Genomic DNA, 54,670 nt, shown 5'->3' with positions numbered 1-54,670 from the left:
CTACAAGAAGATGAAGGCGCTGGGGCTGCGGCGGGGCTCGTCCGAGGCATGACCCACGATGTCTCCGGTCAGGAGACAGTCCATCGTCCAAGCTCAAGGCGAAGATGGGCCGTTGAAGCCTCCGCGGCACCGCCGCGACAGGCCCTGTTCCTCAACTTCGATTTGTCCTTCTTGCTCAAATCCCTCCAGGGCTCGAATGGGTGCGCGGTTCGAGACCGCCAGAGAACAACGGCTCTCCAGCCACCTCGCAGCGACTGCTCATGGAGAAACGAAGCGAGCTTCTGACCAGGCGTCAGCAGCTTCAGGTCCGTGCTCAGGAGATAATCGAGAACAGCGGGCTGTCTTGCTTCAACGGCTCTTTCGATGGCGCTCGCGACGACCCCTGTTCGCAGGTTCGGGAAAGCCTGCTTCGAGAGCATGGACTGGACCTCGCTCAGCGAGCCCTCATCGATGAACCGATAGAGTTTTTCGGCACGCTGCTTCTCTCGCGCAATCGAGACGACCCAGAGCAAGACAAGCCCGGCGAATGGCAGGAGAATCATGAGCCAATCCATCAACGTCCTCATGGCCTCATCATATCATCGACACACCCGCGGAGGCCCGTGACGGAACATCACGGGCCTCCACCAGGCGGACTCAGAGTGGCTCGGCCGTCGCGCAGCTCGGGGACGCGCTCTCCGCCACTCCTCGCGTCAGGGACTTCCGGTTCGCGTCGGTGAAGGGAGACACGCCCAGCACCACGCAGGTCCGGTAGAGCAGCGCCTTGCTCGCGGGGAAGGCGGTGATGGGCGAGCTGAAGTCGTTGTTGAAGTACACGCTGGTGAGCGCCGAGCCGTAGAACGGGCTGGAGCCCCACGCGAACTTCTTCCCCGTCACGCCCGTGTTCGGATTGAGCCCGCTGTACTGCGCGGACTGGAAGGGCCACTCGCCCGCGGAGAAGTCCCCGCTCAACAGCGCCCGTCCCGTGGCCGCCTTCGTCGAGCCGTTGTTGGTGCTGTAGCCGCCGTACACGAGCCCCGCGTCCTGGCCCAGCTTCAGCTCCACGAGCCCCAGCTCGTACAGCACGCCCGTCCCCGAGTGGCGCGCGAGCAGGCTGTGATACTTGCGCGTGGCGCCGATGGGCTCGTTCCACGTCCAGCCCGCCTGCGTCGTCAACGAGCCCGCCACGGGGGACTGCGTGGTGAAGTGATTGCGCGTGTCACCCCACTGCACGTTGCTGAGCGGGGCCTGGGTGTCCGAGTCCGCGAACTCCACGACGCCGTAGGGCCCGCGCATGTCGAAGGAGAGCTGCCCCGCCACCGCCTCGCCCAGGTCCAACCGGGTGTCGAAGCGCGGGAAGTCCGTGCCCTTCTCGAAGACCCACCGGAGGGTGACGGGCACCATGAACTTCTGATGGGCCGCCAGCGCCGCGGGCGTATTCGCCGTCACATCCGGCATGGCGACGCGGGTGCCCCACTTCGGATAGGCCGTCGTGAAGGTATGGCTGGCGGACGTGGAGCCCGGAACGATGGCCGAGTGCGAACCCTGCACCGCGAAGCCGTACCCCAGCGGCGAGTCATCCTCTCCATGCAGCCCCGCGATGGTGCCGGACGAGCCGTTGTCGAACGTGCGGTACAGCTCGTGTCCGACGAAGTAGCCGAAGCCGCTCTCACCGCCGCCCGTGCCATCCACCGTCACCGTGCGCCAGTCCGCGCCGGCCTGGACCTGATACGTCAACTGGACGGCATAGCCTCCATTGCCCGCGGGCGTCTGCCGCTTCAGCGACACCGTGCGAGGGCGGCCCCGCGAGTCCGTCCACGTGTAGCGGTCCACCGAGTGTCCACCCACCACCGTGGACTCGCGAGAGACGCCGTCGCCCTGCTCCAGGCCTGGGTCCGTGGGGCCAGCGTCAGTCCCTGCATCCGAGCCACCGGCGTCCGGCGTGCCGGCATCACCCACTCCCGCGTCATCCGGACCCGGGTTGTCATCGTCCGAGTCACAGGCAGCGAGGCAGAGGGTTGTCGTCAGCAACGTCAATCCGAGCCATCGTCCGTTCGTTCGCATGTATCGCAGCTATCACGACTCACGACATCTGGCGCCAGCTCGGTTGCTTGATTCGTCACTCACGAGCCGTTCTGCTGAGATGACGACGGATGCCCTCGTGAAGCGCACGTGCCCTCAACGCCCATGACGGGGGACTCTATCGAGGCTCCATCGTCTAGACAGGCTGAAGGTTTCGTCCACGGTTGCTTGAAAACCCGGCGCGCACCGCGTCATCGGACGCACGGTTTCAGCGGAGTGTCCAATCACCTAATCTCGACGTGCAACATGCACCTGAGACCCGTTCCTGGAGGACGCATGCGAAGCATTCTCGGAGGACTGCTGGCGGCGGCGCTGTTCGTGGGCTGCGGTGGCGGAAACGAAGGCGGAGCCGAAGTCCCCTTGCCCGAGGGCGAGGTGTCCGCGCAGGCCATCTGCGACAGCCAGTACATCATCAAGTATTACGACAAGACCTATACGACGGTGCTCGGCACGATGCAGTGCGAGTGTGGCGCGTCGCCTGTCTACACCGGGGCCCTGACGCTCTATCCCAAGCGGTACAACCAGGGCACCTGTCCCTGAGTGACTCACGGCCCGCTCCCTGTCCCGGAGCGGGCCGCCCTCCTGCACGAGCCTCAGCAGGGAGTGCATTCCCTCACGGCATACTCCGTCCGCTGCCCGAAGAGCTTGCACGGCGTCCAACAACCACAACCTTCGGTGCCCACCTGTTGCGAGTACGTGTCGTCCGAGTAGTACTCGGTGAGACAGACATATCCACCACTGGCCTCCGCTTCGGACGGGCTCGACATCATCCCCATCGCGAACCCGAAGGGCATTCCCAGCACCATGCACACCGCGAGCAGCTTCTTCTTCATGTGAGCATCTCCGCGTCAAGGACCTGAACGGCGCCTTCCACTCGAGATACTGCTTCGTCGCCCCCTCGCTTCGGGGGCCGCGAAACCCTATCACAGGCATCCGCCAGGGCGGCGCTACGGAACCCCAAGCAGGCGCAGTCCCGCCGCGGTGACAGCCGCCGCCACCACCACCGCGATGAAGGGCAGCCGACGCCAGGCCAGGAGCGCTCCGACGAACACCCCCGCCGGCCTCGCCCACCCCGCGAAGCCTCCCTGCACAATCAACGTCGACGTGGCCACGAGCGCCGCCAGCATCGCGATGGTCGCCATGGACATCAGCCCCTGCACCCTTTCGGACAACTGGAGCCGCTCGCTCAACAACGGCCCCGCGATTCGAAAGCCGAACGTCCCCACCGCCAGCACCAGAATGGGCAACAGCGTCATCGCAGGGCCACTCCCACGGCGAGAATCGACAGCAACACCGGCACACCCGCGGGCAACAACGGCGTCGCCGCCAGGGCGATGAGCGCTCCCACCAGCGCCACCCGTCGCCCCTTGGTGGCCTTGAGCCTCACCCCTTCGGACGCGTCCGCCTCCTTGGGCGGAAGCAACGACGGCAACAGCAGCGCGAGCATGCTCGCGGGGAACGCCGCGTCGAGCCCCAGGAGCTCCGGGTTGCCCACCGTGCGTCCCGCCCAGCCGCCCACCACCACGCCCAGGTTCCACGCCACGAACAGCATGCCGCCACACAACCAATAGGCGGCGCGCTTGCGCCCCGGCTCCCGCTGCGCCAGGGCGAAGGCCACCGACTCATCCACCATCAGGTGCGCGCCCAACAACCGCGTGGGCCACCGCTTCCCCAACACGTCCGCCACCGCCATTCCAAACGGCAGGTGCCGCGCGTTCAGCAACAGCCCCGCGAACACCGCCGCCACCGGCGTGGCCCCCGCCGCCACCATCCCCACCGCGACGAACTGCGCGCCGCCCGCGAACACCACCACCGACATGAACAGGGCCATCCACACCGACAGCCCCGCCGCCACCGCGAGCGCGCCAAACGACACGCCCACCACTCCGGACGCCAGCGCCACGGCACCCACATCCCGGACGAGGGCGCGATCCACGTTTCCCATGCGCACCAATGTGGACAGAAGCCTGTCGTTCGTCAATAAGAACGACCATGCCGGTAAAACGAACGACCAGGCCACCCCGCCCGCTGGATGCCATCGCCATCGCCCTGCGCCGGGAGCGCGAGCGCGCGGACGTGTCGCTGTCGGAGCTGGCCCGGCGCGCCAACATCTCCAAGTCCACGCTGTCGCAGCTGGAGTCAGGCAGCGGCAACCCCAGCATCGAGACGCTGTGGGCGCTGGCCGTGGCCCTGGGCGTGCCCTTCAGCCGCCTGGTCGACCCACCCACCCGCGAGGTGCGCGTCATCCGCGCGGGCGAGGGCGCCGCCATCCGCTCCGAGCAGGCCCACTTCACCGGCATCATGCTGTCCGCCTGTCCTCCCGGCGCACGCAGAGATATCTACGTCATCAGCCTGGAGCCCGGCGCCTCCCGCAACGCCCAGCCCCACATCCCCGGCAGCGTCGAGCACCTGGTCGTCAGCAAGGGCCGCCTGCGCGCGGGCCCCATCGACGCCACCGTGGAGCTGGGCCCCGGCGACTACGCGACCTTCTCCGGCGACGTGCCCCACATCTACGAGGCGCTCGCACCCCACACCGTGGCCGTCATGGTGATGGAGCACGTGTAGGGGCACCCACCCCCGGTGAGGTGGAAATGACAGCGAGCGGGCACAAAACGCCGCGGGGCCAGAGAACGAGGACGCTCCGAAGCTGAACCGTCGCTCAGGACATGGGAGACTCGGAGGAGAATGAGCACGGCCTCCATCCTCGGAATCGACTTCGGGACCACCAACACCTCGGCGGCCTTCTTCGACAAGGCGGGCAAGCTGCGGTTGGTGCCCGTGACGGACAAGAGCTTCACGCTGCCCTCGGTGGTGTGGTTCCACGCGGCGGACAAGGCCATCGTCGGCCACGCGGCGCGGCGTCAAATCATCGACGACCCCCGCCACACCGTCTTCGGCGCCAAGCGCTTCCTCGGCCGCCGCTTCCAGTCCGAGTACGTGACGCAGCACAAGGACAAGTACGCCTTCGAGCTGGTGGAGGCCCCGGACGGCTACACCGCGGTGACGATGTACGGGAAGCAGACGTCGCTGACGGACGTCACCCAACTGGTCATCCGGCAGATTCTCACGCTGGCGACCCACGCGGCCGGAGAGCCCTTCCGCGAGTGCGTGCTCACCGTGCCCGCGCACGCCAGCATCCGCCAGCGCGAGGCGGTGCGACAGGCCGCCCAGCAGTGCGGGCTCCAGGTGCGCGCCATCGTCAACGAGCCCACGGCGGCGGCGCTGTACTACGCCAACCTGCGCAACCCCGAGCAGACGGTGATGGTGTTCGACCTGGGCGGCGGCACGTTCGACGCCACGCTGCTCGCGGTGCAGAACCGCGTGGTGAAGGTGCTGGCCACCGGCGGCGACGCGTTCCTGGGCGGCGCCAACTTCGACGAGCGCATCGTCGAGATGCTGGTGACGGACTTCCAGCGCCAGCACGGCATCGACCTGCGCGGCAACCAGGTGGTGATGCAGCGGCTGGTGTTCGCCGCCGAGTCCGCGAAGATGCTGCTCAGCGCGAAGGACTCCACCGTGCTGCGCGTGCCCTGCATCGCCCAGAAGGACGGCGGCTTCGTCGACTTCGACTACACGCTCACGCGCAAGCAGTTGGAGGAGATGGTGTTCCAGCTCATCGAGCGCGCCGCGTCCGCGTGCGACGACGTGCTGGAGCGCGCGAAGCTGAAGGCCGAGCACGTGGATGAGCTGGTGCTGGTGGGAGGCCAGACGCGCATGCCCGTCATCCGCCAGCGCTTCGCCCACTTCAAGCGCCTGTCCTCGGAGAAGGAGGTCAACCCGGAGCTGGGCGTGGCGGTGGGCGCGGCGATTCTCGGGCGCAACCTGGCGCGCGGCATCAGCGGGCTGGCGGACGTGGTCCCCATGCCCATTGGCATCATGGTGCCCGGCGGCGCGCAGCACGAGGTCATCCCCGCCAACACCCCCGTGCCCGCGACCAAATCCGTCACGCTGGAGCTGCCGCTCATCCCCGGCCCCATCTCCGTCGCCCTCTTCGAATCGCTCGACACCACCACGGTGGACCGCGAGCTGCTGGGCACCGTGCGCATCGACCTGGACTGGCGCACCACGCACAAGGGGCCCACCACCCTGGAGCTGCGGATGGGCCAGGACTTCGTCCTCAACGCGGCCCTCGTCTCACCCCAGGGCGCACGTCACCCGCTGCCCATCACCGACCTGCGCGCCCCCAAGCGAGCCTCGTAGCGCTTGAGGGGCGGACCACCGGAAAGAGGCCTCCACGCGCCCCTCCCGGCGCGGGCTCACTGGTACTGGTCGGGCAGCGTCTCCGCGGCGATGGACTCGCCATCTCCCGGGTCCATCACGATGATTTCGGCGGCCGTGTGCACGCCTCCGGCGATGTAGAAGCCCACCCGGACCTGGGCCTCGTCGGTCAGCTGTCCCCGCTTGCGGGAGTCCGTCCAGGCGTAGGTGGTGCGGTCGTCGATGCGCAGCGTGAGGTCCTCTCCCGCGCCGGTGTCGTGGATGGTGAGGTGGTCCGGCCCCGCGTCGACGATGCGCCCACTCACCGCCTCGTCCACCTTGTCCAGGTCCAGGGTTGGGTTCTCGGTCTGCATGGCGCTCCCGTTCCGGAGGCTCCCCGCTCGGCTCCACCCTGACCACCAGGCGAGCCCGAGCCTCTTCGCCCGGCCGACACGGTGAGAGGAGGCCCCCATCCAGTCTTCAAGCTGCCCCCGACGCGCGCGCTGGGCCAGCCATGGCCCGCGCCCCTGCCCCGACTCCCTGCGACGGAGCATCGCGAGAGGGAAGCGGGCACGTCTGGCGCCCGCTCCCCTCCCGAGTCACCGCGTGTGGCTACATGCAGTTGGCGTTGTAGCCAGGGCCGCCGAAGTAGAAGTACCGGCCCCAGCCTCCCGGGTTGTTGCCCTGGATGATGTCGTAGCAGTTGCTGTCATTGCGCCAGGCGCCCAGCGACGCGGGCTCCCGGTAGGTGTTGGCGGTGTCCACGTAGAGCATGTTGCGCGTATAGGCCGCGAAGGAGAAGCCCTGCCCCGGGTAGGAGCCGCTGCCCATGTCCGTGGACGTGTGGAGGTTGCCATTGCGGTTGTCGATGATTTCACCGCCGAAGTCGATGACGTCGGCCCGGTCCATCAACCCCGCGGCGTCGAAGCGGGTGCGCGGGTAGTAGCCCACCCAGACGTCCTGGAACTTCAGCCACCAGGCGCCGGTGGTGCCATCCTTGAACCACATCAGCTTGAACTCGTACTGCGGGCCGTTGAAGACGCTGTACTGGTTGAAGCCGCCGCCAATGGTGACGGTGTTGTTCACCTGGACGAACGCGCCGCAGCTCAGGTTGTAGCAACCGCCGCTGCCGTAGTTGTCGGGCGTGAAGTAGATGAAGAGGCGCGCCCGGTCATCGCCGTAGAGGTCCCGGTACTTCTGCCAGCCGGCCTCCACCGTCTCCAGCGTCGAGCCCGAGCCACGGACGACCCACATCTGCGACAGGCTGAACTCGCTGGACAGCTCCGTGAACGGGCTCCAGATGTTGAAGAAGGCCTCCGCGCCCATGTTCGCCACGCCCTGGGAAGCGTGCGCGTACTGGTGCAGGTCCGTGGGGCCGGCGCGCACCGACGGCGTGCCGTACCCCAGCGAGCGGAGCTTGTCGGTCTCCACCGAGGCGTTGCCACGCAGGTGGCCGGGGACCTTCTGACGGAAGTCGTCCAGCGACTCGAAGCGCTTGAGCGTGTCGAGCGTCAGTCGGACGATGGGCACGGAGCCCTCCGGGCAGCGACGCAGCGCGCCCGTGGCGTCCAGGTCGTCCGGCGCGGTCTCCAGACCCTCCAGCGTCGCGGGCTCGGTCCGCCACTTCACGTCGGGTGCCGTGGGGGACGCGACGAGGCGCTCGAGCGACACGGGCTCGGTTCCCGGCGCCAACTGGATGCGGTGGTGCGCCATGCCGGGCTGCCGCAGCGCGGGCTGCGCGTACAGCGGCACGCAGTCGATGCCATCACCGCCCTTGCTGGTGAAGCGGTGCACCACGGACTTCGCGTCGTAGAGCGAGTCGACGTAGTCCTTCATCTTCGCCAGCTCCGCTGAATCTCGCACGCGCTCCACCAGCCCCGCGGACGCGGACGACGAAGGCTCGGCTCCGGTGGCTTCGGGCCCGGCGACTCCGCCACAGCCCACCGCGCCCAGACACAGCCAGGACACAAGTCCCCATCGCATCCCTCGGCGCTGGACGCACGACGGCCTCTGCTGCTCACGCATATGTCGCCCCTTTTCCTCGTAGCTTGTCCGCTGCGATTCGCAGCAGGACAGGGAAGGAACGCTTCGCTGGGAATCCTTCGGTTCGAGCCACGACTTCGTCATGCGAGGATGCGGCAACGCATCGGAGGACTACGGCATGGTGGGAAGAATGGCGTTGGGCTGGACGCTGATTCGGGTTGTGTTTGGAATTGTACTGGGGCTGGGACACGGGTGGGGGAAGGTCACCGGGGACATGTCCAGGTTCGCCGCGGGCGTGGCGGAGCTGGGGTTTCCCTTTCCGCTCTTCTTCGCATGGTGCGCGTCGTTGGCGGAGCTGGTGGGCGGGGTACTCGTGGCGGTGGGCCTGTTCACGCGGCCGGCCGCGTTGTTCGCGGGCTTCACGATGCTGGTGGCGCTGTTCCGCCACCGCGCGGACCCGTTTGGCCGCATGGAGCTGGCGCTGCTCTATCTCACGGTGATGGTGGCGGTGGCCCTCATCGGCGGAGGGCCCTGGAGCCTGGACGCACGCGTGCGACGCAAGGCGTAGGCGCCACCGTGCGCGCTACGCGGCCACGCGCTCCACGCAGGCGGGCACGTCGTTCGTGGGGATGTTGACCACGCGCGAGACTTCGTAGGCCTCCATCCCGCCGTCGACGGCGGGCACCAGCAGCGGCAACAACACCGCCGCCTCCTGGGGCTCCGGACGCAGCCAGACCTCCTGCGCTTGTGGCGACAGGATGACGGGCATCCGGTCATGGATGGGCGCCATCAGCGCATTGGGCCCCGTGGTGATGATGGTGCACGTGCGCAGCACCTCACCCGTGTCCGGTGCCGTCCACTCCTCCCACAGCCCCGCGAGCGCCAGGGGCTTGCCGTCCTCGCGGTGGAAGAGGAAGGGCGTCTTCGGCTTCGTGGATTGCTTCCACTCGTACCAGCCGTCCACCACCACCAGACAACGTCGACGCTTGAGCGCGCTGCGGAAGCTGGGCTTCTCCGCCACCGTCTCGCCTCGCGCGTTGATGAGCTTGTTGCCGATGCTCGCGTCCTTCGCCCACGAGGGGATGAGCCCCCAACGGAACGCATCCAACATCCGCGCGCCGTCGTTCGGCACCACGGGCATCAGCTGCGTGGGCGCCAGGTTGAAGCGCGGGCGGTCCACCGCCGCGCGAATGCCCGCGAGCCCCAGCTCCACCACGAGCTGGTCTGGAGAAGTCCGAACGGTGACACGGCCGCACATGGGCCCGGAGTATCTCCCTGTCCACGGAGAGACCCAAGCAATCCGTGAAGGGCCGCCCTGGCGGCAACCAGCCAGCCGACGCGGTAGACTCCAGGGAATGAGCGATGACAACCGTTCGAGCTTCGGCGGACCGTCGGAGCCGAAGAAGAATCCGAAGGTGTTCGGCGTCCCCGTGAAGATAGACCCGTACACCTCCGTGCGCCCGGAGCACCCCACCGGCGAGTACGGCATGCCCAACACGTCCACGAAGAAGAAGAGCGACAAGCCCTTCGACCCCTTCGCCGTCGTCATCGAGTCACCAGAAGGTGGCACCTGAACGACGCGGCGCGCTGAAACCGTCACCTCGTCCGCCACCCCTGGTCTACATAGGCGGGACATGAACCGGTTCACGCTCCTCCTGTCCCTCTGTGCCGCCTCGCTCGTCGCCTGCGCGGAACGCTCCTCCAAGCAGTCCCCCGACGCGGATGCGACCCCTCCCGCGCCTCGCGCGGAAGCACAGGCGCCCGCCGTCGCGCCTCCCGCCCCCGCTCAAGCCGTTGTCGAAGCGGTGGGGCCCCCGGACTCCGGCGCGATGGCGGACGGCACCGGGAACTCGGACGCGAGCACCGCGAAGTGCTCTGCGATGGGCCTGCCAGTCCCCCCCGCGGCCACGGGAGGCCCCCCGCCGCCGCCCAAGGCCGTGCAGAGCATGCGCGAGCGCATCATGGCCGCCGCCAGGGCCTGCGACTACGCGGAGCTGGCGAAGCTGGTCGACGAGAAGGGCAAGAGCGTGCGCTTCTCATTCGGTGACGGGGACGACGCGGTGGCCTACTGGAAGGAACAGGAGGCCCAGGGCGAGCCCGTCCTCGCGCGCATCGTCCAGGTGCTGGAGCTGCCCTATGCGAAGCAGGGGGACATCTATTACTGGCCCTGGCTTCACGTCACGGGGCTCAAGACTCCGGAGGACCGCAAGGCCCTGGCCGGCATCTATTCCGACAAGGAATTGAAGGGCATGCAGGAGGCCTTCGACGACGCCTATGTCGGCCTGCGCGTGGGCATCAGCAAGACGGGTGACTGGCAGCTCGCCGTCTCCGGAGACTGAGCTCCCTCCGCCGTTCGCCGCTCCAGGCCCACCACTCGCCGCGCGTTCCATGCCATTGCCTGCACGCCCCGGAAAGGGCGATGCGCGCGGCGACATCCTGGCGAGCATGAGAAGACCTCCGCTGTCGCTCCTGCTCGTCACCCTGCTCTTCGCCTCCACCGCACGCTCCGCCGAGGACACCGCCCGGCCCCGCGTCCAGGCCGCCCTGGAGGCCATGGGTGGTGAAGCCCGGCTGCGGTCCCTCTCCAGCCTGCGAATCCATGGCATCGGCCACTGGAACCTGCTGGAGCAATCCGAGCGTCCCACCCCACCCTGGCTCGTCTCCTACGAGCAGCTCGAGGAGGTGCGAGACCTCCGCCAGCGCCGGCTTCGGCAGAAGACGGAGGGCCGGGGAGCGGGCGGCCTCGACACGTGGCAGGCCGTGACGCTGGTGATGGCGGACGGAGTCGTCGCCATGGAGCGAGGTGGAAAGCTGTACCCCGCTGGCGCCGCGCAGCTCCAGGACATGGAGGAGCGCCTCGACTTCGCTCCCGAGCGGGTCCTCTTCACCGCGCTGGCGGCCGCGGATTTGCGCTCCGCTCCAGACACCGTGTTGCAGGACGTGCCCCACCATGTGGTGACGTTCCACCACGGCCGCGCGACGGCGAAGCTGTTCCTCAATGCCCGCACCGGACTGCCCACGCAGGTGGAGACCGTGGACGCGCACCCCGGAGACTTCTTCTGGAGCGTCTGGGGTGACGTGCGCACCCGGCTGTCCTTCCAGTCGTGGTCTCTCGAGTCCGGCGGCCTTCGCTACCCGCGACACTGGGAATGGGAGCGCAATGGCAACGCCTATCACTCCTTCACGGTGACGCGGCTGGAGCTGGAGCCCACGCTGACCGAGTCGGACTTCGCCATCACCGAGGACGTGCGCAAGGCTTTCGCGATGCGGAGCAAGACGACGGCGGAGACCGCGCCACTGGGTCGGCCCGACCGTCCCGCCGTCGAGCTGGTCCCCGGCGTGGTGCACCTGCCCGGCGCCTGGGATGTGGCGCTCGTGCAGCAGGAGGATGGTCTGGTCATCATCGAGGCGCCGTTGTCCTCGGGTTATTCCTCACGGGTGCTGGACGAAGCCCAGCGGCGCTTCCCTGGCGTGAAGGTGAAGGCCGTGGTGTCCACCAGCGATGCGTGGCCGCACGTCGGTGGCCTGCGGGAGTACGTCGCTCGCGGAGTGCCCCTCCATGTGCTGGACCTCAACCGCCCGCTGGTGGAGCGGCTGCTGAAGGCGCCACGCACCCTCACACCGGATGCGCTCGCGAAGTCGCCTCGCTCCGCGATGATTCGGCCCGTGGGAACACGCACCCCGCTGGGCTCGGGGAAGAATCGTCTGGAGCTGGTGCCGGCGCGCACCGAGACGGGAGAACGCATGCTCTTCGTCTGGTTCCCCGAGCATCGCCTCCTGTACACGAGCGACCTGGTGCAACCGCTGCCGGACGGCTCGTTCTTCAACGTGCAGCAGGTCTCCGAGACCGTGGGCGTGGCGGCGCGCGAGAAGCTGGAGGTGGCTCGCGTCTTTGGCATGCACTTGAGTTCCAGCGAGTGGTCCCGCCTCGCTACCGCCGTGGAGAAGGCCTTCGCTCCAGCGCCCTGATGCGCTCCATCTGAAGGGCTAGCGAGCCCGGCCGAGCCTGCGCTCCAGCACGTCCTTGCGCCCCCGACTCACGCGCAGCCGCTGTCCCGTGCTCAGCACCACCACCATCTCCGTGGGCGAGTCGTGGTGCAGTTCGCGGATGCGCTCCACGTTGACGATGGCCGAGCGGTGGATGCGCACGAAGCGCTCCGCATCCAGCCGGGACTCCAACGCCGCGAGGCTCTCTCGCAGCACATGCTCCCGCTCTCCGACGTGCAACGTGACGCAGTAGTCGTCGGCCCCAATCCAGTCGATGTCCGCCACCGGCACGAGCACCGAGCGCGTGCCCACCTTCACCAGCAACCGGTCCACGGACTCGTCCGGACGCACCGGCTCCAATGGAGCGGTGGCCGCCGTCCCCTGCGCGGGAGCCGCGTCCGCCAGCAAGGCGGCGAGCTTCCGCCCCAGCTCCACCGCCTCTCCCTGGCGCAGTCGCTGCCGGGCCCGATTCAGCGCCTCGTCGAAGCGCTCCTCCGCGAAGGGCTTCACCAGGTAGTCCACCGCGTGCATGTCGAAAGCCCGGACGGCGAAGGTGTCGTACGCGGTGATGAAGATGACCGCCGGCATCATCGCCGCGCCCACCTCCCGGACGACGCCGAACCCATCCAACTCCGGCATCTGCACGTCGAGCAGCACCAGCCGGGGCCGCAGCGAGTGGATGGCGGACACCGCCTCGCGTCCATCGCGACACTCGCCACACACCGTCACGTCCGCGTGTCGGCTCAGCGCCTGCCGCAGCCCTCGCCGTGCCAGCGGCTCATCGTCCACCAGCAGGACACTCAGCTCAGCCACGCGCGGCCCCCACCTCGGACACCGTGGCGACGGAGTGGAACGGCAGCGTGACGGTGGCCACCGTGCCCACGCCTTCCCTCGGTGGTGCGACGACGACACGCCCCGCGCCGCCGTAGAGCTGCGACAAACGCGCTCGCGTATTGGACAGTCCGATGCCCGGGCTGCGCTCCAGGTCGAAGCCCGCCGGAAGCCCCGGCCCGTCGTCCTCCACCTCCAACGCCAGCGCCGCTCCCTGGCGACGCGCGCGGATGTGCAGCACACCCGCCGCCGAGCGAGCGGAGACACCGTGCCGGATGGCGTTCTCCACCAAGGGCTGGAGCACCAGGTGCGGCACCCGCGCGTCCAGGAGCGCCTCGTCCACGTCCCAGTCGACGCGCAACCGGTCCTGGAAGCGAAGCTGCTGTATCTCCAGGTAGCGCGACAGCACCGCGACCTCTTCTCGCAATGAGACCTCTTGCGTCGCCCCCTGCCTGAGCAGCCCGCGAAGGATGTCCCCGAGCAGCACGAGCATCCGCGCGGCCGTGTCCGTCTCCTGCTCTCGCACCAACACGACGATGGAGTTGAGCGTGTTGAACAGGAAGTGAGGATGGAGTTGGACCTGGAGCGCCTGGAGTCGAGCCTCCGAGAGTTCGATGGCGAGCGCCGCGGCCTGGCGCTCCTTCTCTCGCGCCCTCTGCTGGGAAGCGAGCGACTGCGCCACGCCGACCACCGCCGCGTAGGTCATCGCCACCATCGGCAGCCAGCCCAGCCAGAAGCGCAGCAGCATCGGCGCGAAGGCCACTCCACTCCCGCTCATTCCCGGGGCGAAGGCGCGCTGGCAGACGGTGTATACGAGCGCGAAGAGGCTCCCCACTCCCAGACAGGCCAGCAGGTGGCCCGCCCAGGCTCGCACCTGGAAGGGACGCCCCAGGCGCCAGCGGCGGGCGAGGTGGAAGACGAGCGGCGTGGCGAACACCCAGACGTACCAGGCCGGCAGCTGCGACAGGAAGGCACGCCAGGGCTCCAGGGGCCTGGGGCTCGACTGGCTGAAGAAGTACGTCTCCAGCGCCGACAGCGTCCCCGGCGCGGTCCACACCGCGACCCACGTCAGCCATCGCCGCCACGAGGAGGACGGCGTCTGTTCTTCCATCGGTGTCACGGTGCCGCCGAGTCTAACGGAGCCCCGTGGAGAGACCTACGTCGACGTCGCCCCCGAGCATCCGAGGGACATGCCTCCCTCGCCACCTCGGAAGGCCAGGGCACGGGCGGGGGCATCGCTTGCGAGCCCTGGCTCCGGTGCCCACCTGTCGGAGAAGGAGGCCAAGGCCCATGGGACTCGGACGGACGAAGGCGATACCCACCCTGGCGGTGACGGACTTGAAGACGGCCCGGCGGTTCTACAGCGAGGTGCTGGGACTCGAGGAGGTGCCCGAGCTGGGGGAGGAGGAAGGCGCGGCCATGTTCCGCGTCAGCGGAGACTCCTTCCTGCTGCTCTATGAGCGCTCGACGCCCTCCGGCTCCACGGCCACCGCGTGCTCGTTCCCCGTGGAGGACGTGGAGGCGACGGCGGACAGCCTGCGGCTCGCTGGCGTGAAGCTGGAGGACTACGACATTCCGGAGATGGGCATCCAGACCCGCAATGGCGTCGCCACCATGGGTGACATCAAGTCCGCGTGGTTCAAGGACCCCTCCGGAAACATCCTGGCCATCGACAATTCGCTCTCCAACCTGGAGCAACGCGAGCGCGGGCCGCGCAAAGGCATGCCCGGGGAGGACCTGCACGCCTGAGGCACGGCGAGGGCGCCGCTAGGTCGGCAGCTTGATGCCGGACAGCCGCTGATACAGCTCCACCGCGAAGCCATCCGTCATCCCGGAGATGTAGTCCGTGACACACAGGAGCCGCTGGTACATGGACAGTCGCGCGAGCGCCCCGCCGATGTCCTCGTTGAGCGAGAGCGGTTTGTCCGGCCGCTGGAACAGCTCCAGGGGAAGGAGCTGCCGCAGCTTCTTCTCCTCGCGGTTGGGCGTGTCCGTCACCACCGCCGCCGCGAACATGTCCAAGAGGCCGCCCAGGGTCTTGAAGCCCGCGCTCTCGATTTGCAGCACGCGCTCACTCTCGTAGCCCTGGCGCCGCGTCAGCTCCTTGATGTCCTTCAACGGCACGCGAATCTCTTCCCGCACGGAGATCAGCGAGGTCTCCCACTCGCCCGCCTCCATCGCCTCCACGTGCGCCAGGAACACCCGCACGCACGCCTGGATGAGCACGCCAATCGCTCGCGCCCGGGCCTGCGCCATTCGAGTCTCCGGGTGCGCCGGAGGCGGTCGGGTGTCCGCATTCTCTGGTGGCAGCACACGGTCCAGCAGCTCGCAGGCCTCCTTCGTCGGAATCAGCCCGAGCTTCGCGGAGTCCTCCAGGTCGATGACCGCGTAGCAGATGTCGTCCGCCGCCTCGACGAGGAAGGCCAGCGGGTGACGTGAGAAGACGCCCTCCTCGCGCTCCCGCAGGCCCGCGGCGCGATAGGCCTCCAGCGCCAGCACGCGGTCGTCCTGGAAGTAACCGAACTTCTTCTCCGACACGCGCCCCTTCACCGGCGCGCGGCCCCCGGGGAGCACGGACGGGCGTGGGTACTTGCTCATCGCGCCCAACGTCGCGGCCGTGTAGCGCAGGCCACCGCGCCGCTCGCGAGACTGGAGCCGGTTGAGGATGCGGAAGCCCTGCGCGTTGCCCTCGAAGCTCTCCAAGTCCCTCCACTCCTCGGGAGTGCCAAAGGGACTCGGGCGCTGGGACGGCGCGCTTCCCGGCGCGGCGAGATGCTTCTCCACCCAGTGCTGGATGGCCGCCTCGCCGGAATGGCCGAAGGGCGGGTTGCCGATGTCGTGTGCCAGGCACGCCGCCGCGACGATGGTGCCCAGATGCGAGGGCTCCACCTTCACGTCCTGCATCTTCAGGCCACGGCCCGCGAGCTGTCCCAGCGAGCGCCCCACACAGGATGCCTCGATGCTGTGGGTCAGCCGCGTGCGCGTGTAGTCGCTCGACGACAGGGGGAAGACCTGTGTCTTGTCGTGCAGACAACGGAACTCGCTGGAGAAGACGATGCGGTCGTAGTCCACGTCGTACGGCGTGCGCTCATCCAGCAGCAGGTGCTCATCGACGACGGGCGGCTTCTCCACGAGCGCCTCCGCCGGCTTCGCGTCCGAGCCCACCCGGTGCCTCGAGAGGAACTGCCGCCACCGCTCCGTCCGACTGCCGCTGCCCACGGATGCCTCACTGTCGCTGCGTGGATGGACTCCGGGTGTCCATGCTGCTCTGCTCACAGGCCGAGGCAAGTTTTCCCGGGAGCTCCCGCCCGGGGCACCTCCACCCACCCCACCAGGCGAGCGGCGGCTCCGCCGTCCGGGAGGCCACGTGGTGCTGGACGAGAGAGGACTGCCTGGGCAGCCTGCGCCCCGGTTCCCTTCACCACAGGAACCCAAGGAGTCCACGTATGAAGCTCAAGGCGTTGTGCATCGCCGTGTCGCTGCTGGCCGTCCCGGGCGTGGCCGCCGCGCAGAGCCCTCTCGATTCCATCAAGAAGGCCGCCGGTGACGCGGGCAAGTCCACCGTCGAGAAGCGCGTCAACACCAAGCTCACAGACGAGGCGAAGAAGAACCAGTGCAGCTTCAAGACGGGCACCGCGGAGCTGGCGCCCGGCTGCGACGGGAAGCTCAAGAAGCTGGCCAGCGCCCTCATCGACGCGAAGAAGCAGCTCACCAGCGCGGGCGTGAAGACCTACAAGTTCGAAGTCTCGGGCCACACCGACTCGACGGGTGACGCCGCGAAGAACAAGCAACTCAGCGAGCAGCGCGCGGAGGCCATCGTCAAGGAGCTGGTCGCCCGAGGCATCTCCCGTGGAGAAATCATCGCCGTGGGGCTCGGCGCCGACCGCCCCCTGGTGACGCCGGACAACACCGAGGCGAAGAAGGCGAAGAACCGCCGGTACGAGCTCCAGGTCCGCCTGTAGTCGTCCTCAGTGCTCCAGTGGCAGCGCCGTCCGCGTCATGGCGGGCGGCGCTGGCTGCTCCCCGTCGTCGCTCGCGCGCGCGGCCGGGATGAAGCTCATCGCGCGCTCGGCGAGCGCGGTGATGGTGAGCGAGGGATTGACGCCCGGGTTGGCGGAGATGGCCGAGCCATCCACGACGAACAGCCCCTCATAGCCGAAGACGCGGTGGCGATGGTCGATGACGCCCGTCTGCGCCGAATCGCCCATGCAGCAACCGCCGAGGATGTGCGCGGTGGTGGGGATGCCCAGCACCGTCTCGCTCACCATGGTCATCGGGTAGCCGTCGAGCTTGTCGGACACGCGCTTCGCCAGGTCGAACGCCTCCGGCATGTTGGAGGTGGGCGCGGGGCCCGACTGCAGGCCGGTGGTGAGCCCCTTGCGCAGCCCGGTCAGCAGCCCTCGGCGGCGGCGCATGCGCAGGTGGCCTTCCAGCGTGCGCATGTAGAGGAGAATCATCGTCCGCCGCGCGAAGTCCGGGACGAACCAGGCCTTGAGGAAGCGCACCGGATGCCGCGCGAGCAGGGCGAGGAGCCGCGCCACGCGCGTAAGCATCGTCGACCCGCGCACCTGCGGCGCCATCAACAGACGGAAGAATCCGGAGCCCGCGGAGTAGCGCACCGGCTCCAGGTGCGAGCGCTCGTCGGTGTGCAGGATGGAGCCGATGGCGATGCCCTTGGAGAGGTCATGGTCCTTGCGCCCGCTCACGACGCCCACCAGGGCCTCGGAGTTGGTGCGCACGCCGTCTCCCAGCCGCTCGGACAGGAGGGGCAAGCCGTCCGGCCGCTCCTTCAAGCGCAGCAGCAGGTCCACGGTGCCCAGCACGCCTCCGGCGAAGACGACGTTGCGCGCGGTGAAGCGCAGCGGCTTCCGGGAGAACAGGCCCGTGCCCTGGCGTGCCTCCACCTCGTAGCCGCCGTCCTGCAGCGGGCGCACCCACGTGGCCTCGGTGTCGGCGTGCAGCGTGAGGCCGCGCTTCTCCGCGAGGTGGAGATAGTTGCGGTCCAGCGTGTTCTTCGCGCCGTGGCGACAACCGAGCATGCAGCCGCCGCAGGCGATGCAGCCGGTGCGCTCCGGGCCCTCTCCGCCGAAGTACGGGTCCTTCACGGTGACGCCCGGCTCACCGAAGTACACGGCCACGGTGGAGGGCTCGAAGCCCTCACGGCCGAGGTCCTTGCCCACCTCCGCGAGCACCTGGTCCGGCAGCGTGGTGAGCGGATTGGCCGTGGCGCCGAGCATCCTTCGCGCGGTCCGGTAGTGCCCGGACAGCTCCTGCTTCCAGCTCGCGAGGTGTCCCCACGAGGTGGCCTGGAAGAAGTCGTCCTTCGGCTCGGGCAGCGTGTTCGCGTAGACGAGCGAGCCTCCGCCCACCCCCACGCCGGACAGTACGGTGACGTGGCGGAAGAACGTCATCTTGAACAGGCCGCGCCAGCCCACCTGCGGCATCCACAGCCAGCGCTTCAGGTTCCAGTTCGTCTTCGGGAAGTCGGAGGCGAGCAGACGTCGGCCCTTCTCCAGCATCACCACGCGGTAGCCCTTCTCGGTCAACCGCAGCGCGCTGACGCTTCCGCCGAAGCCCGAGCCGATGATGAGCCAATCGCAGTCCATGCGTCTCCCGTCCTGACGTTCCGATGCGCCACCACCCCAAGTCGTCGCGACCGGGGCGCCGTGCTCGGCGGGAGCACTCTATGCGAAACGCCCCGGCCCTCAGGGCGCCGTGAAACCCGCCCGCACGTCGTGACGCCTGCTTGTCCGGCAGGGGTGTCATAAATCGTGATTTCTCCGGCCGTTCGTTCGGGGCGGGTGTTCCTGGGCCGCCGCTCGTCGCCCTCGGCGAGCATCTGGCGTCGTTGAAAGGAGTGGTGCGCGGCCGGGCGAGTCCGGGTGACCCCTGGGGGCAGACACCTCGGAGTTGATGACGCGCGACGGATGGCGCCACCTGCTCACGGGGACTCGCGCGGGACGACGACATATGGTCCGGCCATGCCCCACGACGCCTTCATCACGAGCCTGGGAAAGTTCCTGCCGGGCGAGCCCATCACCAACGAGCAGATGGAGGACTATCTCGGCAAGGTCCGGGGGAAGCCCTCGCGGGCGAAGGCCCGTGTGCTGTCGCAGAACGGCATCACCCAACGCCACTACGCCATCGACCGGGAGCAGCGCAGCCTGTTCCGCAACTGGGACCTGGCGGTCCACGCCATCCACGATGCGCTGTCGCGCTCACCCATTTCATTGGGGGAGATGGACCTGCTCGTCACCGCGACCACGCAGGCGGACCTGGTGTTGCCCGGCTTCGCCAGCCAGGTGCACCGCGCGCTGGGAGGGCCCGCGTGTGAGGTGGCGTCGCTCCAGGGCATCTGCTCCAGCGGGATGCAGGCGCTGCGGGCGGCCACGCTCCAGGTCTCCAGTGGAGAGGCTCGGCGCGCCGTCGTCTGTGCCAGCGAGCTGGTGAGTCGGTTGCTGAAGGCCAGCCACTACGAGGAGGTCACGGGTGAGGACACCGTGCCCTTCGAGGCGGAGTTCCTGCGCTGGATGCTCTCGGATGGAGCGGGCGCCGCCGTGGTGCAGGACCGACCACACCCGACGCGGCCCAGCTTGAAGGTGGAGTGGATGGACATCCGCTCTCACGCGAACCGGCATGAACTGGGCATGTACGTGGGCGCGAACCGGGGAGCGGATGGTGGCTTCGGGCCGGGGTGGATTGACTCGCCAACGTTCGGCGAGGCGGCTGCTTCGGGGGCCTTCAACATCAAGCAGGACATCCGCCGGTTGGAGTCGTTGGTCGCGCTGGGCGTGGATGGCTTTTTCGCGTTGATGGACCAGGGCCGGCTCAAGCCGGACGAAGTGGACTGGTTCTGCATCCACTACTCCTCGCACTTCTTCAAGCAGCCCATCGTCAAGCTGCTGGAGCGGGGTGGCGTGCGCATCCCCGAGGAGCGCTGGTTCACCAACCTCTCCACGCGAGGCAACACGGGATGCGCGTCCATCTTCTTGATGCTGGAGGAGTTGGTGAACGAGGGCCGCGTGCGCCCGGGGCAGCGCATCTTCTGCATGGTCCCCGAGAGCGGCGGCTTCATCGCCTGCTATGCGATGCTCACCGTGGTGGCGCCAGCGCGGTCCCTCGTCCCCGACGTGGGTGTCACGACTCCGGCCGCGAACACGCAGACTCCCACGAGTGCGGTCTCCGCGGAGCTGGGGCCGCTGCCGTTGAGCCCGAAGGAGGGAGGAGACCCGGTCCGCGAGAAGCTGGTGCGTGAGCTGACGCGGGTGTGGGTGGACTTCGAGGCGAAGCTCCAGCGGGTGCCGGTGCTCGACAAGCTGTCGCGCGGCGTGTTCACCGTGGAGGACTACCGGGAGCTGCTCATCAACATGCGTCAGCAGGTGGTGGAGGGCTCGCGCTGGATTGCCCGCGCGGCATCGAGCATCACCGCCGAGCACCTGGCGTTGCGCTCGTCCTTCATCCGCCACGCGCGGGACGAGCACCGGGACTACGAGATGCTGGAGCGGCACTACGTGTCGGTGGGTGGCGCGCACGAGGCCATCACTCGCGCTCCGAAGAACATTGGCAGTGAGGCGTTGTCGGCGTGGATGTTCCATCGCGCCAGCCAGGAGAATCCGTTCGATTTGCTGGGGGCGATGTTCATCATCGAGGGACTGGGAAGCCGCGTGGCCCGGCGCTGGGGTCTGGCCATCCGGGAGCAGCTGTCACTGGAGGACGAGCAGGTGCGCTTCTTCCTGTACCACGGTGACAACGACGCCACGCATCTGGACCGGCTGGACGGAGCGCTCGGCTCGGGCATCCTCACGCCGGAGCTGGCCGCGCGAATCGTGAAGACGGCGAAGGTGACGGCGCGCCTGTACCTGCTCCAGTTGGAGGAGCTGGGGAATGTCTGAGGCGCGGACGGGGCGCTGCGCGGACTATTCGCTGTCCCGGAGCCAGAACCACCGCTCTCCAGACCGGAGCGCCCCCGCCAGGAACTCGCCAAAGGAATCGGCGATCTTCCGGCAGTAGGCCGGGTCGGGGAAAGCCTCGTTGTAGCCGTCACGAATCGTGTAGCGGCCGTCGGGCTGTTCCCCCACATCCAGCAAGATGAAGTTGCTGTCTCGGACCTCGCCCAGGGTGTACCAGGTCGAAGGTCCGGCCCTGTCGGAGTCATCCTTGCGCATGACCCATCGGGCACGACGAAGCTGTGCCAATGGGAAGAATGTGAACGCCGGGTCCTTGAGGTCGAACAGGTCGGCGCCATCGCAATGCAGATAGAAGGCACGAAGATCCGGGTCGAGGCGCCACCCCGCGCTCCGCTCAAACTCTTCGATTTGGGCTGGCGACGCAGGAGGTCGCGCGTGGTGAAGCCGTGACACCTCCGCAAGCATTTCAGCCATCGACATGGGGCTACTTTCCATAGGGATAGTCCGGTCCCACGCTGGACCACGGAGGGTTGTTCGCGTAGCACTGGTTATAGAGCCCGAACAGTTCCTGGTGGATGGCCTTGGGGAACGGAAGGATGTTCTCCCAGTCCGTGGGATTGCCTCCGTGCCAGAGGTCCCTGACGTGATGCCCTTCGTAGAGCCGGCCGTTGGTATCGGTGGGCCAGGCCCCGAAGCGACCTGCCCACTGCTCACGAAAGTCCGTGCGGATGTTGTTCCACCGGCTCCGCGCCGCCTCGGTCTGGGCAGGGTTGAGTGTCGCGTAGTTGCAACAGCAGTGCGTCATCCCAAACCGGCTTCCAGCTCGCACCAGCGTGCCCTGAAAATCCATCTTCACGTCCGCCAGCCACATGCAGCCCTGGAGCGCATACCCGTCCCCTGCGCACTTGCCCCGGCAATAGTTCATCAGTTGCTGGCTGCACTGCCAGGGACCAAAGTAGATGACGGTGCGGAACTGTCCTCCTCCGGGAGCGTTCACCAGCGGGCCCACCCATTTCTGGACCAAGCTGGTGGTCTTGGGAAGCGGGCCCTCCGCGCAGGCAGCCAGCAGGAACACGAGCGTGGAGAGCGCCAGGAGGCACCAAGATGCCATGGGGTTCTTGGTTTTCATGACACGCACTCTATTGTGCGGGCCTCACGTGTCCCGCTGCCCCAGTGAGCCATGGACCCCATCGAGCTGCTGAACAATCAACCGCATGACCCGAGGGACCCGGACCCCTGGGTGGCGCTGTTCCTGGACCGCAGCCTGCCCATGCACGAGCGCACCAAGGCCGCCCTGCTCGTGGACCAGCGCTCACGCTCGCGCCAGTTCCTGCTGCCCGTCGTCCGGCCCCTCGCGCGGATCTACATCGTCCTCTTCCAGGTGATGAAGATCTTCATCCCCAACCGCTTCACCTCGTCGAAGTGGCTGCACCGACTCCTCGCCTGGGGCCTGCGCGTCTGGGTCAGCCCCGAGGCGAACTTCCTCATCCTGCGCCACTTCCACGTCGGCTCGGAGATCCTCGACTTCGTCGCCCGGAACACGAAGGAGCTGAACGTCCCCACCAACCCCATCCGCCCGACGAACCTGGAGCACGTCAAGGAGGAGATCTTCCTCAACCACGACCTCAACCTCTTCAACTTCGTCATCCGCCTGAACCGCGCACTGCGAGACCAGGGCAAGACGCTCACCCCTCCCGCCAGGCTCGACTTCAGCGGCGTGTCCGACGAGTTCCCCCTGGAGGAACTGCCCGACCGGTGGACGAACTTCCTGGACCTCCAGTCCGCGATTGAAGTCTTCACCCCCGTCTACCAACTGTTCCTCACCGACCGGGACTTCTGGCGCGCGAGCAACTCCCTGCAACTGGATGAGACCATCGCCATCTACGTCGCCACGCTCCTCCAGGCGCCAGGACTGGTCGCGCTGGTGAACAACCGCCACCCCATGGTGCCCCTCACGACTCTGCGCGCGGGCTTCCGCCTCATGCTCCACGGCCTGTCCGCGGAGTCACTCCACGCCTTCCTCGTCGAGTGCAAACACGGCCGGATGCCCCAGCTCGCCCGCGTCGTCGCACCGAACTTCCAGCCCTCTTCTCCCGAAGCGGCCTGACACCCTCGGCCCCTCCCCGCGGCGGGCGCTGCTGTTGACCCGGAAGTCCGCCGTGCATCACCGCACGGCGGACCTCCAAGCCGTCATCGTCGCGACGCCATCTTTCGAGCACGACGCGCGGCCGGAGTGTTCGCCACGTACTGCTGCCCCCGGCGTGACGCCGCGCGCTTGCGGCGGTCCGTGGCCTGCTTCTGCCTCGAGCTGAGCTGGTCCCACGCCTTCTTCGGAAGGTAGCGAGCGGTGGTGGCGCCCCGACGCGCACGTGTGGCGCCCGTCCGAGTCCCCCACTCCTCACGGGTCCACGCCGTCAGCGACTTCTGGGTCCCCGTCTTCCGGCCGCGATAGCCGCCTCCGGCCTTCGCGTACTCCGTCGCCAGGAGCTGCGCCTTGCGAGCGCTCCACTGTCCCGCGCGTCCGCCCCGGGTCCCCGCCATGAGGCGCTTCTTGAGGCGCTCCCTCAGCGCGGGCCGCGTATACCGGCTGCTGCTCGCGGTGGTGGCACGAGTCCCCACGCGGCGCCGACTCGTCGTGCTGACGCGGCGCGCCTTGGTGCTGCTCGTGCGGGATACCGTCCGCTTCTTCCGGGGCATCATCGTGCGGGTGCGCGTCGAGGCGCGCGTGCTCTTCCTGGCAACCATCAAGGCCCCCTCCCAGTGACTGGGCTGCGCGCCACAGTTGGGGACGGACAGAACCGCTCGCAATCGCCCTCTTCGCCCGCCTGCCCGCGACATCGAGGGCCTGCTCCCTCCGTCGCCCTGACGCACTCAGTCGGGATGGGGTTCCGCGGGACGGAAGAGCGCGCACGCCCGCACCGGCTGCGGCGGGTACTTCCCTGGCAGCAGCGGGCACATGATGAAGACGGAGGTCCGCGTCTGGACGTAACGCGGAGGCGCCGCACAGCGGTGGCAGAGGCTCTCCGGGAATGGGAGGGACTCGGGCGGTGGCGTCGTCATGGACTCACACATCTCACAATTCGAGGAAACAAAACGAAGGCGACTGCGGACAATTCAAATGACTCAGCCCCCCTCTCCACGAGGAGTCACGCGATGGCCCCTGTTCGCATCCAGAATCAACGGACTGTTCCCTATCGCCGGCCCGAGGAGGAAGTGGCGCCCAAGGCCCAGGCGAAGCCGGTGGCGGCACAGTCGGTGGCCTCGCCCATCGTCGATGAGTTCATTCCCTCCGCGGCCATCCCCGGCAAGGAGGTCCTCAAGAAGGTCCTGGACGCCGCCGAGAAGCTCGAGGGCAAGCCACTGACGGACGCGCAGAAGAAGGACCTGAAGGGCGTCTTCGGAGACAGCGTGGACCTGGACAAGGTCCGCGTGGTGGAGGGCCCCGCGTCCCTCTTCGACAACCTGAGTCGCTACACGCCCGCCTTCACCGCGGGGAACAAGATTCTCGTCAACCCGAAGGCGCAGGACGGCTCTCCGACGAACTTCCCGCCGTCGAAGGACCTGCTCACCCACGAGGCCACCCACGTCTGGCAGTACCAGAACCATGGCGCGGATTACGCCGCCAAGGCCCTGGTCGCCCAGAGCGCGGGACAGGGCTACGACTGGGAAGCGGGTGCCAAGGACGGCAAGAAGTGGGGAGACCTCAACCCCGAGCAGCAGGGCGAGCTCATCCAGGACGCCGTCAGGCAGGGCTACTTCGACGGCAAGCGTCCGTTCGTCGGAGCAAGCGGCAAGGACCAGACCGCGTATCTCGACGCGGCGGTGAAGGAGCTGCGCGCGGGCAAGGGCGACCCGAACTGGGACTTCTCCAAGGCCACCGGCGAGCTGAAGGAGCTCAAGGACCAGATTGTCAAAGGCCTGAAGGACGCGGGCAAGCAGGTCTGGGACAACGTGACGGAGCCCCTCGATAAGGCCAAGGACCGCTTCCTGGACTGGGTTCGTCCGAAGTGGCTGTGAGGAGGACCCGAGGCTATTCCGCGCTCACGGGCGAAGTCGGTTCGTGAAGCCACTGTGCGGCGGCGCGAAGCACGTCCTGGGGCAGGGAGTGGCCTCCGGCGAACTCCAGGTAGCGCACGTCGAAGCCCGCCGCGCCCAACTCGGCGACGATGCGACGGCCGCTCTGCTCGACGGGCAGCACCGCGTCCTTGTCACCATGGGCGATGAAGACACGCGGCACGCCCCGGGGCTCCGCCGCGTCAACGAACCCGGGTGAGAAGGCGAGGATGCGCGGGAACAGGTCTCCGTTGAGGATGCCGAGCGCCAGCGCATACGACGCGCCATCCGAGAAGCCCGCGACGGAGAGCTGCTCCTTCGCCACGGCATGGCGCGCGAAGACGTGGGCCAGGGCCCGGTCGATGAAGGCAAGGTCCTCGCTGCCTGTCGCCAGCTTGTGGTCCCACGTCACGCCCCGCGACTCCGGTATCACCAGGATGAGGCCCTCGGCCTCCGCCAGCGCCTGTGTCACCTCCAGCATCTGCGCCGCGTTTCCCATCGCGCCGTGCAGCAGCACCATCAGCGGCGCGGGCTGCCCCGGGCGATAGGAACGGGGCACGTAGAGCAGGCCGTCTCGCTTGCCGCCTCCAAGGCCCAGCGGATGCAACCCCACGAGTCCGGGCTCGGTGGGCGCCGCGCTGGGGCGGGCATGCACGCGACCATCCGAGGACACAGAGGGCGAGGCCTGGACCTGGGCCGGCGGGTCCTCGCGCGTGACGGCACGAGGAGTTCCGCAGTGGGTGAGGCCGAGGAGCCACGCGCCACTCACGAGCAGGCGCGCCCATCGCAACGAGTTCGCTTCGTGCATTGTCGTGCGCCTGTCGCTTTCGCGCTCACCAGAGCGGGGCCATGTTCTCCACGTACTTGAAGCCCGTGCCCGTGTTGAAGACCACCACGGACTCGTCCGGCGTCACCTGTCCTGCGGAGTGGAGCTTGCGCAGCGCGGCCACACAGGCACCGCCCTCCGGTGCGGCGAAGAGTCCCTCGGAGGCCGCGAGTTCCTTCGTGCCCTGCACGATTTCCTCCTCGGTGACGGAGATGGCCGTCCCGCCGCTGGCCTTCACGGCTCGGAGGATGAGGAAGTCGCCCAGCGCCTTGGGCACTCGCAGGCCGTGCGCATGCGTCGTCGCCCCAGGCCACATGGGGGCATCCGGCTGGCCCTCCGCGTGGGCCTTCACGATGGGCGCGCAGCCTTCGGCCTGCACCGCGACCATCCTCGGGCGCTTCGAGCCGATGAGCCCCATGGCCTCCATCTCCTCGAACGCCTTCCACATGCCGATGAGCCCGGTGCCGCCGCCCGTCGGATAGAGGATGACGTCCGGCAGCGTCCAGTCGAGCTGCTCCGCCAGTTCGTAGCCCATCGTCTTCTTGCCCTCCACGCGGTAGGGCTCCTTCAGCGTGGCGCACTCGTACCAGCCATGCTCACGCGCGAGCCCCGCGCAGACCCGCCCCGCGTCGGTGATGAGGCCGTCCACCGTCTCGACGTGCGCGCCGTAGGCACGGGTCTCCATCAGGAAGAGACTCGCGATGTCCTTGGGCACGAAGACATGGGCCTCCAGGCCCCCTCGCGCCGCATAGGCAGCCAGGGCGCTCCCGGCGTTTCCCGCCGAGGGCAGGCACACCGCCTTCGCGCCCAGCACCTTCGCCATGCTCACCGCCGCCGACAGGCCGCGCGCCTTGAACGAGCCGGTGGGATTGCCTCCCTCGTCCTTCACCATGACGTGCTTCAAGCCCAGCCACTCCGACAGGCGCGGCGCCTTGAGCAGCGGCGTGAAGCCCTCGCCCAGGCTGAGCCGCTGGGCCGGGTCCTCCACGGGCATCACCTCGTGGTAGCGCCACATGGAGCGCTCCCGCGTCGCCAGGGCCTCGGGCCGTAGCGTCTTCGCGGCGCGCTCCAAGTCGTAACGCGCGAAGAGCGGTGCGCTGCAGGACGTGCACAGGTTGAGCACGACGCCAGGCGCGAAGGTCCGGTCGCACTTCGTACAGTCGAGTCGGATGACAGGCATGGGACGCCGACTCTATTCCAGCCGGCACCCGAAGGCCGAACGTCTCGTTACCGTGTGGCCGCGCCCTGCGTCGGTGGCAGCCACTTGCGCAGCACGCCCGGCGCGGAGGACCGGTAGATGTTGTCGTGGCGAAGGTCCGGCCGGGGCTCGACCTCCCACTTCAGCCCCACGGGCGCGCTCACCCGGAGGACCTCCCCCAGCCGAGCGACGGCGGGGACGATGTCATCCACCTCGTTCGCCGACGACACGTACAGCTCCGCGCGCAGGTCCGCGCGGGCCGCGAGCCGCTCGCCCGCCTGACGCACCAGTGACTCCGCGTTCCACCAGATGCTGGGGCTCAGGGCCAGGTACGTGCCGAACAGGTCCGGCTCCAGGAAGAACGTCTCCACGATGAACAGCCCCGCGAGCGACTCGCCGATGATGGCCCGCTCCTCCGTCACGCGATAACGCCGACGGACCTCCGGCATCAGCTCGTCGCGGATGAACGCGCGGAACGCCTCCGAGCCTCCGGTGATGGGAGCAATCTCCTTGTCACTGGCCACCGTCGTGGGCCCCGTCATGTCACGCCTGCGCACCGTGTTCTCGATGCCCACCACGAGCATCGGCCGCAGCTCGCCCGCGCGAATCGCCGCGTCGACGGCCGAGGCGACGTGCGGGAAGTCCTCCTGGAGCCCACCGTCCGGCATGTAGAGCACCGGGAAGCGCGCGTCCGTCGCCGCGTCGTATCCCGGGGGCGTGTAGACGGCGATGCGCCGCGCCTCCTTTAGCGTCGCCGAGGCGAGCGTGAAGAGTTGATGCGCGGGCACGGGCTCGGCCGCGGCGGCGGGAGGCTTCCCCGTCGATGCGCAGCCCACGAGGAACATCCCCAACCCCACGCACAGCATCGGCCATCGCATCCGAGTCACGCCTGTCCTCCCGACTTCAGTCCTTCAGTTCCAGCCACACCGGCGCATGGTCCGAGGGCTGCTTGCCCTTGCGCGCCTCCCGGTCCGTGTCCGCGCCCGTCAGCCGAGGCACCAGCGGCGCCGAGACGTAGAGGTGGTCGATGCGCAGGCCCAGGTTCTTCGGGAAGCCGAGCATCCGGTAGTCCCACCACGAGAAGCGCTGCGTGTCCGGGTACAGCTTCCGGTACGCGTCCGTCAGTCCGAAGGCGCGCAGCCGCTGGAGCGCGTCCCGCTCCTTCAGCGTGAAGAGCGTCTGCCCTTCCCAGAGCTTCGGGTCGTAGGTGTCGATGTCCTCGGGCGCCACGTTCCAGTCGCCCCCGAGCACCAGCGCCTCGTCGGGCTTGTGCCGCGTGTCCAGGTAGCGCCGCAGGCGGCCGTACCACTCCAGCTTGTACTCGTACTGGGGCGAGTCCACCGTCTGGCCATTGGGCGCGTACGCGCTCACCACGCGGATGCCCGCCACCGTCGCGGCGATGAGGCGCGCGTGCGTGTCATCCACGCCGTCCGACAGCCCCTTCACCACGTCGCGCGGCTCCTCCTTCGCGAGGATGGCCACGCCGTTGTAGGTCTTCTGCCCGTGGACCGCCGCGCGGTAGCCGGCGTCGCGCACGGCCTCCATCGGGAAGTCGTCCTCCGTGCACTTCAGCTCCTGCAGGCAGAGGATGTCCGGCTGCGCGCTCTTCAACCACTCGAGCAGTCGCTCCTGCCGGGCCCGTACCGAGTTCACGTTCCAGGTGGCGATTTTCATCGCGGGCACCGTCGCACGACACCCACGCCCCCGCCACGGTTTTCCCCCTCGCGTGCGGCCCCAGGGACACACCCCGTCGCACGCCCTCGGGGCAGGCCCCTGGCACGCCCATCGCAATAGCCCCGGGTGGGAGGACTCCCACAGGAGCCCTCTCGGAGCGTTCTTCTCGAACGCCCCGCCTGGAGTCGAGGTCGCCATGAGCCCGAGGACGAGGAAGGCCACCCGCCGCACCCTGGGTTTCACCCTGCCCCCCGCGCTGAAGAAGTCCCTGCTGCCCACCTGCCTCGCCGCGCTCGGCCTGGCCGCGTGGACCGACGTGCCCCTGCCCGCCTCGCTGCGCCCGTGGCTCGCGCTCGCCGAGCAGCACGCGCGCACCCGCGAAGCCGTCACCCCCGTGGTGCCGAGCGACTTCGCCGAGGCCCCGCGACTCATTCCCCTCGCCCCTCCGGAAGTGGCGAGCCCCATCGTCGAGCAGGCGCCCCGCCCCGCGCCCGAGGACGCCCTGGCGCTGCCCCACGAGCACGGGCGGCGCGTGGACCACCTGGGACGCGCGCGCTCGCTGCGAGAGCTGGGTGACGTGTCGGGCGCGCTCACCGAGGTGCGCCGCGCGCTGCATGACGACCCGGCCGACACGGATGCGCTGACGCAGGCCGCACGGCTCGCCCGCCTCCAAGGCCAGTCCGACGTCGCGCTGCTGGCGTACGCGCGACTGGGCCACCTGGTTCCCGAGGACGCGGGCGCCCTCATCCAGCAGGCCCGCCTGCTCGTGTCCCTGGGACGTCACGCGGAGGCGGTGCGCGTGGGCGAGGAGGCCGTGCTGCGCGCTCCCGAGGACGCGGAGGCGTATCAGGTGCTCGGCCGGGCACACCTGGTCGGCGGCGAACTGACGTCGGCCATCCTCCGCTTCCAGCAGGCCGTGCACCTGGAGCCCGAGCATGGCTACGCGCTCAACAACCTGGGCTTCGCGTACCTGCGCGCGGGAGAGAACGCGAAGGCGGCCGAGGTGCTCACGCAGGCCGCGGAGCTGCTGCCGAACGTGGCCTACGTGCACAACAACCTCGGCGTGGCGTGGGAGCGGCTGGGCCGTAAGGAGGAGGCCCGCGCCGCGTATGGCACCGCCACCCGGCTGTCCCCGCGCTACGTCCAGGCCCGCGTCAACGCGGACCGCATGAGCCGCGTGGCCCAGGTGGACCTGGACTCGCCCGAGGCTCGCGGACAGGAGGGCCTCTCTCCGCGGCCCGTGGCGCCGTAGCGCTCCCCTGCCCGCAGGCCGGCCTCCGGACGAAAGGAGGCCGGTCCGATTCCCGATTTCAGATGCCGACTTGGTCTAACGTGCAGCCCCCGTCGAGAAGCACATGACCCTGGCCCGTGTAATGCCCACTCCGCCCGAAGCTCCTCCTCCTTCCACCCCGGCGCCCGCGCCCGTTCCGCCGCGCCCTGGATTCGGCGCGCGCCTCTGGAAGTGGACCAAGCGGTTGCTCATCACCGGCGCCGTGGGTCTGTTGCTCTTCGTGCTGGTCGGCGTGGGGGCGTACATCTACTACAGCCGGGATTTGCCCTCGGTGGACGCGCTCCAGCACTACCAGTTGCCCCAGGTCACCAAGGTGACGTGCGCGGACGGGAGCATCTGCGCCGAGTACGCGTTCGAGAAGCGCACCGTGGTGCGTGTCGCGGACCTTCCGCCCCACGTGCGCGACGCCTTCCTGGCCGCCGAGGACGCGGACTTCTACAAGCACGTGGGCCTGGACCCCTTCGGCATCGCTCGCGCCGCCATCAAGAACCTCATCCCCGGCAGCCGCAAGTCCGGCGCGTCCACGATTACGCAGCAGGTGGTGAAGAACCTGCTGCTCACGCCCGAGCGCAGCCTGTCGCGCAAGATTCGCGAGTGGATTCTCACCCCGCGCGTCGAGGAGGCGCTCACCAAGGACCAGATTCTCGGCCTCTACATCAACCAGTCCTATTACGGGAAGCGCCGCTACGGCGTGGAGGAGGCCGCGGTCTATTATTTTGGCAAGCACGCCAAGGAGTTGAGCGTGGGCGAGGCCGCGGTGCTGGCGGGCACCGTGCAGATTCCCCACCGCATCAACCCGGAGACGAACATGACGCGCGCGAAGTCGCGTCAGCGGTACGTGCTCGGGCAGATGGCCAACCATGGCTTCGTGCCGCGCAACATCGCGGAGGCGGAGCTGGACAAGCCCATCGTCCTGGCCCCGCGTCCCCAGCAGGGCGTGGGCCCGTACTACGCGGAGGAGATTCGCCGCACGCTCATCGAGCGCTATGGCGAGCACGCGGTGATGGAGGGCGGCCTGCGGGTGGACATCGCCATGGTGCCCAAGCTCCAGGTCGCCGCGGAGCAGGCCGTGCGCGAGGGCCTCGAAGCCGTGGACCGTCGCCAGGGCTATCGCGGGCCGCGCGGCACATTGGATGACGCGCAGTGGGCTCGGCTGCGCGGCATGGTCGCCACGCGAATCGAAGAGGCTGGCCGTCGACTGAAGGACCAGGGCTACGTGGCCGACCTGGCGCCGCTCGCGAAGGCGGAGAAGCCGGAGCCGAAGGCGGAGACCGAGGAGGACGGCGCGGAGGAGCAGCGCCCGGACCTCACGCCCGAGGACGAGGCACCTCCCTCCGAAGAGGAGCTGATGGTGCGCGCGGTGCTCCTGAAGCCCCTCTCGGAAGGGCTGCGGCTGACGGGCTATGTGACGGAGCTGGACGAGAAGCGGAACGTGGCGCGCGTGGACCTGGTGGGCCGCACCGCGGAGATTGCGTACCCCTCCGTCACCTGGGCCCGGCAGAAGGGCAAGGGCGCGCCGAAGAACATCTCGGACGTCTTCACCAAGGGACAGCTCGTCTACGTGCGCATCCTGAAGGCGCCTCCCGCGCCGGCCTTCGTGGAGGCCACGCTGGACCAGGTGCCGCTCGTGCAGGGTGGACTGGTGGTCATCCGCCCGGAGAACCGCAACGTGGTGGCGCTGGTGGGCGGGTATGACGCGGCGCGCTCGTCGTTCAATCGCGCGACGCAGGCCAAGCGTCAGCCGGGCTCGTCCTTCAAGCCGTTCCTCTATGCCGCGGCCCTGGGAAGTGGCCGCTACACGCCGCTCTCCATGGTGAACGACGCGCCGGAGACCATTCGGGATCCGTACACGGGCAAGGCGTGGAGGCCCCAGAACTATGACCGGCAGTTCGAAGGGCCGATGACGCTGCGCACGGCGCTGACGAAGTCGAAGAACACGGTGTCCGTGCGGCTCATCGAGTCGCTGACTCCGCCCACGGTCATCGACTTCGCGCGCCGGGCGGGCATCCGCTCCCCCCTTCCGGAGAACCTGACGCTGGCGCTCGGCACCGGCGAGGTGACGATGCTGGAGGCGGTGAACGCCTACTCCACGCTCCAGTCCAATGGCCGCTACGCGGAGCCGCTGATGCTGCTGCGCGTGCGCGACTCGCGCGGCAAGGTGTTGGAGGACCACCAGCCGGCCTTCGAGGAGATGCTGCCTCCCGCCGTCGCGTACCTCACCACGTCGCTGATGCGCAGCGTGGTGGAGGAAGGCACGGCCAAGGCCGTGCGCGAGCTGAACCGCCCCGCCGCGGGCAAGACGGGCACCACTCAGGAGTCCAAGGACACGTGGTTCTCTGGCTACACGATGGACTGGGTGGCCAGCGCGTGGGTGGGCTTCGACGACAACTCGCCCTTGGGTGGCAGTGAGACGGGCGGCCGGGCCGCGCTGCCCATCTGGCTCCAGTTCATGCGCGTGGCCCACGAGGGCCTGCCCGCGCGCGACTTCGAGGTGCCGTCCGGCATCCTCCAGGTTCGCATCGACCCCGTCACGGGGCTGCTGGCCGGAGCCTCCGTCCCGGGCCGGCTGGAGCCGTTCCTCGAGGGCACCCAGCCCACCGCCGAGGCCCCGCCTCCGGGCCAGGTGACGACCGACGAGTTCTTCCTCAACGAAAACAACAGGAAGGGTTTGTGAGCCGAGCCCAGGTCCTCGCACCACTGCTGCTCGCACTCACCGCCCACGCCGCGCCACGGTCCTCGACCGACGAAACCGTGTCCGCCGTCGAGCGCCTCTCGCGCGAGTTGGCCTCGGACGTGCGCGCCCTGCCCGCCGAGGCGCCCGTGGCGCTGTACTTCTCGGGAGGCTCGGCCGAGCTGCGACGCGCGGTCGGCAGCGTGCTGGCGGCGCGACTGGCGGCGGAAGGATTGGCTCCCTCGGTGGTGGACGCTCCGAGCGCGGAGGCCGCCGAGGGCGTGGCTCGCGCACAGGGGGCCCGCACGCTGGTGCGGCTGACCGTGGACGTGGAGGCTGGCGCGCTGCGGGCTCGCGGGGATGCGCTGGGCACCTGGGTCAACTTCTGGTCGGGCCGCGCGCTGACGCGCCCTGCTCGTCCGTCGGGTGCGCTCGTCGAGTCGGTGGAGGCTGACGCGGAGGCGCTCGCGCTCGCCTCGGTGGGCACGCCGACGACGACGACTCCTCCCACGGGCGGGCCCCGGGGCATCCGGCTCCTGGGGGCGACGCTGGTCCGGCTGGAGCAGCCCGTGGCGGCGCTCGCGGCGGGAGACCTGGACGGCGATGGCCGCGACGAAATCGCGGTGCTGACGGAAGAAAACGTGTCCGTCTTCACGGCGGATGGACAACTGCTGGCCCGCAGGGAGCTGGGTTCGTTGCCCTTCTCGAACGCGACGACTCGCGAGCCGTTTGGCGCGCTGGCCGTGCTGTCGGGGCCGCCCCGGCTGGCCGCGTGGAGCACCCGTCGTGCGCAGGGAGAAGTGCTTGTCCTGGACAAGGGCCGGAGCACGCTGCGCCCCGTGGGGACATTGGACAGCGCGCCACTCGGTCCCGTGGAGCGCGGTGGCTTCGTCCCCGGGCAGACGGCGTTCCAGGCCGAGGTGCGGCTGGGGGACGGCAAGCCCGTGACGCTGCTTTCGCCCTTCACCACCGCGAGCTTCGCATCGCCGAGGATGCTCTTCGTCCACGCGGATGGCACGGGCTCGCTCTATCCGCGCGTGGGCGCGACGCCGACGCGACTGAGTGGACTCGGCGCTGGCAGTGCCCTGGGAGACTTGGACGGTGACGGCACGACGGAGCTGCTGACCACATCCGCCCTGCTCCAGCCTTCGCCGGATGTGCTCCGTGTCCACGCCCTCAACGGTGGGGACCCCACGGTGCACGAGCCGCTGTGGCAGGGCCCGCTGCCCACCGGGCGCGCGTTGTTCGTGGTGACGGCCAACCTGGATGGCGACACGCGCCGCGAAGTCGTCGTGGGCCTGTCGAAGCCGGATGGTACCGGTGAGCTGTTCCTCCTTCGCCAGGGTGCTCCATGAAGTCCCGCCGCATCGCCCTCGCCAGTCTCGTGCTCCTGGGCTCCGCGTCCGCGTGGGGAGCGGGACGGACTCGCTACGGCGGAGAGGTGCGCGTCGCTCATGCCGGGCCGCCCGAGCTTGGCGAGCCCTCGCTCGCCGACACCCCGCTGGAGGCCACGCTGCTGGGCCTCTTGTCCCGCCCCGTCTGCGCGGTGACGCCGGAGGGAGAGGTCCAGTCCACGCTGGCCCGTGAGCTGTCGCGTCCCACGCCGCAAGTCACGCGCGTGACGCTGCCCAATGCCGCGACGGCGAACGCGCTGGCTCGCGCGTGGACGCGCCTGTCGAGCACCGACGGGGCTTCGCCGTACCGGGCCCTGCTCTATCCGCTGCGCGGCGAGGGACGGCAGGTCACCGCGAGTGGTGCCTCGCTGGAGCTGGCGCTCTCATTCCCATGGCCGGATTTGGAGCGCGCGCTGTGCCACCCGGCCCTGGCCGCGCCCGTGGCCTCCTCGACTCCGGGCCCCTTCTCGGCCGCGGGGCGAGGCGCGCTGGATGCGCAGCTCGGCTGGCCTCGGGGTCGCCCGTATCTGGACCGACTGCTGCTCACCGCCACGGATGAGCGAGGACTGGCCCGGCTGTGGTCCGCCCGGCAGGTCCAGGTGGAGCTGGGCGTGTCCTCGGAGACGGACAACGCGCCGGGGGCCCTGCTCTACGCCACGTATCTCGCCTTCTCGCCTCGGCGCCTTCCGACGGACTTCCGGCAGGCGGTGGAGAGCTCCATCGACCGCGAGGACCTCACCCGCCTCTTCGTGCACGGCCCGGCGGTACCCATGCCGCACCTGCTGCCGCCCGCGCTGATGCCACAGCCGCCCAAGCCCCGTCCGGCGGCGCCCGCGGCGGGTCCGGCTCGCACGGTGACGCTCGTCTACGACGCGGCCCTGGACGACCAGCGCGCGGTGGCCGAGCGCATCCAGGTGAAGCTGCACGAGCGCGGCTACACCGTGGCCCTGGAGCCCCTGGCGCGCTCCGCGCTGCGCGCCCGCTGGGCCAAGGGAGACTTCGAGCTGATGCTGCATGCGGTGCTGCTGCCTCCCGTGCCGGGGCCCGCGCTCGCGGTGGTGCTCGACGCGGGTGGGCGCAAGGACCTGCTCGGCGTGGAGCTGCCCGCGATTGGAGCGCTGTCGGATGCGGCGGCGAGGGATGCGCGGGTCCGCGAGCGAGCCCTGGCGCTGGCCGCGTCGCTGCCTCTGCTGCCGCTCTACGCCCAGGGACTTGGGTTGCGCGCGATGCCGGAGGTGGGCGGGCTGGTGATGGACGCGCAGGGCCTGCCGATGCTGGACGGGGCCTTCCTGCTGCCTCCCGAGGGAGCCGGCACCGGGGGACGCCCATGAGGGGCGCCCGCGCCTTGCTCGAGGGGACACACCCTTGCGCCTGAGGACCCGGCTGGCGCTCGCCTTCGCCCTGCTCGCCCTGGTGCCGCTCGCGGTCGTGGTGCTGCCCACCCTTTCACGGCTGCGCGACACGCTGACGCGCGAGCTGGATGCACGCATGCAGGCCGCCACCACCAGCGCGCAGGAGTCGCTGGAGCGCACGGCCACCACCGCCCGTCGCGCGGTGGAGGAGCTGGTGGACAGCGCCGCCATGGAGGACCTCGCACGCGAGGCCCGTGAGCGCCCCACCCGCGCCATTCAAGCGGGCACGGCGGAAGCGCTGATGAAGACGCGCGGGCTGACGGTGCTCGCCCTCTTCGACCGGAGCGGCACCGTGCTGTCCTCCGGGCACCTGCCCGCGCGACGCGGAGACCCGGACCCGGTCCTCTTCGCCGTCACGCGTGAGACTTCGCCCAAGCCCGTGCCGGTGCGCGTGGAAGTGCGCACCCCCTCCGGGCTGCGACAGATGCCAGCGCTCGTCACCGCGCGCCCGGTGGACTACGGCGACCTTCGCCTGTGGGCCGTGGGTGGCGTGCTGCTCGATGACAGCCTGGCCCAGCACCTCGCGCGACTGACGCAGGCGCAAGTCTCGCTCGTCTCCGGTGACACCGAGCTGGCGAAGGCTGGCACCGCGCTTCCTCCCACGGTGGTGCGCGAGCTTCCCCTGGGCGAAGCCGCCACGGTGCGACTTGTCTTCAGCCGAGCCGCCGCCCGCGAGGCCGAGGAAGGCGTCATGCGCGCCTTCCTCCTGCTCGCAGGATTGGGCGGCGCCTTCGCCATCTTGCTCGGGCTGCTGGTGTCGCGGTGGATGACCCGGCCGGTGGAGGCCCTCACCGAGGGAGCCCGGCGCGTGGCCGAAGGCGCGCTGGACGTCCAGGTGACGGCCGACGCCACGGGCGAGGTGGGCGAGCTGGTCCGGACGTTCAACCACATGACGTCCGAGCTGAAGGCCACGACGGAGCGGTTGATGGCCAGTGAGCGCATCGCCGCGTGGCAGGAGGTCGCTCGGCGGCTGGCGCACGAAATCAAGAACCCGTTGACGCCCATCCGCATGTCGCTGGAGACGCTGCTGGCCGCGCAGGAGGCCCGGCACCCTCGCTTCCCGGAGTTCTTCAAGGAGAGCGCGGGCGTGGTGCTCGAAGAGGTGGACCGCCTGCGGCGCATCGTCGACGAGTTCAGCCGCTTCGCGAGGATGCCCAAGCCGCAACTGGCCCCCGTGGACCTGTCCGAGCTGACGCAGAGCGTGTTGTCCCTCTACGCGACACCTCCCGAGGGCATCCAGATACTCCCGGCGCTCCAGACGGGTGTGGTGGCCCAGGTGGACCGGGACATGCTGACGCAGGTGCTGGTGAATCTGGTGAAGAACGCCGAGGAGGCCATGACGGGCAAGGGCGGCCACCTGCGCGTGCGGGTGAAGGGCACCGACGCGGACGCCATCATCGAAGTCGAGGACAGCGGCCCGGGCATCCCTCCCGAGCACCGCGCCCGCATCTTCGAGCCCTACTTCACGACCAAGGATGGCGGCACGGGACTCGGGCTGGCCATCGCCGCGCGCATCCTCCAGGAGCACGGCGGCAAGCTCGAAGTCGGCGGTGAGCCGGGCCAGGGCGCGCGCTTCAGCGTCGTGCTCCCCCGCGCGGACGTCCCCGCGTCCAGCCTCGTCAGAGCGCCCTAGCCGGAAACGCATGAGGCCCGAGGCGAATCATCGCCCCGGGCCCGATGTCGACTCGCGGTGGAAGCCGCGCTCAGTCCTTGACGGGCGTGGCCTTGAGAGCGGCCTTGCCTTCCTTCACGTAGACCTGGAAGCGCACCGTCTTGCAGGCGTACTTCTGGACGAGCTGCTCCTTGTTCTTGCGCAGCTTCTGCACGAACTTGTCGTACGTCAGGCCATCGGCCGGCTCGCCGCACCGCTCACGGGTGGTGACGAACTCGCGGAAGACCTCCTGGAAGTGCTGCTCCTCGGAGAGCGCCACCGCGGAGTTGCCGGACGGACCCGCGCCGGGGAGCGGAATCGCGGCGGGCCCGCCCGAGCGCGACGGCAGCGGAATGGGCGCCTCGGCCGGCCGGGTGCTGGCCTGGAGCAGCTCGCGCGGAATGGCCGCGACGCGCGTCGTCTCCGGGTTGTCGGGCGTCTGCGCCGCAGCCAGGGCGAAGGGGTTCGCCGCCTGCTGGAGCGTGTACGCCGCCGTGGGCTGGTCCTCGAAGGCGAAGGCACCGCGCCGAGGCGACGCCGTCGACAGGGGCTCACCCGAAGCGGAGAAGCCGCCGGGCTCGGACTCGAACGGCATCGCACCGCCGAACGGCGTGGGCGCGGGCTGCTGGGACGCGTACGGGCTCGCCGCGGGAGGAGGCGGAGAGGACGGAGGCGGCGCCGGGAAGGGGAACGCATCCGCCGAGCCGAACGGATCCGCCGAAGCGAACGGGTTCGACACCGGCGCGGGGGCCGGCGGCGGCAGCGCGAACGGATCCGCGCCGAAGGGCTGGGCCGCGGGAGGCGGCGGCGCGGCCATGGCGAAGGGGTCCGCGCCAAAGGGCTGGGCCGCGGGAGGCGGCGGCGCGGCCATGGCGAAGGGGTCCGACATGGGGGCCACCGCCGGAGGAGGCGGCGCCGCCTGGGCGAAGGGGTCCGGCAACGGGCCCGGCGTCGGCGCGGCGGCGAACGGCGCCGAGGCGAACGGATCCGCCGTCGGAGCGGCGGCCACCGGCTGCGGCTGCGGCGCGGGAGGCACCACCGCGTGGTGCATGGGCGCATTCGCCGCCATCGCGGCCGACAGGCTGAGCGTGTCGGAGGTGCCCTGCACGTCGTCACCGGAGCCCGAGCTGGAGCCGCCCATCAGCGCCGTCCACACCAGCGTCAGGGCCAGGAGCCCCGCCAGCGCGACGAGCGCGGTCTGCTGGTAGTCCGCGACGGCGCCCAGCACCGACTGCGTCCCGGCCACCGCGAGGATTTCCAGCGGAGTGCCTTCCAGCGCCCGGCGAGTCCCCACCGCGAGGGGCGCCTGGCCCCCCATGAAGTCACCTTCCGTCATCATGGGCAGGCCCACGGGCCCCAGCGCCTGGAGGCTTCCGCGGCGAATCACGACGCCGCTCGCGTTGGCCGCCACCTGCGCCAGCGAGCCCTCCGCGAGCAGCTTGTCCGGCCCCACGGCCGCCACCGAGTCACCCTTCACCAACCCGAGCGCGGAGACACCGGTGGCCGTCACCGCGGCCTCCAGCGCGCCCTCGTCGAGCAGCGGCGCGCCCACCACCAGCGTCACCGCCGGCTGCATGCCGAAGTCCCCGCCCCACAGCACGGGCACCGAGGCGAACACGTGCGTCGCGCCGAGCGCGTCCACCACCGAGGTGCCGGCCTTCGCCAGCGCGGCGACGTCCAGCTTCGCGGCGTCCGAGGACGGCTCCGCGCCCGCGACGGCATGGAACGCGGCGTCAGGGGCGGCCAGCGCCACCACCAGTCCCTTGAGCTCCTTGGGCAGGACGGCCTCGGCCGCCGTGCGCACGGCCCCGAAGCGCTCCGCCGTCAGCGGCTGGAGGGCGCTGGCCTTGTCGTCGACCTTGTCCTTGTCCTTGTTGAACTGCGGACGCGGGGGGACGGCGGGCTTGGGAGGAAGCAGCGCGTGGACCGCGGAGGCGACGTCCGGCGTGGCGGCCAGCTTCAGCGCCAGCGCCTGCACCTCCGCGCGACGCGCGTCCACGCGACGCGCCACCTCGGCCACGCCCGAAGCGGACTGGGCCGTGGCTCCGTCCACCGCGCGCGCGCGCAGCGGTCCCGACAACATCGGGAGATGAGCAAGCCCCAGTCCAATGACCAGGAACGCGAAGAGGAGGAACTTGAGGCGGACCATCGCCGTCCTTTAGCCCATGGGTGAAGGGTTCCGCTTATAGCGTTCACCATTCGGACCCAGCAAGATTCGGACAGCGTACAACGCGGGCCCGGCCGCCCGGTGGACAACCGGGAAGACCGGGCCCTACACCGAGGCACGCCCCGGGCTAATAGTTGGGAACGTCCGCCGCCACGTCGTCGGGCAGCCCGTTCGTGTGCACGTCGCGGCGCTTGTCCACCGTCTTGCGCAGGGTGCGCTCCAGTCGGTCACGCGCCGCGTCGATGGCGGGAAACAGCGTCTCCGCCCTCTCGGTGACATGCACGGAAGCGAAGCTCGGCATGTGCACCGTCACCCGGCATTCCTTGTCCACCCCACCCTTCGGACCGTTGATGTCCACCAACGAGATGTCGATTTCCGCCGCCTCGTCGTCCGCGATTCGCGCGATGTGGTCCACCAGATGCTCCTGCAGGTAGTCCCTCATCGACTCCGTCAGGGTCAGATGCACGCCCCGCATCAACACCTTCATGGCATCACCTCCAGGCCCAATGATGGACAGTCCCCCGCCCGCTGGTGAGGGGGGCTTATCCCCCCGCCTGCTCTCCAAGCGGAGAGGCACGCGGCCCCGCACCTTCGCGGCGGACGAATCCGACAAGGGCCAGGGTTACCCAGACGCATGGGTGCCGAGCGAATCAAGGTCCTCCTCGTGGAGGACGACGGTGACAGCCGGGAGCTCCTCGCGGAGCTGCTCGAGTTCGAGTTCGACGTCGTCACGGCCAGCGACGGGCTCGCGGGCCTGAAGGCCTTCGAGAGCGAGCTGCCGGATGTCGTGGTGACGGACGAGTCCCTGCCGGGGCTGCATGGCACGGAGCTGGCCCGGCGGGTGAAAGCCCGCGCGCCGCGCACGCGCGTCATCCTCGTCTCCGGCTACACCCAGGTGGACGGCGCCGAGCACTGCGACCTCGTCCTGCGCAAGCCCATCGACGTGGAGCGGCTGAGCAGCTCGGTGAGCCAGCTGGGGGAAGAAGCGCGCCAATGGCAGGGCGACGACGCCCGACAGTGAACGGAAGGACTGGCCCCCGGTGCCGAGACAGGACACCAGACCTACTATGTCCCTCCAGGACGACGTCCAATGGGCAGGAGGGACCGACATGAAGTACTGCGCCAGGTGCGGTTCGGAGTATCGGGACGATGTCGAGCAATGCGCGGACTGTCCGGGCAACCCACGGTTGGTGGACGCGGGGGAGATGCGCAGCCGGGGACTCCCGCTTCCACATGAGCTGGACAAGCGCGTCTTCGTGCGCGCGGGCACCACGGACAATCCGCTGATGGCGGAGGTCTTCGCGGAGCTGCTCCAGGAGGCGGACATTCCGGTGCTGGTGCGGGCGGGCCGCTCCGGCGTCGTGGACAAGCTGACCACGGGCAACCTGCTTCCCTGGTGGGAGATTCTGGTGCCCGAAGAGCAGCAGGAGCGCGCCGCGGCGATGATTGAACGGGAGCGCGTGCAGGAGGCGGCCACCACCAACGAGGCGGTCCAGGCCGCCGAGGACGAGGAGCGGGAGACCGAGCAGGCCGCGTCTCCCCCACCCGCCCTCTGACGCATCAGGGCGAGCGGACGACGGCGCCAGGCGAAGCGGACTCCGGGCGGCGGGCCTCGAAGAGGCTCACGCCCGTGACCTTCCACTTCGCGTAGCGGGAGTTGCGGCCGAGGAAGGTCTCCAAATCTTCGTCCACGACACGGTTGTAGCCCCCGCGCGAGGCGTGGCGCAGGTAGGTGCGGCCCTTGCGCTGCACCACGAAGCCCAGGTGCGTCACGCGGGTGGCTTTCAGCGGAAGGTCCTCGCGCAGCACCACGAGGATGGTGCCGGAGGGGATGGAGCGCGCGTGCTCCATCACCCGCTCCAGCGGAATCATGTTCATCCCGAACGTGCCCACCGGCTGCCGCTCCTTGGGGAGCTGGAGCGCCTGGGACGAGCGGGACTGCCACGTCAGCGGCGTCAGCGTCTTCGTGACGGCCACCGCGTCCTCGCCACCGAAGCGGCGCGTCACGTCGCGCAGGAAGCCCTTGCGGACGTTGTTGGGCAGCCACTGCGCCTCCATGAGGTGGTTGCGATCCTCATAGGCCGGGGCCTGGGCGTAGCGGATGTGCTCCAGCAGCGGGGCGACCTCCGGCTCCGTGTGCGCCAGCCCCAGCGCCAGGGACTGCTCGACGAAGGTGAGGCAGTCCACCGCGTCCAACCGGAACGTCGGATCCGGGTCCACCCCCGAGCCCTCGCCCAGCGGGGACAGGACATAGGGCGTGTTGATGAAGCGCTGGCTCATCGTGAGCAGCCGCTCGGTCAACGGCGCGTTGGCGGACTCCGCCACCAGGGCCGCGAAGGCGCTCGCGTCCAGGCCCGTCCAGCCGTTGGGCCGCGGGGGAGCGGCCGTGGCCGCCTGGGCCGCGGGCGAGCCGGAGTCGAGAATCCGGTCCGCGCCGGGCGTGGCGGAGTCCTTCTTCGAGGAGGCTGGCGTCGCCTGGGTGACGAGCGCCGCGGCCAGCACCACCGCCCACGTCATTGCGCCACGCCCGCCCTTCGGAGGATGGCCTTGCGCCGGTCATCCTGGAGCTGGAGCGTCTCCAGTTCCTTCTCGTACGAGAGCTTCTCGTCGCCCTTGGCGTTCCACGAGGCCAGCACCAACCAGTCCAGCATGGTGCCGTCTCCACCCTGGTAGAGGATGCGCGCCGCGCCGGCGGCCAGGGCCCGGTCCTTGTCCTCCAGGAGCGGCTTGAGCGCGGGGGTGGCCTTCTTGGCGGCGACGCCCTCGAACAGCTCCAGTCCCTGCCGGCGAACGAAGCGGTCCTCCGCGCCGAGCAGCTTGTTGGCGAAGGCGAAGCCCTCCGGCGAGCCCAGGCGACACAGGCCTCGCGCGGCGGCGAAGCGGGTGCTCTCCGAGTCGTTCGTCAGGTACTCCTTGAGGGGCTTCACCTGCTTGGCGTCGCCCGTCTCGCCCGCGGCGGCCAGCATGATGGCGCGGACCTCCAGCTCCTGCTCCTCCTTGGCCGCGGCCATCAGCGGCTTGCCCATCTTCGGGTTGCGAGAGGCCCCCAGGGCCCGGGCCGCGTCCCGGCGCACCCCGCTGCTCTTGTCGGCCAACAGCGGCACCAGCACCTGGACGTTGCGGCTCTTCAGCCTGGCCAGGCCCTGCGCGGCATACATGCGCACCGTGCTGTCGCCATCGCCAGCGAGGCGGACCAGGGAGGACTCCGCGGAGCGCGTGTCCAGCCCCGCCAGCACCGCGACGAGGTTGCGGCGGACCCGCTCCTCCAGCACCCGGCGGAGGGAGTCGGTGATGATTTCGGCCGCGTAGGGCTCCTCGCGCAGGTAGCGCAGCCGGGAGACGGCGGCGGCGACGGCCCCACCCTGGATGACGGTCTGAACGACCTTTTCCGTCTCGGCGCGGCGCTCGCCACGCTTCGCGGCGGACGCCTGGGCGGACAGGGCCAGGGGGGGGAGGAGCAGCGCGAGCAGCAACAGGAAGCGGGCGGAGAGGACGGACGGGCGCACGGGGGGACGACGATGGCAAGGGCGGCGCCTGCCGTCAAAGTCCCCGCCGCCGGCCGGCCCCCCGCTTCAACGGGGTCTGCCCGATTCTTGACCCCCCAAGAGGCGATTGATACGACCGATGCCTCTTTCCCTCCTCTAGAGGCGCCACCCTATGAAGAAGCTGACGGTGTTGGTGGCGGTGGCGGGGGCGCTCGCCGCATGCGGCCCTGTGAAGTCCACCGCGAACATCCTCGACGCCGAAGTCCAGATTCAGGCCGCACGCACGGCCGGAGCCGACAAGTTGGCTCCGTACGAGTGGACCGCCGCCAACCTGTATCTGGAGAAGGCTCGCGAGGAGGTTGGCTACTCCGACTACCAGGCCGGGGTGGATTTCGCGGTGAAGGCCTCCCGCTTCGCCAACGAGGCCCGCGAGAAGGCCATGTCCGTGGCGGGCGATTCCGACAACGGCGAACGGACCCCGAACCCGTGACGCACCGAGCGCTCCCGATGACGCGTCCCTCCCTTGCAGCGCTGCTGTCCCTCCTCCTGGCCGCCAGTTGTGTGAGCGGCAGCAAGATTCGCGCGGACACCCAGGTGCTCGCCGCGGACGTCGAGCGGGCCCGCCGCAGCGGTGCCTTGCGCTGCGCCCCGGTGGAGCTGGCCACCGCCGAGGCCTACCTCGACTTCGCCAAGGGGGAGCTGAGCCAGGGCAACAGCGGTCGCGCCGCCTCCCACGTCCGCGTCGCCGACACGGCGGTGGACCGGGCGCTGGAGCTGTCGAAGAACTGCGGCCCGCGCCAGGTGCTGGTGCGTGAGCGCCCCGAGGCGCCGCAGCCCCAGCAGCCCCAGCAGCCCACGGACGCCAAGCCGCAGCAGCCCCAGGTCGTGGTCCGCATCGAGGAGACGGACAGCGACGGGGACGGCGTGCTGGACAAGGACGACCCCTGCCCCGACCAGGCCGAGGACAAGGACGGCTTCCAGGACGAGGATGGTTGCCCGGACGCGGACAACGACAACGACGGCGTGCTCGACGCGAACGACAAGTGCCCGGAGCTGGCGGGAGTGGCGGAGAACCAGGGCTGCCCGGCCGAGGCGCCGAAGGACCGCGACGGGGACGGCATCGTCGACCCGCTGGACAAGTGCGTGGACCAGCCCGAGGACAAGGACGGCTTCCAGGACGAGGACGGCTGCCCGGACCTGGACAACGACAACGACGGCATCGTCGACGCGCAGGACAAGTGCCCCAACGAGGCGGGCTCCATGACGAACATGGGCTGCCCGGACAAGGACGGGGACGGCGTCAACGACGGTCAGGACAAGTGCCCGGACGAGCCCGAGGACAAGGACGGCTTCCAGGACGAGGACGGTTGCCCGGACCTGGACAACGACGCGGACGGCCTGGCGGATGCGCAGGACAAGTGCCCCAACGAGGCGGGTCCGCCGGAGAACAGCGGCTGCCCGGACAAGGACACGGACAATGACGGCGTGGTGGACCGGCTCGACGCGTGCGTGGATGCGCCCGGCACGAAGGAAGAGCGCGGCTGCCCGAAGCAGTACAAGAACGTCGTCATCAAGAAGGATCGGATTGAAATCAAGAAGCAGATCCTCTTCGGGTCCGGCTCCGCGAAGATCATCGGCAAGCAGAGCACCGCCATCCTCGAGGACGTGGCGTCGGCCCTGAGGGATGCGCCCTGGATTCAGAAGGTCCGCATCGAGGGCCACACGGACTCGCTCGGCAAGGACGAGTCGAACCTGAAGCTGTCGCAGAAGCGCGCCGACGCGGTGATGGCGCAACTGCTGCGCAAGGGCATCGACCCGGGCCGTATGGAAGCGGTGGGCTTCGGCGAGACGCGTCCCATCGCGCCGAACACCACCAAGGCGGGCCGCGCGCAGAACCGCCGCACGGAGTTCAACATCGTCACGCAGTAGCCCGCCCGCCCCGGCCACCTCAAGGCCGGGGCAAGCAGCCCAGCGCCTCCCGGGCACAGTCCCGAGGAGGCGCTTCGCTTTTCAGGGGGTCGGTCGGCACGGGCGCGCGACGACCGAGGGGACGCGGGTCCCCGCGCCCAGGCTCCTCGCACGAGAGTCGACTCCGCCTTCCGTGCGAAGCAGCCGCGAAGGACCTCGCGCGGACGCCGCTCACGAGGCTTCGCACGAGGGCATCAACCCCGCGAGAGTGCCTCAGTCGTCCTTGAGCAATTCGTGGAGGACCTCGGTGGCGTAAGCGCCCCGAGGCAGCTCGAACGCGAGCCACAAGTCCTCGTCATCAGGCGTCAGCTCGGGTGAGCCCAGGCGAACGCGATACGGCCTGCGCCCTCCCTCCGTCTCGCCCCCACCGCGCTTGAAGTCATCCGGCGTGACACCCTCTCCCACCAGCAGGCTTGCCTCGAACTCGCCCACCGTGCCCGTCGCGGCCGTCATCTTCGGGCCGAACAGGGGCCCCGCCGGGCTCACCTCGAACGAGGCCACGCGAGGACCATCCACGTCCGGCGCCTCGCACACGAAGAGGCCGCCCGTCTCTTCCTTGCGCAGCACGTCACCGAGCAGCGCGGTGGACAGCGTGCCGGAACGCACGCGCTCCGCGAGCGCCCGGTTGAAGATGCGCGACTGGAAGGCGGACAGGTACAGCTTGCGCTGGAAGCGCTCGGGCCGCTTCGGCAGCCGCTGCCCCAACACCAAGAGGCGCCCCAGGTCCGCGTTGTCGCCCGCGCGACCGAAGCGCTGCTCCCCGAAGTAGTTGGGAACGCCGCCGGCCGACAGCCGCGAGAAGCACTCGCGCGCCGCGCCCACGTCACTCACTCCACGCAGGCGCAGCTTGAAGCGATTTCCCCGCAGGTGCCCGGTGCGCAGCTTGTTGCCGTGCCGCTTCGACCAGAGCACCTGCACGCCCTCCAGCGCGAACTCCCCCAGTCGGGCCTCCGCGCGGGCGGGCACCGAGAGCAGTTGCCGGGTGACGGCCTGCCGGTCCTTCATGCCCGCGACGCCGATATCGTCCTCGGACACGCCCAGCGACGCGGCCAGCGCGCGCACCACCTCACGCGTGTCCCGGCCGCGCTTCTCGAGCCACAGGTAGAGGTGCTCCCCCTCGCCCGACGGTTGATAGGCGGGAAGCTCCTCGACTTCGAAGTCCTCGGGAACCAGCTTGAAGGCACCACCACAACCAGGAACATCCGCCGTCAACCGCGGCCAATCCGAATCCGTCGTCACGGCCCCTCGAGCGTCGCCAGCAGCTCCTTCACGCGACGGGCAAGGTCCTCGTCCGCGCGCGACTCCAGAAGCTCTCCGGCCTGGAACAGCAAAAAGAACATCACGTCACTGAGCGCCTGCTTGAAGGACGCCAGCGGCTCGCTGCCCAGTTGCGCGCGGTGCCGCTCGAAGGCGTCCATCAGCTTGGGCTCGGCCAGGCTCCCGTCCGACTGGAAGGCCAGGCCCTCCAGCACCGGCGAGGACGACAGCGCCTGTCCGGAGAGCGCGGCGTTGGCGGCGGCGATGAACTCGCGGTCCATGCCCTGCTTGGCCACCTCGTCGCGAATCTCCCGGAAGATGAAGTTGAACACGCGCGCCACGGGGCGAGGGTCCACCGTCGGAGCGGCGCTCGCGACAGGACGCCCTGTCGTCCCCACGGGCGCGGGCGTGGCCGGAGCCTGCGCCCCCGTGGGCCCCACCACAGGCGAAGGCCCCGCCGGCACGAGAAGCGGCTTGTCCGTCAGCGACGCGAAGCCGCCCTCCAAGAGCCGGTAGACGACCTTGGTGATGTCGAACTCGGACAGGCGCGCGGCGTGGCCCAGGTCCAGGATGGTGCGCCGGCCGTCGAGCAGCCCCAGCACCCGGTCCTCATCCTCCTCCAGCTTCCCGTCCGAGCCGCGCTTGCGCGCCACGTACAGCCGGCCGTGGGGGATGCGCTTCCGGAAGTGCGCCATCTCGTCGATCTTCCGGATGCTGTCCATCAGCAGGCTCTGGGTGGAGAGCTGGATGGAGTGGCTCGCCTTCTCGTCCACCGGCTGGTCGATGAGGAAGAAGCTCCCCTCCCGGCACAGGACGATGGCGTGGAAGATCTCACTGACCTGATGCGTGACGCACTTGAAGAGGTCATGTGCCTGCAGGAAGCCCTTCTCCACCAGCGCGCGGCCCACCTTGGACGGAGGCTGGCCCTTGAGCGCGGCCTCCACCTGCGTGCGGTCCACGTAGCCCAGGCGCACCAGCACCTCGCCCAGCCGGTCCGCCGGGTCATCCGACGAGGCGCCACGCACCTCGCCGTCCCGGAACGTGACGGAGCGCTCGCCGCCAGGGGAGTGGACGCGGATGATGCCGCTCCACCGCGACTGGCTGAGGAAGGCCATCAGGTCCGACAGCGGGAAGCCGCCCGCGTCACCGGAGAGCACCACGCGCGGCGCGGCGATGGTGCCGCCCTCGGACGGGCCCCGGGCGAAGACGAGCAGGTCCGGCGCCGTGGGCATCAGCGCGTACGTCCCCGACCGCCCCGCCAACGGAGAGGGGCTCTGGCGATCCTCGGGGACGAGTTGCCCCGCGTCGATGCGGAACCGTTGCGTCATCTCCGTGTCAGTCAGCCGCCCAGGCGTTCTTGTTCGTCACCCACTCCAGCTCATCCTCCAGGCTGTGGTTGAGCAGGTCGTCCTGGATGAAGCTCAAGTCGAGCGCGCGTCCGTTGAAGTACACCGTCGGCGTCCCCGACAGTCCGGCCGAGCGGCCCTGATTGCGGAAGCCTTCCAGCTCCTGCTTGTAGGCGTCCGACTTGAGCACCGCCGCCAGCTTCGCGCCGTCCAGCCCCAGCTCCTTCGCCAGCGCGGGCAGGGCCTCCGGCTTGAGGTTCTCCTGATGGGCGAAGAGCGCGTCGTGCATCTGCCAGAACTTGCCCTGGTCTCTCGCCCACAGGGCCGCCTGCGCCGCCGGCAGCGCGTTGACGTGGTTGGCCAGGGGGAACGGCAGGTAGCAGAAGCGCACCTGCACCGGGTTCTTCTTCGCGAAGGCCTCCAGCACGGGCCGGGCCTTGGCGCAGTAGGGGCACTCGAAGTCGGAGAACTCCACCACCGTCACCGGGGCGGCCGCCGCGCCCATGCACATCCGGTCATCCACCTTGAACTGGGCGCGCTGCTCGCGGAAGGCGCCGTAGTACTGGGACAGCTGGACGATGACCTCGGTGGCGGGGCTGCCCTCGGACACCATGCGCGCGGCCACCCGGGCCATGCGCTTGGCGTGGCGGCAGGTGTTGTGCGACTTCAGGCAGGCGCCCAGGGTGTGCGGGCAGCCGCAGTAGCAGAACTCGTCGCTCAGGACGGTGGCCAGCTCCCGCTTGGACGCGGCGGAGAGCGAGGAGAAGTCCATGCCGGGGATGCCGGAGAGGGCCGCGGCGGGGTCCGTCGGGGCGGCGGCGGGCGGGGCCGGAGGAGGCGGCGGCGTCGCGGCGGGAGCCGGAGTGGCGGCCGGGGCCGGATTCGAGGCGGGCGCGGAGCCCTCCGGGTTCTTGCAGCCCGAGCCGGTCAGCGCCATGGCGGCCAGCAGGGGAATGACACGCTTCCAGCAGGAGAGGGGCACGCGGCGGGTCTTAGCCACGCTCGCGGGGCTTGTAAAGCAACGCAAGCCTTGGCAGGAGCCTCCTTGCTCATGCCCAGAGTCCTGCTCCTGCATACCGGTGGCACGTTGGGGATGGCCGGTGGTCGGCCCTCCGCCCTGCGCCCCGCCGCCTTCTTCAAGACGCTCAAGGCCCGCGTCCCGGAGCTCTTCCAGCTCGCGGACATCGAGCTGCAGCTCTTCAGCAACCTGGACAGCTCGGAGATGCAGCCGGAGCTGTGGGGGCGGATGGCCACCCACCTGCACCAGCAGCTCAAGGACTTCGACGGGGCCGTGGTGACCCATGGCACCGACACGCTCGCCTACACGGCCAGCGCGCTGTCCTTCATGTTGCGCAACCCGCCCTGCCCCGTGGTGCTGACGGGCTCCCAGCGCCCCTTGGGAGAGGTGCGCTCGGACGCGCGGCTGAACCTCATCGACGCGGTGCTGTCCGCGCTCCAGGGGCCGCGCGAGGTCACCATCTGCTTCGACTCGCACCTCTATCGGGGCAACCGCACGCGAAAGGTGAAGGTGTCCGAGTACGACGCCTTCGAGAGCCCCAACTGCCCCGTGCTGGGCACCCTGGGCGTGGACGCGACCTTCGAACCGGGCCTGCGGCCCAAGGGCCCCTTCCGCCTCTACGAGAAGCTGGATCCGCGCGTCTTCCTCCTGAAGGTCTACCCGGGGTTGGATCCCGCCCTGCCCCTTCAATTGCTGCCGCACGTCCGGGGCCTGGTGCTGGAGGCGTACGGCGCTGGCAACTTCCCCATCGACCCGGCCCTCGGGCGCTCGCTCATGCCCCTGTTCATCCAGGCCCGGGAGCGGGGCGTGCCCATCGTCGTGGTGAGTCAGGCCCACCGCAACGGGGTGGATCTCAGTCTGTACGAATCTGGAGCGGCGTCCCTGGCCCAGGGGGCCGTGGGCGGGGCGGACCTGACGCCCTCGGCGGCGCTGGTGAAGCTGATGCAGGGGTTGGCCTACCATCCCCGCTCTCCCGAGGCGCTGGCGCGCTTCATCCAGACACCGGTGGCGGGAGAGCTGACCGTCGGACGCAAGACAGTCGAACCCCTGGGTCAGCGGCGCCACAAACCGACGCGGTGAGTCCAACCCTGGCGAGGGTTGTCGGCAAGGAAGCCGGCAGCATGCTTGCCGCCATGAAAAAACGGCCCTTAAGATGGGTATCGCGATGTCCGAGGAGAAAACTTCCGTCCATTCCATTTCGGACCTGCTGGGCAACGGCCAGCGGCAGAGCGCCTATCTGATCGTCATCAGCGCCAAGTCCGCGGCGGGTATCGGCCGGATGTTCAAGCTGGACCGCTCTGAAGTCGTGCTGGGGCGCAGCTCCGAGGCGCAGTTCCAGGTGGAGGACGACGGCATCTCGCGCAAGCACGCCAAGGTGGTGGCGCTGGGCGACGGGCGCTTCCAGGTGGTGGACCTGGCGAGCACCAACGGCACGTACCTCAACGGCCTGAAGGTCAACGCCGCCCCGCTCTACGACGGCGACAAGATCCAGATCGGCTCCAACACCGTCCTCAAGTTCTCCATCCAGGACGAGTTGGAGGAGCAGTACCAGCGCAGCATCTATGAGTCCGCCACTCGCGACGGCCTCACCCGCGTCTACAACAAGAAGTACTTCCTGGAGACGGTGCGCAAGGAGTTCAGCTACTGCCTGCGCCACCGGGTGAACCTGTCGCTGGTCCTGTTCGACGTGGACCACTTCAAGAAGATCAACGACGCGTACGGGCACCCGGCGGGCGACTACGTGCTGACGCGCATCGCCCAGCGGGTCAGCGACACGGTGCGCACCGAGGACCTCCTGGCGCGCTACGGCGGCGAGGAGTTCGCGCTGATGCTGCGTGAGTCCGCCGAGGACCAGGCTCTCGCCTGCGCCGAGCGCTGCCGGTACGCGGTGGACAAGGCGGACTTCGTCTTCGGCGGCACGCCCATCAAGGTGACCATCAGCCTGGGCGTGGCGACGCTGCTGGACTCGGACTTCTCCCAGCCCGAGGACCTCATCGCCGCGGCGGACAAGTACCTCTACCGGGCCAAGCGCGCGGGACGAAACCGCTCGGACGCCAAGGCCATCAGCGGTCCCTGAGGAAGGGCGCGGAGCAGCCACACCGCGCCGACGTCGCCCGCAAGCAGCCACCCCGCCTGGCGCCGCGGATCAGTTCCCGAAGCCCAGCCGCCGCAGCCCCTCGCGAGACACGTGCTGGACATGGGTGTCCGCGTCCCGGGCCACGGCGTCCGACAGCGCGGCGGCGGCATGCGGCCCACCCAGTCGGCCCAGCGCGAGCGCCGCGGCCACGCGGACCTCGGACACCGGATCCTCGCGCAGGCAGGAGGCCAGGGCCTTCACGTGGCCCGCGCGGCCAATGGCCTCCAACGCCCGGGCCGCGGCGGCGCGCACCACCGGGTGCTCCGAGCCGAGCAGCTCCGCGACGGTGTCCCCTCGCGTCGACTGGCGCTGGCCCGCGACCACCGCCAGCGCGGCGGCCACGACTTCCGGCGCGTCGTCCTCCAGCGCGCGAGTGGTGGCATCCATCACCTCCGGATTCCGGAAGGACAGCGAGCCCAGCACCCGCACCGCCCCCGCGCGAATCACGGGCCGCGAGTCACGCAGGTACGGCGACAGCGTCTGCACCCGCTCGTTCTCGCTCTCGCGGCAGTCCGCCAGCGACGCCAGCGCCTGGCCCCGCAGCTCGGCGGGCATCCTCGGGTCGCTCGCCACGTCCAGGAAGAAGCCCGCACAGCCCTTCTCCCGCACCATGGCCTCCAGCCAGGGCTTGGACACTGCGGCGTCGCGGCCCTCCACCCGACGCTCGGCGGCCACGCGCAGCGACGTGCCCTCCGACTCCGCCATCCTCCGAGCGGCGGATCCACGCACCTTCGGATCCGCGTCCTCCAGCGCGCGTTCCAACTCCTTGCGGGCCAGGGGGCCATAGACGCCCAGCGACAGCACCGCCGAGTCCCGGCGACGGGGCTCGGGCGCAGTCAGCTCCGGCTGCAGCGCCTCCAGCTCCCGCGAGTACACAGCGAAGAGGCGATTCACGAGCACCTCGTCCACGGGCTTCGCCTCCTCCAGCAACAGGCGGCCCACCGACGTGCGCTGCCGCAGCGCCACGGCCTTCAGCGCGGCGGCGCCAATGGCGTCACTGCTCTCCGGACGGGTGGCCGTGGCATCGAGCAGCAGCCGCGCCGGCTTGCGCCCCAGGAACACGCCCAGGTGGCCGAGCGCCGCCCCGCGCGAGCGCGGATCCTCCGCGTACAGCTCCACCTCCAGCGCCTGACGGATGGCCTCACGGCGAGCCCACACCCGAGCCGCCGCCTCCGGCCCCCGCGCGCCCGCATCCCGCAGGAACGTCGCCGAGGATTGATCCGCCTCCGCGGCGGCGCGAGCGGCGGTGAGACAGGCCTGCAGGTCCGACGACGGGGGCGTGCTGGCCACCCACTCCGCCAGCACCCGCCGCTCGGAGAACCCCTTCCCCTTCGCCTCCGCGCGCACCGAGGCCCAGCGCACGCGCCAGTCCTCGTCCTTGCGAGAGGACGCCAGCGCGTCACGGGGCGCGGGCCGGATGTTGCCCAGCGACGCCACCCAGGAGTCCACCCGTCCGCCGGACAGACAGGCCCCACACACCCGGGCTCGCAGGGCCCGCTCGGCCACGTGCCGTTGGCAGGAGTTCCAGCAGTCGGTCGTCCCGGTGCCGCCACGCTGACCGGTCGCCAGCAGTACCATCAGGATGAGGGCAGGGCTCACGCAGCGGACAGTGTAGTGCATCCGCCCCGGGCTTTTCCCTCCTGCGTCCTTGCGTTTTGGCCCCCGCTAGGACATACCCGCTCCCCTTTTGAGGTACACACACATTGACGCATGGCGGAAGGAGGTGAACTCATGCCCGGTATCCGAGTGAAAGAGGGTGAATCCATTGAAAGCGCTCTCAAGCGCTTCAAGAAGGCCACTGAAAAGGCCGGAATCCTTTCCGAGATCCGCAAGCGCGAGCACTACGAGAAGCCTTCCGTGAAGCGGAAGAAGAAGGCCCTCGCCGCCAAGAAGCGCGCGGTGAAGAAGGCCCGCAAGTCGTTCTAGTCGCGAGGCCGGCGTGAGAGCCGGGGCGCCCTCCAGCAGTCAGGTGCCCTGGCTCCCGTCGTCCAGTCCCCCCGAACCACCACCCAGCGGAGTCGCATATATGGCAACCCTCAAGGAACGGCTCGACGCGGACCTGAAGGACTCGATGCGGTCCAAGACCGAGCTGCGCACCACGGTCATTCGAGCCATCAAGAGCGCCATCAAGTACAAGGAAGTGGAGCCCGGTGCGTCCGCTCTCGATGACGCGGGTGTGCTGACCGTCGTCGCCGGCCTCATCAAGAAGGGTCGCGACTCCGTGGAGCAGTTCAAGGCCGGCAACCGGCCGGAGATGGCGGAGAAGGAAGAGGCGGAGATCGCCGTCCTCCAGAGCTACCTCCCCCAGCAGCTCACCCCCGACGAGCTGGCCGCCGCCGTCCAGGCCGCCATCGCCGAGGTGGGTGCCCAGAGCTCCAAGGACATGGGCATGGTGATGAAGAACCTCACCCCCAAGATCCAGGGCAAGGCCGAGGGCAAGGCCATCTCCGAGGCCGTCAAGGCGCAGCTCGCGAAGCTCGGCTGAAGTCGTCTCCCACCCGTTCGGGGTCGCTCGCTTGCTCCCGCGACCCCTCGGGTGGATGGGATTGGGGTGAGCGGAAACTTGCTCCCCCGTCTCCCCGTCATTAAGTGCCAGGGCCAGTCCGCCGTGCGCCCCTACCCCCCCAGGGGTGGCGCCGTCGGGCCGTAGGAGCCCCAACGTGTCCCCAGCCTTCCCATTCGCCCCCCGCCGCCGGTCCTTCGCCCTCGTGGGCGGGGTGATCCAGCGGGTTGGCGACCAGACGGGCGACGTCAGGCCCGGCTGCCAGGATGTCGGGAGTGCGCCCGCCCAGGTGCGGGACGAGGGGTGGCCGACATGATCCCGGAACACAAGATCCAGGAAGTCCTCGAGCGTGTAGACCTCGTGGGCCTCATCTCCCGACATGTGGAACTGAAGAAGGCGGGCCGCGAGTGGAAGGGGCGCTGTCCCTTCCATCAGGAGAAGACGCCGTCCTTCTACGTGGTGCCGGAGAAGAACTTCTATTTCTGTCACGGCTGCCGGGCGAGCGGGGACGCGGTGTCTTTCGTCCAGCGCTACCTGGGCAAGACGTTCCTCGACTCGGTGAGGGACCTGGCGCGCGAGCTGGGCATCGACCTGGAGGCGCAGCAGGACCCCGGCATGCGCGAGCGCCAGCAGCTCAAGGAGGCCACGGACCTGGCCGCCGAGCACTTCCGCTCCATCCTCTGGCAGGACGAAGGCCGCTCCGCGCGGGCCTACATCGCGAGCCGCGGCGTGTCGGAAGAGACGGCGCAGTCCTTCGGGTTGGGCTGGGCGCCCAACGCCTGGAGCCTGCTCGCGGAGCGCTGTCAAAAGACAGGCATGTTGGAGTGGGCCATGAAGGCCGGGCTGGTGCTCAAGCGAAACACCGGAGACGGCTGCTACGACTTCTTCCGCAGCCGGCTGATGGTGCCCATCCGCGCTCCCGAGGGCCGCCCCATCGCCTTCGGTGGCCGCCTCGTCGGCGCCGAGGAAGGGCCCAAGTACCTCAACTCGCGCGAGTCGCGGCTCTTCAACAAGAGCGACACGCTGTTCGGCATGGACCAGGCGCGCGACGAGGTCCGCAAGCGCAAGTCCGCTGTCCTCGTGGAGGGCTACTTCGACTGCATCGGCCTGCATCAGGTGGGCGTGCGCCACGCGGTGGCGCTGTGCTCCACCAACCTCACCCCGGGCCACATGCAGGTGCTCAAGCGCGGCGAGGCCCGGGAGCTGGTGCTCCTGCTCGACGGGGACTCGGCTGGAATCGCGGCGGTGGAGCGGCTCGCCGGTCCCCTGCTCGCCGCCGGGGCGACCGCCCGGGTGGCCTTGCTTCCCCAGGGGGATGATCCAGACGTCTTCGCGCGTCGAGAGGGAGCGGAAGGCGTGGAGCTGCTGCTGGAAAGCGCGCAACCGCTCACCGCGTACCTGTTCGCCTCCCTGCTCCCCCAGGGCAAGGGGGCGTCTTTCGAGGAGAAGATGGCGGCACTCGAGCGGCTCAAGCCCGTGGCGGCACAGGTGCCCGTAGGACTGGTGCGCGCGTCGCTCTTCTCCGCCCTCGCGGAGCACTTCGGCTGGCGCTCCAATGACGTGGAGGCCGCGCTGCGCAGCAAGGTGCCCCCCACGCCCAAGCCCGCCGCTTCGGGTTCACAGGATGGCGGTGCCACCGCGGCCGCCCGCCCG

Annotated in this window: 56 protein-coding genes (1 of these 56 cut by a window edge); 28 read left to right on the top strand and 28 right to left on the bottom strand. The window is 69.5% G+C overall.

All coding sequences use genetic code 11. The annotated features are described in order from the left end of the window. On the top strand, nucleotides 1–52 hold the 3' end of the coding sequence (locus HUW62_RS07845) for a sigma-54 dependent transcriptional regulator (protein ID WP_163861856.1). It extends 1,448 nt beyond the left edge of the window; 52 of the gene's 1,500 nt are visible here — the last part of the coding sequence; its start codon lies beyond the left edge, outside the window; its stop codon occupies nucleotides 50–52. Nucleotides 53–68: 16 nt separating this feature from the next. Here HUW62_RS07845 and HUW62_RS07840 read toward each other — a convergent pair whose 3' ends face one another. Together HUW62_RS07840 and HUW62_RS07835 are read right to left on the bottom strand one after the other, a co-directional pair. Continuing rightward, nucleotides 69–542, bottom strand: a complete 474-nt coding sequence (locus tag HUW62_RS07840) for a hypothetical protein (RefSeq protein ID WP_255203304.1) — start codon at nucleotides 540–542, stop codon at nucleotides 69–71. Between the two features lie 94 nt (nucleotides 543–636). Next, nucleotides 637–2,043: a hypothetical protein gene (locus HUW62_RS07835; RefSeq protein WP_163861850.1), complete on the bottom strand. Its 1,407-nt coding sequence runs from the start codon at nucleotides 2,041–2,043 to the stop codon at nucleotides 637–639. 294 nt (nucleotides 2,044–2,337) lie between these two features. On the opposite strand from HUW62_RS07835, the gene HUW62_RS07830 reads away from it, so the two are divergent. After that, nucleotides 2,338–2,601: a hypothetical protein gene (locus HUW62_RS07830; protein WP_163861847.1), complete on the top strand. Its 264-nt coding sequence runs from the start codon at nucleotides 2,338–2,340 to the stop codon at nucleotides 2,599–2,601. A 53-nt stretch (nucleotides 2,602–2,654) separates the two neighbouring features. Here HUW62_RS07830 and HUW62_RS07825 read toward each other — a convergent pair whose 3' ends face one another. The 3 genes from HUW62_RS07825 to HUW62_RS07815 all read right to left on the bottom strand — a co-directional run bounded on the left by HUW62_RS07825 (nucleotide 2,655) and on the right by HUW62_RS07815 (nucleotide 4,006). Further along, entirely contained in the window at nucleotides 2,655–2,894 is a 240-nt protein-coding gene (locus HUW62_RS07825; RefSeq protein ID WP_163861844.1) for a hypothetical protein, read from the bottom strand. Nucleotides 2,895–3,008: 114 nt separating this feature from the next. Beyond that, the gene (locus HUW62_RS07820; RefSeq protein WP_163861842.1) at nucleotides 3,009–3,317 is read right to left on the bottom strand and encodes an AzlD domain-containing protein; all 309 of its coding nucleotides are present in this window, start codon (nucleotides 3,315–3,317) and stop codon (nucleotides 3,009–3,011) included. Next, complete coding sequence (locus HUW62_RS07815; RefSeq protein WP_176434042.1) at nucleotides 3,314–4,006, bottom strand: AzlC family ABC transporter permease; 693 nt, start codon at nucleotides 4,004–4,006, stop codon at nucleotides 3,314–3,316. The genes HUW62_RS07820 and HUW62_RS07815 overlap by 4 nt, the downstream gene beginning before the upstream one ends. A 47-nt stretch (nucleotides 4,007–4,053) precedes the next feature. Between HUW62_RS07815 and HUW62_RS07810 the strand changes: the two genes are divergently transcribed. Further along, the gene (locus tag HUW62_RS07810) at nucleotides 4,054–4,626 is read left to right on the top strand and encodes a helix-turn-helix domain-containing protein (protein ID WP_163861836.1); all 573 of its coding nucleotides are present in this window, start codon (nucleotides 4,054–4,056) and stop codon (nucleotides 4,624–4,626) included. 120 nt (nucleotides 4,627–4,746) lie between these two features. Beyond that, entirely contained in the window at nucleotides 4,747–6,261 is a 1,515-nt protein-coding gene (locus tag HUW62_RS07805; RefSeq protein WP_163861833.1) for an Hsp70 family protein, read from the top strand. A gap of 56 nt (nucleotides 6,262–6,317) precedes the next feature. Here HUW62_RS07805 and HUW62_RS07800 read toward each other — a convergent pair whose 3' ends face one another. Further along, nucleotides 6,318–6,632, bottom strand: a complete 315-nt coding sequence (locus tag HUW62_RS07800) for a hypothetical protein (RefSeq protein WP_163861831.1) — start codon at nucleotides 6,630–6,632, stop codon at nucleotides 6,318–6,320. Nucleotides 6,633–6,870: 238 nt separating this feature from the next. After that, a complete protein-coding gene (locus HUW62_RS07795) occupies nucleotides 6,871–8,241 on the bottom strand; it encodes a neprosin family prolyl endopeptidase (protein ID WP_176434041.1) in 1,371 nt (456 codons plus the stop codon). A 142-nt stretch (nucleotides 8,242–8,383) separates the two neighbouring features. Between HUW62_RS07795 and HUW62_RS07790 the strand changes: the two genes are divergently transcribed. Beyond that, nucleotides 8,384–8,809: a DoxX family protein gene (locus HUW62_RS07790; RefSeq protein WP_368670363.1), complete on the top strand. Its 426-nt coding sequence runs from the start codon at nucleotides 8,384–8,386 to the stop codon at nucleotides 8,807–8,809. A 15-nt stretch (nucleotides 8,810–8,824) separates the two neighbouring features. Here HUW62_RS07790 and HUW62_RS07785 read toward each other — a convergent pair whose 3' ends face one another. After that, complete coding sequence (locus HUW62_RS07785; RefSeq protein ID WP_176434039.1) at nucleotides 8,825–9,499, bottom strand: SOS response-associated peptidase; 675 nt, start codon at nucleotides 9,497–9,499, stop codon at nucleotides 8,825–8,827. 97 nt (nucleotides 9,500–9,596) lie between these two features. Here HUW62_RS07785 and HUW62_RS07780 point away from each other — a divergent pair, with 97 nt between their 5' ends. From HUW62_RS07780 to HUW62_RS07770, 3 genes are all read left to right on the top strand, one after another. Beyond that, a complete protein-coding gene (locus tag HUW62_RS07780; RefSeq protein ID WP_163861815.1) occupies nucleotides 9,597–9,815 on the top strand; it encodes a hypothetical protein in 219 nt (72 codons plus the stop codon). A gap of 60 nt (nucleotides 9,816–9,875) precedes the next feature. Further along, the gene (locus HUW62_RS48565) at nucleotides 9,876–10,580 is read left to right on the top strand and encodes a hypothetical protein (RefSeq protein ID WP_255203303.1); all 705 of its coding nucleotides are present in this window, start codon (nucleotides 9,876–9,878) and stop codon (nucleotides 10,578–10,580) included. A gap of 106 nt (nucleotides 10,581–10,686) precedes the next feature. Beyond that, on the top strand, nucleotides 10,687–12,210 hold the full coding sequence (locus HUW62_RS07770) for a hypothetical protein (protein WP_176434038.1): 1,524 nt from the start codon (nucleotides 10,687–10,689) through the stop codon (nucleotides 12,208–12,210). A gap of 18 nt (nucleotides 12,211–12,228) precedes the next feature. Here HUW62_RS07770 and HUW62_RS07765 read toward each other — a convergent pair whose 3' ends face one another. Together HUW62_RS07765 and HUW62_RS07760 are read right to left on the bottom strand one after the other, a co-directional pair. Then, nucleotides 12,229–13,041, bottom strand: coding sequence for a response regulator transcription factor (locus tag HUW62_RS07765; protein ID WP_176434037.1), 813 nt, complete (start codon nucleotides 13,039–13,041; stop codon nucleotides 12,229–12,231). Then, nucleotides 13,034–14,170: a sensor histidine kinase gene (locus HUW62_RS07760; RefSeq protein WP_176434036.1), complete on the bottom strand. Its 1,137-nt coding sequence runs from the start codon at nucleotides 14,168–14,170 to the stop codon at nucleotides 13,034–13,036. Before HUW62_RS07760 ends, HUW62_RS07765 begins: the two co-directional genes overlap by 8 nt. A 179-nt stretch (nucleotides 14,171–14,349) precedes the next feature. On the opposite strand from HUW62_RS07760, the gene HUW62_RS07755 reads away from it, so the two are divergent. Further along, on the top strand, nucleotides 14,350–14,808 hold the full coding sequence (locus HUW62_RS07755; protein WP_176434035.1) for a VOC family protein: 459 nt from the start codon (nucleotides 14,350–14,352) through the stop codon (nucleotides 14,806–14,808). 18 nt (nucleotides 14,809–14,826) lie between these two features. Here HUW62_RS07755 and dgt read toward each other — a convergent pair whose 3' ends face one another. After that, nucleotides 14,827–16,278 (bottom strand): dGTP triphosphohydrolase, encoded by a 1,452-nt coding sequence (dgt, locus tag HUW62_RS07750; protein ID WP_368670362.1) that lies wholly within the window; start codon nucleotides 16,276–16,278, stop codon nucleotides 14,827–14,829. A gap of 227 nt (nucleotides 16,279–16,505) precedes the next feature. On the opposite strand from dgt, the gene HUW62_RS07745 reads away from it, so the two are divergent. Next, a complete protein-coding gene (locus HUW62_RS07745; protein WP_176434034.1) occupies nucleotides 16,506–17,021 on the top strand; it encodes an OmpA family protein in 516 nt (171 codons plus the stop codon). A gap of 6 nt (nucleotides 17,022–17,027) precedes the next feature. Here HUW62_RS07745 and HUW62_RS07740 read toward each other — a convergent pair whose 3' ends face one another. Next, on the bottom strand, nucleotides 17,028–18,665 hold the full coding sequence (locus HUW62_RS07740) for a GMC family oxidoreductase (protein WP_176434033.1): 1,638 nt from the start codon (nucleotides 18,663–18,665) through the stop codon (nucleotides 17,028–17,030). Between the two features lie 375 nt (nucleotides 18,666–19,040). On the opposite strand from HUW62_RS07740, the gene HUW62_RS07735 reads away from it, so the two are divergent. Next, the gene (locus tag HUW62_RS07735; protein ID WP_176434032.1) at nucleotides 19,041–20,951 is read left to right on the top strand and encodes a 3-oxoacyl-[acyl-carrier-protein] synthase III C-terminal domain-containing protein; all 1,911 of its coding nucleotides are present in this window, start codon (nucleotides 19,041–19,043) and stop codon (nucleotides 20,949–20,951) included. A 24-nt stretch (nucleotides 20,952–20,975) separates the two neighbouring features. On the opposite strand, the gene HUW62_RS07730 is transcribed toward HUW62_RS07735, so the two are convergent. Together HUW62_RS07730 and HUW62_RS07725 are read right to left on the bottom strand one after the other, a co-directional pair. Then, nucleotides 20,976–21,446: an SMI1/KNR4 family protein gene (locus HUW62_RS07730; protein WP_163861792.1), complete on the bottom strand. Its 471-nt coding sequence runs from the start codon at nucleotides 21,444–21,446 to the stop codon at nucleotides 20,976–20,978. A gap of 4 nt (nucleotides 21,447–21,450) precedes the next feature. Continuing rightward, on the bottom strand, nucleotides 21,451–22,095 hold the full coding sequence (locus tag HUW62_RS07725; protein WP_255203302.1) for a hypothetical protein: 645 nt from the start codon (nucleotides 22,093–22,095) through the stop codon (nucleotides 21,451–21,453). A 51-nt stretch (nucleotides 22,096–22,146) separates the two neighbouring features. On the opposite strand from HUW62_RS07725, the gene HUW62_RS07720 reads away from it, so the two are divergent. Next, nucleotides 22,147–23,073 (top strand): hypothetical protein, encoded by a 927-nt coding sequence (locus HUW62_RS07720; protein ID WP_163861789.1) that lies wholly within the window; start codon nucleotides 22,147–22,149, stop codon nucleotides 23,071–23,073. Nucleotides 23,074–23,156: 83 nt separating this feature from the next. Here HUW62_RS07720 and HUW62_RS48560 read toward each other — a convergent pair whose 3' ends face one another. Then, a complete protein-coding gene (locus tag HUW62_RS48560; RefSeq protein ID WP_240356087.1) occupies nucleotides 23,157–23,507 on the bottom strand; it encodes a hypothetical protein in 351 nt (116 codons plus the stop codon). Between the two features lie 10 nt (nucleotides 23,508–23,517). Here HUW62_RS48560 and HUW62_RS48555 point away from each other — a divergent pair, with 10 nt between their 5' ends. Then, nucleotides 23,518–23,730, top strand: coding sequence for a hypothetical protein (locus tag HUW62_RS48555; protein WP_240356086.1), 213 nt, complete (start codon nucleotides 23,518–23,520; stop codon nucleotides 23,728–23,730). 107 nt (nucleotides 23,731–23,837) lie between these two features. Here HUW62_RS48555 and HUW62_RS07710 read toward each other — a convergent pair whose 3' ends face one another. Beyond that, the gene (locus HUW62_RS07710; protein ID WP_163861780.1) at nucleotides 23,838–24,026 is read right to left on the bottom strand and encodes a hypothetical protein; all 189 of its coding nucleotides are present in this window, start codon (nucleotides 24,024–24,026) and stop codon (nucleotides 23,838–23,840) included. 93 nt (nucleotides 24,027–24,119) lie between these two features. Between HUW62_RS07710 and HUW62_RS07705 the strand changes: the two genes are divergently transcribed. Further along, nucleotides 24,120–24,983 (top strand): DUF4157 domain-containing protein, encoded by an 864-nt coding sequence (locus tag HUW62_RS07705; RefSeq protein ID WP_176434031.1) that lies wholly within the window; start codon nucleotides 24,120–24,122, stop codon nucleotides 24,981–24,983. Between the two features lie 13 nt (nucleotides 24,984–24,996). Here HUW62_RS07705 and HUW62_RS07700 read toward each other — a convergent pair whose 3' ends face one another. From HUW62_RS07700 to xth, 4 genes are read right to left on the bottom strand one after another with little or no spacing between them, the layout of a single operon-like run. After that, complete coding sequence (locus HUW62_RS07700) at nucleotides 24,997–25,827, bottom strand: alpha/beta hydrolase (RefSeq protein ID WP_163861775.1); 831 nt, start codon at nucleotides 25,825–25,827, stop codon at nucleotides 24,997–24,999. Between the two features lie 25 nt (nucleotides 25,828–25,852). Further along, nucleotides 25,853–27,025, bottom strand: a complete 1,173-nt coding sequence (locus tag HUW62_RS07695) for a threonine synthase (protein ID WP_176434030.1) — start codon at nucleotides 27,023–27,025, stop codon at nucleotides 25,853–25,855. A 47-nt stretch (nucleotides 27,026–27,072) separates the two neighbouring features. Continuing rightward, nucleotides 27,073–27,921: an alpha/beta hydrolase gene (locus HUW62_RS07690; protein ID WP_176434046.1), complete on the bottom strand. Its 849-nt coding sequence runs from the start codon at nucleotides 27,919–27,921 to the stop codon at nucleotides 27,073–27,075. Nucleotides 27,922–27,946: 25 nt separating this feature from the next. Continuing rightward, nucleotides 27,947–28,717, bottom strand: a complete 771-nt coding sequence (xth, locus tag HUW62_RS07685; RefSeq protein WP_176434029.1) for an exodeoxyribonuclease III — start codon at nucleotides 28,715–28,717, stop codon at nucleotides 27,947–27,949. A gap of 196 nt (nucleotides 28,718–28,913) precedes the next feature. Here xth and HUW62_RS07680 point away from each other — a divergent pair, with 196 nt between their 5' ends. The 5 genes from HUW62_RS07680 (at nucleotide 28,914) to HUW62_RS07660 (ending at nucleotide 37,118) form a co-directional block, all read left to right on the top strand. Continuing rightward, nucleotides 28,914–29,969 (top strand): tetratricopeptide repeat protein, encoded by a 1,056-nt coding sequence (locus HUW62_RS07680; RefSeq protein ID WP_176434028.1) that lies wholly within the window; start codon nucleotides 28,914–28,916, stop codon nucleotides 29,967–29,969. 103 nt (nucleotides 29,970–30,072) lie between these two features. Beyond that, entirely contained in the window at nucleotides 30,073–32,682 is a 2,610-nt protein-coding gene (locus HUW62_RS07675) for a penicillin-binding protein 1A (RefSeq protein ID WP_176434027.1), read from the top strand. Next, the gene (locus HUW62_RS07670) at nucleotides 32,679–34,034 is read left to right on the top strand and encodes a VCBS repeat-containing protein (protein WP_176434026.1); all 1,356 of its coding nucleotides are present in this window, start codon (nucleotides 32,679–32,681) and stop codon (nucleotides 34,032–34,034) included. The genes HUW62_RS07675 and HUW62_RS07670 overlap by 4 nt, the downstream gene beginning before the upstream one ends. Continuing rightward, entirely contained in the window at nucleotides 34,031–35,404 is a 1,374-nt protein-coding gene (locus HUW62_RS07665) for a peptide ABC transporter substrate-binding protein (protein WP_176434025.1), read from the top strand. The genes HUW62_RS07670 and HUW62_RS07665 overlap by 4 nt, the downstream gene beginning before the upstream one ends. A gap of 34 nt (nucleotides 35,405–35,438) precedes the next feature. Then, nucleotides 35,439–37,118 (top strand): ATP-binding protein, encoded by a 1,680-nt coding sequence (locus HUW62_RS07660; RefSeq protein WP_163861759.1) that lies wholly within the window; start codon nucleotides 35,439–35,441, stop codon nucleotides 37,116–37,118. Nucleotides 37,119–37,188: 70 nt separating this feature from the next. On the opposite strand, the gene HUW62_RS07655 is transcribed toward HUW62_RS07660, so the two are convergent. Beyond that, nucleotides 37,189–39,285 carry an MXAN_5187 family protein gene (locus HUW62_RS07655; protein WP_176434024.1) on the bottom strand — a complete coding sequence of 699 codons (2,097 nt, stop codon included), beginning with the start codon at nucleotides 39,283–39,285 and terminating at the stop codon, nucleotides 37,189–37,191. A 145-nt stretch (nucleotides 39,286–39,430) separates the two neighbouring features. Then, nucleotides 39,431–39,790, bottom strand: coding sequence for a ribosome-associated translation inhibitor RaiA (gene raiA, locus HUW62_RS07650; RefSeq protein ID WP_163861753.1), 360 nt, complete (start codon nucleotides 39,788–39,790; stop codon nucleotides 39,431–39,433). 147 nt (nucleotides 39,791–39,937) lie between these two features. Between raiA and HUW62_RS07645 the strand changes: the two genes are divergently transcribed. Further along, nucleotides 39,938–40,324: a response regulator gene (locus HUW62_RS07645; RefSeq protein ID WP_163861750.1), complete on the top strand. Its 387-nt coding sequence runs from the start codon at nucleotides 39,938–39,940 to the stop codon at nucleotides 40,322–40,324. Nucleotides 40,325–40,412: 88 nt separating this feature from the next. Then, nucleotides 40,413–40,859, top strand: coding sequence for a DUF2007 domain-containing protein (locus tag HUW62_RS07640; RefSeq protein ID WP_163861747.1), 447 nt, complete (start codon nucleotides 40,413–40,415; stop codon nucleotides 40,857–40,859). Between the two features lie 4 nt (nucleotides 40,860–40,863). Here the strand turns inward: HUW62_RS07640 and HUW62_RS07635 are convergent, their stop codons facing one another. Next, nucleotides 40,864–41,820 (bottom strand): N-acetylmuramoyl-L-alanine amidase-like domain-containing protein, encoded by a 957-nt coding sequence (locus tag HUW62_RS07635; protein WP_176434023.1) that lies wholly within the window; start codon nucleotides 41,818–41,820, stop codon nucleotides 40,864–40,866. Further along, a complete protein-coding gene (locus tag HUW62_RS07630; protein WP_163861741.1) occupies nucleotides 41,817–42,809 on the bottom strand; it encodes a HEAT repeat domain-containing protein in 993 nt (330 codons plus the stop codon). The genes HUW62_RS07635 and HUW62_RS07630 overlap by 4 nt, the downstream gene beginning before the upstream one ends. 151 nt (nucleotides 42,810–42,960) lie before the next feature. On the opposite strand from HUW62_RS07630, the gene HUW62_RS07625 reads away from it, so the two are divergent. After that, entirely contained in the window at nucleotides 42,961–43,278 is a 318-nt protein-coding gene (locus HUW62_RS07625; protein ID WP_163861739.1) for a DUF4398 domain-containing protein, read from the top strand. Nucleotides 43,279–43,295: 17 nt separating this feature from the next. After that, entirely contained in the window at nucleotides 43,296–44,717 is a 1,422-nt protein-coding gene (locus HUW62_RS07620) for an OmpA family protein (RefSeq protein WP_163861736.1), read from the top strand. Between the two features lie 252 nt (nucleotides 44,718–44,969). On the opposite strand, the gene truD is transcribed toward HUW62_RS07620, so the two are convergent. From truD to HUW62_RS07605, 3 genes are read right to left on the bottom strand one after another with little or no spacing between them, the layout of a single operon-like run. Next, on the bottom strand, nucleotides 44,970–45,995 hold the full coding sequence (truD, locus tag HUW62_RS07615; RefSeq protein WP_176434022.1) for a tRNA pseudouridine(13) synthase TruD: 1,026 nt from the start codon (nucleotides 45,993–45,995) through the stop codon (nucleotides 44,970–44,972). Continuing rightward, nucleotides 45,992–47,341: a DUF4388 domain-containing protein gene (locus tag HUW62_RS07610; protein ID WP_163861731.1), complete on the bottom strand. Its 1,350-nt coding sequence runs from the start codon at nucleotides 47,339–47,341 to the stop codon at nucleotides 45,992–45,994. The genes truD and HUW62_RS07610 overlap by 4 nt, the downstream gene beginning before the upstream one ends. A gap of 7 nt (nucleotides 47,342–47,348) precedes the next feature. Continuing rightward, nucleotides 47,349–48,359, bottom strand: a complete 1,011-nt coding sequence (locus HUW62_RS07605; RefSeq protein ID WP_368670361.1) for a DsbA family protein — start codon at nucleotides 48,357–48,359, stop codon at nucleotides 47,349–47,351. Nucleotides 48,360–48,410: 51 nt separating this feature from the next. On the opposite strand from HUW62_RS07605, the gene HUW62_RS07600 reads away from it, so the two are divergent. Continuing rightward, nucleotides 48,411–49,457 (top strand): asparaginase, encoded by a 1,047-nt coding sequence (locus HUW62_RS07600; RefSeq protein WP_163861728.1) that lies wholly within the window; start codon nucleotides 48,411–48,413, stop codon nucleotides 49,455–49,457. Between the two features lie 85 nt (nucleotides 49,458–49,542). Continuing rightward, nucleotides 49,543–50,454 carry a GGDEF domain-containing protein gene (locus tag HUW62_RS07595; RefSeq protein ID WP_141644120.1) on the top strand — a complete coding sequence of 304 codons (912 nt, stop codon included), beginning with the start codon at nucleotides 49,543–49,545 and terminating at the stop codon, nucleotides 50,452–50,454. 69 nt (nucleotides 50,455–50,523) lie between these two features. Here the strand turns inward: HUW62_RS07595 and HUW62_RS07590 are convergent, their stop codons facing one another. Next, entirely contained in the window at nucleotides 50,524–52,134 is a 1,611-nt protein-coding gene (locus tag HUW62_RS07590) for a HEAT repeat domain-containing protein (RefSeq protein WP_176434021.1), read from the bottom strand. Between the two features lie 111 nt (nucleotides 52,135–52,245). On the opposite strand from HUW62_RS07590, the gene rpsU reads away from it, so the two are divergent. From rpsU to dnaG, 3 genes are all read left to right on the top strand, one after another. Continuing rightward, entirely contained in the window at nucleotides 52,246–52,440 is a 195-nt protein-coding gene (rpsU, locus tag HUW62_RS07585) for a 30S ribosomal protein S21 (protein ID WP_002614080.1), read from the top strand. 100 nt (nucleotides 52,441–52,540) lie between these two features. Next, nucleotides 52,541–52,999 carry a GatB/YqeY domain-containing protein gene (locus HUW62_RS07580; RefSeq protein WP_163861723.1) on the top strand — a complete coding sequence of 153 codons (459 nt, stop codon included), beginning with the start codon at nucleotides 52,541–52,543 and terminating at the stop codon, nucleotides 52,997–52,999. Between the two features lie 330 nt (nucleotides 53,000–53,329). Next, a partial coding sequence (dnaG, locus tag HUW62_RS07575) for a DNA primase (protein WP_176434020.1) occupies nucleotides 53,330–54,670 on the top strand: 1,341 nt, incomplete at its 3' end.

The sequence above is a fragment of the Myxococcus sp. AM011 genome, from assembly GCF_013372595.1.
Classification (GTDB): Bacteria; Myxococcota; Myxococcia; order Myxococcales; family Myxococcaceae; genus Myxococcus; species Myxococcus eversor.
The sequence above is the reverse complement of the archived record's forward strand: the minus strand, read 5'-3'. Positions and strand labels throughout refer to the sequence as shown.

Coding starts and splice junctions, on each gene's coding strand:
- HUW62_RS07840 (WP_255203304.1), bottom strand. CDS start 542: ATGATTCTCCTGCCATTCGCCGGGCTTGTCTTGCTCTGGGTCGTCTCG.
- HUW62_RS07835 (WP_163861850.1), bottom strand. CDS start 2,043: ATGCGAACGAACGGACGATGGCTCGGATTGACGTTGCTGACGACAACC.
- HUW62_RS07830 (WP_163861847.1), top strand. CDS start 2,338: ATGCGAAGCATTCTCGGAGGACTGCTGGCGGCGGCGCTGTTCGTGGGC.
- HUW62_RS07825 (WP_163861844.1), bottom strand. CDS start 2,894: ATGAAGAAGAAGCTGCTCGCGGTGTGCATGGTGCTGGGAATGCCCTTC.
- HUW62_RS07820 (WP_163861842.1), bottom strand. CDS start 3,317: ATGACGCTGTTGCCCATTCTGGTGCTGGCGGTGGGGACGTTCGGCTTT.
- HUW62_RS07815 (WP_176434042.1), bottom strand. CDS start 4,006: ATGGGAAACGTGGATCGCGCCCTCGTCCGGGATGTGGGTGCCGTGGCG.
- HUW62_RS07810 (WP_163861836.1), top strand. CDS start 4,054: ATGCCGGTAAAACGAACGACCAGGCCACCCCGCCCGCTGGATGCCATC.
- HUW62_RS07805 (WP_163861833.1), top strand. CDS start 4,747: ATGAGCACGGCCTCCATCCTCGGAATCGACTTCGGGACCACCAACACC.
- HUW62_RS07800 (WP_163861831.1), bottom strand. CDS start 6,632: ATGCAGACCGAGAACCCAACCCTGGACCTGGACAAGGTGGACGAGGCG.
- HUW62_RS07795 (WP_176434041.1), bottom strand. CDS start 8,241: ATGCGATGGGGACTTGTGTCCTGGCTGTGTCTGGGCGCGGTGGGCTGT.
- HUW62_RS07790 (WP_368670363.1), top strand. CDS start 8,384: ATGCGAGGATGCGGCAACGCATCGGAGGACTACGGCATGGTGGGAAGA.
- HUW62_RS07785 (WP_176434039.1), bottom strand. CDS start 9,499: ATGTGCGGCCGTGTCACCGTTCGGACTTCTCCAGACCAGCTCGTGGTG.
- HUW62_RS07780 (WP_163861815.1), top strand. CDS start 9,597: ATGAGCGATGACAACCGTTCGAGCTTCGGCGGACCGTCGGAGCCGAAG.
- HUW62_RS48565 (WP_255203303.1), top strand. CDS start 9,876: ATGAACCGGTTCACGCTCCTCCTGTCCCTCTGTGCCGCCTCGCTCGTC.
- HUW62_RS07770 (WP_176434038.1), top strand. CDS start 10,687: ATGAGAAGACCTCCGCTGTCGCTCCTGCTCGTCACCCTGCTCTTCGCC.
- HUW62_RS07760 (WP_176434036.1), bottom strand. CDS start 14,170: ATGGAAGAACAGACGCCGTCCTCCTCGTGGCGGCGATGGCTGACGTGG.
- HUW62_RS07755 (WP_176434035.1), top strand. CDS start 14,350: ATGGGACTCGGACGGACGAAGGCGATACCCACCCTGGCGGTGACGGAC.
- HUW62_RS07745 (WP_176434034.1), top strand. CDS start 16,506: ATGAAGCTCAAGGCGTTGTGCATCGCCGTGTCGCTGCTGGCCGTCCCG.
- HUW62_RS07740 (WP_176434033.1), bottom strand. CDS start 18,665: ATGGACTGCGATTGGCTCATCATCGGCTCGGGCTTCGGCGGAAGCGTC.
- HUW62_RS07735 (WP_176434032.1), top strand. CDS start 19,041: ATGCCCCACGACGCCTTCATCACGAGCCTGGGAAAGTTCCTGCCGGGC.
- HUW62_RS07730 (WP_163861792.1), bottom strand. CDS start 21,446: ATGTCGATGGCTGAAATGCTTGCGGAGGTGTCACGGCTTCACCACGCG.
- HUW62_RS07725 (WP_255203302.1), bottom strand. CDS start 22,095: ATGAAAACCAAGAACCCCATGGCATCTTGGTGCCTCCTGGCGCTCTCC.
- HUW62_RS07720 (WP_163861789.1), top strand. CDS start 22,147: ATGGACCCCATCGAGCTGCTGAACAATCAACCGCATGACCCGAGGGAC.
- HUW62_RS48560 (WP_240356087.1), bottom strand. CDS start 23,507: ATGGCGGGGACCCGGGGCGGACGCGCGGGACAGTGGAGCGCTCGCAAG.
- HUW62_RS07710 (WP_163861780.1), bottom strand. CDS start 24,026: ATGACGACGCCACCGCCCGAGTCCCTCCCATTCCCGGAGAGCCTCTGC.
- HUW62_RS07705 (WP_176434031.1), top strand. CDS start 24,120: ATGGCCCCTGTTCGCATCCAGAATCAACGGACTGTTCCCTATCGCCGG.
- HUW62_RS07700 (WP_163861775.1), bottom strand. CDS start 25,827: ATGCACGAAGCGAACTCGTTGCGATGGGCGCGCCTGCTCGTGAGTGGC.
- HUW62_RS07695 (WP_176434030.1), bottom strand. CDS start 27,025: ATGCCTGTCATCCGACTCGACTGTACGAAGTGCGACCGGACCTTCGCG.
- HUW62_RS07690 (WP_176434046.1), bottom strand. CDS start 27,921: ATGCGATGGCCGATGCTGTGCGTGGGGTTGGGGATGTTCCTCGTGGGC.
- xth (WP_176434029.1), bottom strand. CDS start 28,717: ATGAAAATCGCCACCTGGAACGTGAACTCGGTACGGGCCCGGCAGGAG.
- HUW62_RS07680 (WP_176434028.1), top strand. CDS start 28,914: ATGAGCCCGAGGACGAGGAAGGCCACCCGCCGCACCCTGGGTTTCACC.
- HUW62_RS07675 (WP_176434027.1), top strand. CDS start 30,073: ATGACCCTGGCCCGTGTAATGCCCACTCCGCCCGAAGCTCCTCCTCCT.
- HUW62_RS07665 (WP_176434025.1), top strand. CDS start 34,031: ATGAAGTCCCGCCGCATCGCCCTCGCCAGTCTCGTGCTCCTGGGCTCC.
- HUW62_RS07655 (WP_176434024.1), bottom strand. CDS start 39,285: ATGGTCCGCCTCAAGTTCCTCCTCTTCGCGTTCCTGGTCATTGGACTG.
- raiA (WP_163861753.1), bottom strand. CDS start 39,790: ATGAAGGTGTTGATGCGGGGCGTGCATCTGACCCTGACGGAGTCGATG.
- HUW62_RS07645 (WP_163861750.1), top strand. CDS start 39,938: ATGGGTGCCGAGCGAATCAAGGTCCTCCTCGTGGAGGACGACGGTGAC.
- HUW62_RS07640 (WP_163861747.1), top strand. CDS start 40,413: ATGAAGTACTGCGCCAGGTGCGGTTCGGAGTATCGGGACGATGTCGAG.
- HUW62_RS07635 (WP_176434023.1), bottom strand. CDS start 41,820: ATGACGTGGGCGGTGGTGCTGGCCGCGGCGCTCGTCACCCAGGCGACG.
- HUW62_RS07625 (WP_163861739.1), top strand. CDS start 42,961: ATGAAGAAGCTGACGGTGTTGGTGGCGGTGGCGGGGGCGCTCGCCGCA.
- HUW62_RS07620 (WP_163861736.1), top strand. CDS start 43,296: ATGACGCGTCCCTCCCTTGCAGCGCTGCTGTCCCTCCTCCTGGCCGCC.
- HUW62_RS07610 (WP_163861731.1), bottom strand. CDS start 47,341: ATGACGCAACGGTTCCGCATCGACGCGGGGCAACTCGTCCCCGAGGAT.
- HUW62_RS07600 (WP_163861728.1), top strand. CDS start 48,411: ATGCCCAGAGTCCTGCTCCTGCATACCGGTGGCACGTTGGGGATGGCC.
- HUW62_RS07595 (WP_141644120.1), top strand. CDS start 49,543: ATGTCCGAGGAGAAAACTTCCGTCCATTCCATTTCGGACCTGCTGGGC.
- HUW62_RS07590 (WP_176434021.1), bottom strand. CDS start 52,134: ATGCACTACACTGTCCGCTGCGTGAGCCCTGCCCTCATCCTGATGGTA.
- rpsU (WP_002614080.1), top strand. CDS start 52,246: ATGCCCGGTATCCGAGTGAAAGAGGGTGAATCCATTGAAAGCGCTCTC.
- HUW62_RS07580 (WP_163861723.1), top strand. CDS start 52,541: ATGGCAACCCTCAAGGAACGGCTCGACGCGGACCTGAAGGACTCGATG.